Raw genomic sequence first — 56,027 nt, 5'->3', positions numbered from 1 at the left:
CATCTGCAACTACAGCGCACCATGCTTCGCGACAAGGTCTCCGAGGAGCAGGTGCGCTCGATCCTCCAGGCCCAGGCCCGGCGCGACGAGCGCTTGAAGCACGCCGACGACGTGCTGGTCAACGACGGCGACCTGTCCCACCTGCAGCGTGAAGTCGAACGACTGCACGCCTTCTACCTGACCTTGCGAGGAGGCCGAGCATGAGCCAGCCCCTGACCGTGGAGTGCCCGACCTGCGGCGCGCCCGTCGAATGGAAAAGCGACAACAAGTACCGCCCCTTCTGCTCCGACCGCTGCAAGCTGATCGATCTCGGCGCCTGGGCCGCCGAGGAACATGCGATCCCCGGCGACACCCTGGAAGACGATATCTTCTCCGCCGACCTGCCGCCTCGCGAGCATTGAACGCAACGGGCCAGCCAATCCGGCTGGCCCGTTCCTTCAGGGGCGCATGAAAGCGTAGTCGCGCTGGTCGTCGAGATTCTCCGCAAGAAATTGCAGTTCGCTGGCCAGGTCGCCAGCATCGCGCTCCGCCCGGTTCAGTTCGACGATTGCGCTGAGCAACGCGCGCAGGCGCATTGCCCGGTCCGCCTCGTCGCTCTTCGACAGCAACTCTCGCAGGCCCTCTCGGGCCCATTCATGGACACCCATGTTCCGCTCCTCACCTGGGAAAACGGCAGAATCGCGGCCAGCTTCGTCCGAAACACTGACGCAAGTCAGCCGCCGCCCGCCATGAACCTGGCGAATGACTGGTCATCAGGGCTTGCGCTCTTCGTCCTTCCAGGGCGCCTGCAGGTAGCGCGTGCGATTGAAGGTTTCCAGCCACTCCGGGTAGTAGACCACCAGGCCGGTGATCACCGTGCCGTTGATGAAGGCCTCGGGGAACATGATCAGCCACAGGTAACCAGCGAAGTCCTCCAGCCAGGGCGGCATCGGGAAAAGGCCGTCGATCCAGACCACGCCAAGGCCGAGCAGCAGGACCACCACCGCGGTGAGGGCCGCCGGGAAGAAACCGCAGCAGAAGATGTAGACGAACAGGTTGCGCGGCTGGCGCTTTTCCACGAACAACGCCGCCAGCTCCGCGATCAGCGCGGGGATCGCCACCAGCAGCACGCCGTTGACGCCGATCGCCAGCCAATCCTGGCGGCCGAGCAGGCACAAGCCCAGTTGCGCCACCAGCCCCACCACGATCGCCAGCGGCCAGTCGAGCAGCAAGGTGACGGCGGTCATGCCGATGAAATGGAAGGACAGCCCCGATTCGAAGTCCCGGCGCACCAGCCAGAGCAGGAACAGCCCGAGCATGGTACCGAACACCAGGTGCTGGCGGCGGGTATCGCTGACCAGCTCGACCCAGGGCGCGCGCCAGGCGGCGAGCAGCAGCACCGGTGCATAGATGGCCCAGCCCAGTTCCAGGCTTTCCGCCGACAGCAACTCGGCCGCGATCACGGCTGCAGTTGTTCCAGGGCGATGCGCAGGGCCACCGGCGAATCCAACTGGCGGGTTTCCAACACGCGGCGCTGCTCCAGCCTGACCCAGAGCACCTTGCCCTCGTCCGAGGCATAGCGAGAAGCGATGGCCGCGTCGCGATCGAGCAGCACCGGATAACTGTAGTCACGCATGGCCGGCACCGCGAAAAGCCGGGAAATCAGCGCCGGCATGCGGCTGATGTCCGCCAGGAACAGCGCGTGGCGCGCCTCCAGGTAGCCCTTTGGGCGCTCCGCCAGCGCCGCCTTGACCAGCTTCGAGCCGTCCATGTCCCGCGCCACCAGCAGGACCCGGGTGGAGTCGTCCAGCGAGTGCGCCTTTTCGAACTGGTCCTGCAACGTCCAGGGCTCCAGGGTGGAGCCCTTCTCCACGGCCAGCGCCAGGCCGGGCAGCAGCATGCCCAGCAGAACCCAATGCAATCGTTTCACGCGTGTCCCTCCCGAGTGGAAAATACCTGGATGTCCTTGCGCCGCTCCCAGTCCGACTGGGCTCGCCAGAATGCCTGGGCCTCCTCGGCGGCATCCAGGACGAAGACATGGGATTTGCCGATCCCCTCCCTCGCCAGACGCGCCAGCACTTCGTCGAGCATCCGCCGCGCCAGCCCCAGCCCTCGATAACCGGGATCGACCACCAGGTGCTGGAGGTAACCACGGCGACCGTCATGCCCGGCCATCAGGCAGGCGATCACCTCCCCTTCGGTTTCGACCAGCAGGCTCAGCCCGGGGTTGCGTTGAAGGTAGGCGAGGAAGAAGGGATAGGCGTCCTCCGCACGGAGGCGGATACCTGGCGTTCGCGACCACAGCGCGAAGAGTGCCGGGTGATCGGCGGCGATGACGCTGCGAAGTTGCATCGGAACGGCTCCGGCCCAAGGGGAACGGCAGTGTACACCGAGCCTCGCCGCTGGCGCGCTCCGGGACGGATTGTCGCAACCGGAACGCCTGCAGGCTGGAAAGCGGGCCCGCCGGCAGACTAAGCTGAGCCCATGAACGAAGCGGATTATCTGCGCCTGCTCACCCGTCAGGCCGAACAAGCCAACGACTTCCTCTCCAACGCACGTAAATGGGACCGCGAGCGCTGGGTCTGCCAGCGCTTCCTCGAAGCCCTCAACGTGCCCTATCGCCAGGAGGATTTCGCCGCCCCCGGGGAACAGCCGCCGGACGTCCTGTTCAAGGGTGCCGGCTTCGAGGTGTTCTTCGTCCTCGATGAAGGTCGCCGGCTGAACGAGGAGTGGCGCGAGGAACTGACCCGTCGCCGCCAGGCCGTCAGCCTGCGCCAACTGATCCGCCGCGAAGAGCGGCCACAACGGATCGCCGCCGCCGAGCTGCAGGCACGGCTGGCGCCAACCCTGCGCAAGAAGGCGCACAACTATAGCGAGCGCGGCATCGACCACGGCGAACTGGACCTGCTGGCCTTCGTCAACCTGAAGCGCGCGGTGCCCGATTTCAATACGCCCTTCCCGCCGCCCACCGAATACCTGCGCCAAGGCTGGCGCTCGCTGTCGATGGTCGGTCCGACCTTTGCCCGGGTGCTCTTCGCTCACTCCGGCGCCCCCGAGTTCCTGCGCGCCAACCTCGGCCGCAGCATCCTGTTCGACGCCGGGGTAGGCCTGTGAGCGAAGGGCGGGTGAAGTGGATCGGCGTGCGCTCCGGCAGCCGCGCGCCGATCCAGGAACTGGAGGCGGTGGAGGCACGGCGCGGCCTGGGACTGACGGGCGACCACCCGCACCCGCCGCGCCAGGTCACCCTGGTGCAGTGGGAACACATCGAGGCCCTCGGTACCCTGCTGGGCAGGCCGCTGTTGCCCAACGAGATGCGCCGCAACATCGCCGTCGCCGGCATCAACCTGCTCAGCCTGAAGGACCGTCGCTTCCGCCTCGGCGGCGCGCTGCTGGAAACCATTGGCTGGTACCAACCCTGCGGACGCCTGGAAAAGCACATCGACCACCGCACGCTGAAAAGCGTGCGCGAACAGGGCGGCATCACCGCGCGGGTGATCGGCAGCGGAGTGATCCGCCTCGACGATCCGCTGGTGATCGAGCCCCCTGTCTGTCTAGAATGACCGACATCGAAAACGGAGGCCTGCCATGTCCAGCCGACTGAGCCCCGAAGACCAGCAGAAGGTCGAGCAGTACCTCGCCTCGCCGCTGCACCAGGTCGAGCGTGCGCCGTTCCGCCCGTGGTTCCTGATGTTCGTCCTGCTCGCCGTGGTCATCGGCCTGGGCCTGCTCAGCCGCCTCCTCAGCTACCTGGCCTGAGTCGTCCGGTCGAGCCACGCTCCCGACGACCGCCTCACGGAATTCCCACTATGAGATATCCACATGTCCCATCGCATCGTGATCGTCGGCGGCGGCGCCGGCGGGCTGGAGCTCGCCACCCGTCTCGGCCGCACCCTGGGTAAACGCGGCAAGGCCCAGGTCACCCTGGTCGACGCCAACCTCACCCACATCTGGAAACCCCTGCTGCACGAAGTCGCTGCCGGCTCGCTCAACTCCTCCGAGGACGAGCTGAACTACGTCGCCCAGGCGAAATGGAACCACTTCGAATTCCAGCTCGGCCGCATGCAGGGCCTGGATCGCGCCGGCAAGCGGGTCCGCCTGGCCGCACTGGTGGACGAGAATGGCGTTGAGCTGGTTCCCGAGCGCGACATCGCCTACGACACCCTGGTGATCGCCGTCGGCAGCACCACCAACGACTTCGGCACCGAGGGCGCTGCGGAACACTGCATTTTCCTCGATACCCGCGCCCAGGCCGAACGCTTCCACCGCCAGCTGCTCGGCCAGTACCTGCGTGCGCATACCGGGCACGACGCGAACAACAACGCAGTGAGTATCGCCATCATCGGCGCCGGCGCCACCGGCGTCGAACTGGCTGCGGAACTGCACCACGCCGCGCAGATGCTGGCCGCCTACGGGCTCGACCGGATCCGCCCGGAAGACCTGCACATCAGCCTGGTCGAAGCCGGCCCACGGGTGCTGCCGGCGCTGCCCGAACGTATCAGCCAGCCGGTGCACCAGACCCTGAGCAAGCTCGGCGTACGGGTGATGACCGGCTCGGCGGTGAGCAAGGTAGATGCGGACGGCCTCTGGACCGGCGACGGCGAGTTCGTCCCGGCGACGCTCAAGGTCTGGGCGGCGGGCATCCGGGCTCCGGCCTTCCTCAAGGAACTCGACGGCCTGGAAAGCAACCGTATCAACCAACTGGTGGTCCGCCCGACCCTGCAGACCACCCGCGACGATGACATCTTCGCCTTCGGCGACTGCGCCGCCTGTCCCCAGCCGGCGCAACCGGGAGAGCAACCGCGCAACGTGCCGCCACGCGCCCAGGCCGCGCACCAGCAGGCCTCGCTGCTGGTGAAATCGCTGCGTGCCCGTCTCGAAGGCAAGCCGCTGGGCGAATATCACTACCGCGACTACGGTTCGTTGATCTCGCTGTCGCGCTTCAGCGCAGTCGGCAATCTGATGGGCAATCTGATGGGTAGCGTCATGCTCGAAGGCTGGCTAGCGCGGATGTTCTACGTATCGCTATACCGCATGCACCAGATGGCGTTGTACGGTCCGCTGCGCACCGCGATGCTGATGCTCAGCGGCCGCCTGCGCAGCACCGAGCCACGCCTCAAGCTGCACTGAGCCATTGCGCCCCGTTTGCCGTCGGCGCGGGACGTTCCTTCAACAGCGAAGCTGGCGCAACTGCGCCAGCCGACTGGCGGTACGCTGCATGTCCGCAGGCAGGTCGCTGCCCTCGACCAGGTCCGGCAGCGCCTTTTCGGCACTCAGGAAAAAACGCCGGTCATTGTCGTAAAGGACGTCGACGAGATTGATGAAGCGCTGCTGGGCGGCGACCGAACAGCGCGCCATCGGCGGTACGCCGTCCAGCACCCAGGTAGAGAAGCGTTCGCCGAGGGCAAGGTAGTCCATCACCGCGGTTGGCGCCTCGCAAAGGTCGGCGAAGGCGAACCACACCAGGTCGCCGCACACCGCGCGCGCCTGCAACGTCCTCGCGCCGCTTTGCAGGATCACGCGTTGCGAGCGCTCGGGCGCGGACAAGCCCAGCTCGTCCAGGCAAGCGCATGAGGCTGGCCAGCAATACCCGCCGCTGGCATAACCGGAAGCGATCTCCTGCCGCGGCGAAATCGTCCGGTAGTCCCGGGCGCCGGCTACTTCCAGCACTTCCATGCGCGTCTCGATCAACCGGATCGCCGGCAGGAAGCGTTCGTGGTAGAGCGGATTGGGCAGCAGTTGCCGCGGCGCGTAGTTGGAGGTGCAGACCAGGGTGATCTTCCTGCGGAACAGCTCCCTGAACAGGCGTGTTATCAGCATCGCGTCGCCGATGTCGTGGACATGGAATTCGTCGAAGCAAAGCAGCCGGCAATCTCCTAGCAGTTCGTCGAGCGCACCGCCCAGGGCATCGGGCCGCCCCTGGCGGCGGAACATGCCGTCATGAAGCTGGCGAAAGAACGCATGGAAATGCGTCCGGCGCAGGCCCTGCAAATCAGCGCTGCGAAAGAAGCCATCCATCAGCCAGCTCTTGCCGCGCCCGACCGGACCCCACAGGTAGAGGCTGCGCGGCGCTTGCCGGAATAGCGACGGGCCTCGACGCAAGCGCTCCGCCAATCGATCGAGATGAAGAATGGCATTGCCCTGAGCTGCGTCCAGCACATAGCCGCGCCGTTGCGCCTCTTGGTGGAAATAGCGGGCTACGGGCGTTGTGGGCTTGGTGCCGGTCATGGGTGAACGCCGCGAAAAAGAACCGAAAGACACACGCCGTTGATGCTCAGCCTGAGAGGGACCGTAAACCGAGACGGAATTCTAGCGCTGCGTCCTGCCTATGCTCCAGCCGCCAGACCGAACGGCGGGCGATAGTCGGACAGGCCCTTTGATCATGACCGCCACGGTCGCGATACGGAATCGCGCTCAGCCGCTACTTCCGCCCCACTGTTTCCGCCGCTTCCGCAGCCGAGCCCATTATCACCGGAGTTTTTTCCTACAGCAGTCCTCCCAGTCCCCTACGAAAACCAAGAAGTTCTACCGGCCAACGCCAGAAAACTACGATTGTCGCCGTTTCAGCCTCGCCCCAGGCTATCGCCCACTCGATTCTCCGCCTTGAAACCGATCGTTCTGCGACATGCCTGCGGATATCGGTTTCTTTTCCCTGCAAGAACCGCGCTCCGGGCCGATTGACCATGCATCCAGCTTTTCCGCGTAACCAGGCTAGCCTTTCTTTCCCGCCGCCCTCCCCAAAGCCTTCCAGCAGTTCCACTTCGATCGTTCAATCCCTCAGGGCCGGACCGCTGCTCCGTACGGGCCTCATGGGAATGGCCATGCTGTCGTCCTGCCTTGCCAGTGCCGCCCCGGATGCGGGGCAGGCGCTGCGTGACGTGGAAAGCCGACGCCTGAACCTGCCCGCGCCGGTGGAACTGGACGCCGAGCGCCCCAGCCCCGAGGACGGCGTATCACGGGCTGCCGAAGAGGGCGGCCCGACGGTGCTGGTCAAGCGCTTCCAACTCAGCGGCAACAGGCAGCTCGACGATCGACGCCTGCTGGCGCTCCTGCACGACCTGCCGGGCCAGGAACTCAATCTGAGCCAATTGCACGCCGCCGCCGCCCGCATCGGCGATTTCTATCGGGAAAAGGGATATGTGCTGGCGCGCGCCTTCCTCCCGGCACAGGAAATCCAGGATGGAACGGTACGCATCGAAGTGCTCGAGGGACGCTACGGCAGGATCGAACTGCACAACACGTCCCGAACGCTGGACCGCGTTCTACTCCGCCCCTTGAGCGCACTCGAACGAGATACCGCGGTCCAGGGCTCCGAGCTGGAGCGTGCGCTTCTGCTCCTGAGCGACATTCCCGGCCTCCAGGCCAAAGGCACCCTGCTGCCGGGCCAGGCGCAGGGAACCACGGACTTGCGCGTCGAGGCCCGCCCCGGCCCGCTGGTCGGCGGCAGGCTGGAGGCAGACAACTATGGCGGCCGCTACATGGGGGAATATCGCCTGGGAACCACCCTCGACTTCAACAGCCCGCTGCGACTGGGCGACCAGGCGAGACTGAGCCTGCTGGGCAGCGATCGGCACCAACGCTACTACCGTGCAGCCTATCAACTGCCCCTTGGTTCCCGAGGCACGCGCATCGGACTGGCCCACGCCGAGACGACCTATCGACTGGTACGCGATTTCTCGCGCCTGGACGCCCATGGCCGGGCCATTACCGACAGCCTGTTCGTCAGCCAGCCCCTGCTGCGTAGCCGCAGCTTAAGCCTGTCCACCCAGTTGCAATATGAAAACAAGCGACTTCGCGATGACCAGGAGCGTACCGGGAGGCATAGCCGCAAGGAGATCCGCCTGTGGACCGCCAGCATCAGCGGAAACGCCCAGGACCGCTTGTTCGGCGGTGGACAGAGCGGCTTCTCGCTGGCCTATGCCCACGGCCAGCTCGCCATCGACTCCGCCGAAGAGCGGCTGCTGGACCGCTACACCATCGGTACCGCCGGCAGCTTCGACAAGATCATGCTCAACGCCGTACGCCTGCAGCACCTGGGCGACCGCCTGCAGTTGTTCGCCCAACTCAACGCCCAGTGGAGCGGCGGCAACCTCGACAGCGCGGAACAGTTCGACATGGGCGGCCCCTACGGCGTTCGGGCGTTCCCCCTGGGCAGCTACAAGGGCTACGGCGACGAAGGCTGGCAAGCCAGTGCGGAGCTGCGCTACAGCCTGGCTCCGGGCTGGCAGCTGAGTTCGTTCATCGACCAGGGAGCGGTGAAATTCCTCAAGCACCCCAACACCAAGGAAGGCAATCGCAACCGCATGGCCGCCGTCGGCAGCGGCGCAACCTGGTACGGAACGGATCACCAGGTCAGCCTGACCGCCGCCTGGCCCCTGAGCCAGGAAAACAACATCGAGCCCGAGCGCACTCCCCGGCTGTGGCTGCAAGCGACCCGCTACTTCTGAGCAAGCTCCCGCCCGCCATGCCGGCGGGCCCCACTGAAAGGAAAAGCCATGAACAAGAGCTATACGCTGGTCTGGAACCAGGCCACAGGCTGTTGGAACGTCGCAAGCGAAGGTACCCGTCGGCGCAGCAAGAGCGGACGCGGCAAGGCGCTCGTAGTCGCCGGAGCGTCACTGCTCGGCCTGTTCTGCCAGGCCCCCGCCTTCGCCCTGCCCAGCGGCGCCACGGTCGTTTCAGGCGATGCCGGATTCCAGACATCCACCGATGGCCGGCATATGGTCATCGACCAGCAGAGCCACAAGCTGATCACTAATTGGAACGAGTTCAGCGTCCGTGCCGATGAGCGGGTCAGCTTCCACCAGCCGGGCCAGGACGCCGTCGCCCTGAACCGGGTGATCGGCCGCAACGGCAGCGATATCCAGGGGCGGATAGATGCCAACGGCAAGGTCTTCCTGGTCAATCCCAACGGTGTGGTCTTCGGCAAGTCCGCCCAGGTCAACGTAGGCGGCCTGGTGGCTTCCACCCTGGACCTGGCCGACAGGGACTTCCTCGCCGGCAACTACCAGTTCTCCGGCGACTCCGGCGCAACCGTAAGCAATGCCGGCAGCCTGAAAGCCAGCGAAGGCGGCAGCATCGCCCTGCTGGGCGCCCGGGTCAGCAACGACGGCGTGATCCAGGCGCAACTCGGCGCCGTGGCCCTGGGCGCAGGCCAGGGCATCAACCTCAATTTCGACGGCGACGGCCTGCTCAACCTGCAGGTGGACAAGGGCTCGGTCGACGCTCTTGCACACAACGGCGGCCTCATCCGCGCCGATGGCGGCCAGGTGCTGATGAGCGCCCGCAGCGCCGACAGCCTGCTCAAGACCGTCGTCAACAACCAGGGCACTCTCGAGGCCAGGACGCTACGCAGCGCGGAAGGACGCATCGTCCTCGACGGCGGCGAACAGGGTACCGTGCGGGTGGCCGGCAAGCAGGACGCCAGCGCCATCGGCGGAGGCAATGGCGGCCTGGTGCTGAACCAGGGCGCGAACGTCGAGATACAGCGAACCGCGCAGGTGGACACCCATGCCGACCAGGGCGCAACCGGCACCTGGAGGATTCTCTCGCACGAGGTCAGCGTAGCCGCTGTCGGCCAGGCAAACGCTGCCGGTGATGGTTCCGGCCAGGTCCATGTAGCGCAGGGCCCAGCCGGGGCCAATGCGTCCGATAGCAACGGCGTGACCATCGTTCAGCAGCAGCCGGCCGTCGACCTCGCCGCCGGCGCCAACGGTACCTCCGCAGTGCAGAGCCAGAGCGGCGCCAACATCGGCTCGGGCGCAAGTGGCATCAGCGTCGTGCAAAGCCAGAACAGCCCCAATATCGGCTCGGGCGCCAATGGCATCAGCGTCGTGCAAAGCCAGAATGGCGCCAACATCGGCGCCGGCGCGAGTGGCATCAGCGTCGTGCAGAGCCAGAACAGCCCCAATATCGGCTCGGGCGTCAATGGCGTGACTGTCGTGCAGAGCCAGAACGGTGCCAATATCGGTTCGGGCGCAAGTGGCATCACCGTTGTGCAAAGCCAGAATGGCGCAAATATCGGTTCAGGCGCGAGTGGCATCAGCGTCGTGCAGAGCCAGAGCGGCCCCAGCATCGGCTCGGGCGTCAATGGCGTCACAATCGTGCAGAGCCAGAGCGGTGCCAACATCGGCCCCGGCGTCAGCGGAATCGATGTCGTCCAGACCCAGACTCTCCCCAACCTGAGCCCAGGCGCCAATGGCTCCAGCATCGTCCAGGTCCAGACGCTACCCGATATTGCCGCCGACGCCGGCAATGTGCATGTCGTCCAGGTCCAGACCGGCGGTAACAAGGTCTTCGGCAATTCCGCCACCAACGTCAGGTCACGTACCGTTCAGGCCCGGAGCAGCGAGAATGTCGGTTCCGGCCTGGCGAATCCAAGCAGCGCGGGAAAAGGTCCGACGCTGCATGCCGATACCCTGGCCCGCAACCTTTCCACAAGCAACGTCGAAGTGGTCGCCACCCGGGGCAACGCGCATGTCGGCGCGCCGCTGTCCTGGGACAGCGGCAACGGCCTGACGCTAACCGCCGAGCGCGGGGACCTCAGGATCAATGGCGCGCTGACGGCCCAGGGGGAAAACGCCAGCCTTACTCTCAATGCCGGGCAGCGCCCTCTCCGTATCGACGACAGCCTCTCTCTCACTGGCCAGGGAGCCCGGGTCGAATTCAATTCGGACAAGGGTTATGCCCTCGCCGAAGGCGCCCGGATCACCCTGTCCGGCAAGAACGCAGGATTCCGCGCCAATGGGCGGGACTACAGCGTGATCCAGGACCTGCAGCAGTTGCGCGGCATCGATAGGGACCTGGGCGGCAGCTATGTCCTCGGCAATCGAATCGCAGGAGGCAATTCCAGCTTCCTGTCGATAGGCAACGCCAGCGCCTTCGGCGGTACCTTCGACGGCCTGGGCAACACCATCGATAATCTTGCCGTGTACGGCACCGGTGCCTACTCCGGCCTGTTCAGCGTCAACCGGGGCACCCTCCGCAACCTGAACCTGGAACGCATTTCCGCCGATGGAGCACAGGCCACCCACTACAACGTCCAGGTCGGTAGCCTGGCCGCCGTCAACCTCGGTCGCATCGACAATGTGAACGCCAGCGACATCCGTATCGCCGCGGCCTCGAAGCTGAACAGCCTCGGCGGGCTGGTCGCACTGAACCTGGGTAGTATCGACAACGCCAGCGCCAGCGGCACGCTGGTCGGCAACCGCCACACCTATGCTCTGGGCGGACTCGCAGCCGAAAACATCAGCACAGCCAGGGGCGTGGCCAGCATCTCCAACAGCCGGGCCGATTTTGCCATCTCCGGCCAGTTGAAGGACCATGCCAGCCACTACGGCGCGGGGGGCCTGGTAGGCAGGAACCGCGGCGGCCTCATCCGCAGCAGCGGCAGCCAGGGAACGCTGTCGCTGAGCGGTCACGGGATGAACCTGGGAGGACTGGTCGGATACAGCTCCGCCGGCGGACTGGCGGACGTATCCGCCTTCGTCGACGTCTCAGGCAACGGACAGCACGGCCTGTACGGAGGGCTCATCGGCCTCAACGTAAACAGTGGTATCGCCCACGCCACGGCCAGCGGCAAGGTCCGGGGCACAGACGCGGAAGCACTGGGCGGGCTGATCGGCCGGAACCTGAACGCGGCCATCACCAACGCCAGCGCCCATGGCGACGTCGTCCTGCAAGCCGGTCGCTACTTGGGAGGCCTGATCGGCCACAACCAGGCAGGCAACCTGGCCGACGTCAGTGCCAGCGGCAACCTGAGTGGTGGGTCGCTGCTCCAGGCCGGCGGCCTGATCGGTCTCAACGCCAATGCCTCGCTGGTCAATGCCTCCGCCAAGGGCAACGTCGCTACCCGCGGAGCAGAAGCGGTTGGCGGTCTGCTCGGCGAAAACCTGTACGGCTCCATCATCAACGGTTCCGCCAGTGGCGAAGTCACCGACGGCAGCGGCAAAACCCTGGGTGGCCTGATAGGGTCCAACCTCGGCGGCAATCATTCCAACCTGAAGGCCTCCGGGTGGGTAAACGCAGGGGCGAACAGTGACGTGGGAGGGCTGATCGGCCACAACCGGGGCGGCAACCACAGCACCCTGGCCGCATCCGGCAATGTCACCGGGGGCAAGGGCAGTCGCGTCGGCGGACTCGTCGGCTACAACGATGCCGCCTCGCTGACGAACGTCTCGGCTTCGGGCAACGTCAGCGCCAACGGTTCCAGGGCCATCGGCGGGTTGCTCGGCAGCGATCTGCGAGGCTCGCTGATGCTCGCCAGCAGCTATGGGACGGTGATCGACATGACCGGCCACAACCTGGGAGGACTGCTCGGCCGCGGTGAAAATACCTCGATCCGCTCCGCCAACGCCACCGGCGCGGTCACCGGGGGCGGCGGCGCCAGTGTCGGCGGGCTGGTCGGCTCCCTGGAAGGCTGGCGGGCTCTCGTCCTGGGGGCCTCGGCCAGCGGCGATGCGAGGGCGGGATATGACAGCTATATCGGCGGGCTGGCAGGCTTCAGCACCGGCACCATCAGGGGCGCCTCCGCTTCCGGCAAGGTCGGAGGCTCGGGCCTGCTGGGCGGCCTGGTCGCCTGGAACCAGGGGAATGTCATGGGTTCTTCGGCCAGCGGCAGGCTGGAGCCGCAAATCCCCAACCAGATCCATGGCGGACTGATCGGCATCAATTTTGGCTGGCAGTCCTGGAACTCGGTATACGGGGCTGCGGCGACCGTTCCCATGATAGGTCGCCACTACAACCTGTGAATCGATCCTCCCGGTACCCGTACCGGGAGGCTTCCTGTTCGATGGAGCGGCCGGGCCTCAGGGCCCGCCGCCTCCAGACGCTCGATGGAATGCCATGCGGGAAGGCCAGGCGTCGGGAGAAACTGGGCTGGAAGAGCGGACCATCCTCCTTCCCACAGGCCAGCATTCGGAAAGTAATGGCACAGAAACGAAAAAGCCCACCTTTGCAGGTGGGCTTTTTCGTCTTGAATATGGTGGGTCGTGTAGGATTCGAACCTACGACCAATTGGTTAAAAGCCAACTGCTCTACCGACTGAGCTAACGACCCAAGTATGAGGTGGTCGGGGTAGAGAGATTCGAACTCCCGACATCCTGCTCCCAAAGCAGGCGCGCTACCGGACTGCGCTATACCCCGATTGGAATTTGGCTCCGCGACCTGGACTCGAACCAGGGACCCAATGATTAACAGTCATTTGCTCTACCGACTGAGCTATCGCGGAACGTCTTTCTTCCAACCCTGGACGCTTCCGGTGTTGCTGGATTCGCGTCTCAGAGGCGCGCCATTTTACGGATGCGCGCGGGCATGTCAACCCTCTGATCCAAAAAGTTTTTCTTCTTTTTCCACGAGCGACAAAACGGCCCTTCCACTGCATGCGGCAGCGCTCTCGCGCCTACCGGACGCCCATGAAAAAGCCCCGCCGAAGCGGGGCTTTCCCTGTCCGCCCCCGAAGAGGTCAGGCGAAGACGATCTCGTCGCCTTCCACCTTCGCCGAGATACTGGCACCCGGCGCGAATTTGCCGGCCAGGATCAGTTGCGCCAGCGGGTTCTCGATCCAGCGCTGGATGGCCCGCTTCAGCGGGCGTGCGCCATAGACCGGGTCGAAGCCGACGGCAATCAGCTTGTCCAGCGCCTCCTGGCTCAGTTCCAGGCTCAGCTCGCGCTCGGCCAGGCGCTTGCGCAGGCGACCGAGCTGGATCTCGGCGATGCCGGCGATCTGCTCGCGAGCCAGCGGCTCGAACACCACCACTTCGTCGATCCGGTTGATGAATTCCGGACGGAAGTGCGCATTGACCGCGTCCATCACTGCGGCACGTTGCGCCTCGCGGTCGCCGGCCAGCTCCTGGATCTGCGCCGAACCGAGGTTGGAGGTCATCACCACCACGGTGTTGCGGAAGTCCACCGTACGCCCGTGACTGTCGGTCAGGCGTCCGTCCTCGAGCACCTGGAGGAGAATGTTGAATACATCCGGATGGGCCTTCTCCACCTCGTCCAGCAGCACCACCGAGTAGGGCTTGCGGCGGATCGCCTCGGTCAGGTAGCCGCCTTCCTCGAAGCCGACGTAGCCCGGAGGCGCGCCGATCAGGCGGGCCACCGAGTGTTTCTCCATGAACTCGGACATATCTATCCGCACCAGCGCCTCCTCGGTATCGAAGAGGAACTCGGCCAGCGCCTTGCACAACTCGGTCTTGCCCACCCCGGTCGGGCCGAGGAAGAGGAACGAGCCGCTCGGCCGGTTCGGATCGGCGAGGCCGGCGCGCGAACGGCGCACGGCGTTGGACACGGCGACTACCGCCTCGTCCTGGCCGATCACTCGCCGATGCAGCTCCTGCTCCATGCGCAGCAGCTTCTCGCGCTCGCCCTCGAGCATCTTCGACACCGGGATACCGGTCCACTTGGAAACCACTTCGGCGATTTCCTCGTCGGTCACCTTGTTGCGCAGCAACTGGTTCTCGGTCTTGCCGTGCTGGTCGACCATCTGCAGGCTGCGTTCCAGGTCCGGGATGGTCTGGTACTGGATGCGCGCCATGCTCTCGAGGTCGCCCTTGCGCCGCGCCGCCTCCATCTCCTGCTTGGCCTGCTCGATCTTCTGCTGGATCTGCGCCGAGCCCTGCACCTCGGCCTTCTCGGACTTCCAGATCTCCTCGAGGTCGGCGTATTCGCGCTCGAGCTTGACGATATCCTCCTCCAGCTTGGCCAGGCGCTTCCTGGTGGCTTCGTCGTCTTCCTTCTTCAGCGCCTCGCGCTCGATCTTCAGCTGGATCAGGCGACGGTCGAGACGATCCAGTTCCTCCGGCTTGGAGTCGATCTCCATGCGGATGCGGCTGGCGGCCTCGTCGATCAGGTCGATGGCCTTGTCCGGCAGTTGCCGATCGGTGATGTAGCGGTGCGACAGCTTGGCCGCGGCGATGATCGCGCCGTCGGTGATGCTCACCCCGTGGTGCACTTCATAGCGTTCCTTGAGGCCACGGAGGATGGCGATGGTGTCTTCCTCGCTCGGTTCGTCCACCAGCACCTTCTGGAAGCGGCGCTCCAGCGCGGCATCCTTCTCGATGTACTGGCGATACTCGTCGAGGGTAGTAGCACCGACGCAGTGCAGCTCGCCGCGCGCCAGAGCCGGCTTGAGCATGTTGCCGGCGTCCATGGCACCTTCCGCCTTGCCGGCGCCGACCATGGTGTGCAGTTCGTCGATGAACAGGATGACCCGGCCTTCCTGCTTGCCCAGTTCGTTGAGGACCGCCTTCAGGCGTTCCTCGAACTCGCCGCGGAACTTGGCACCGGCGATCAGCGCCCCCATGTCCAGGGCCAGCAGGCGCTTGTCCTTGAGGCCGTCCGGCACTTCGCCGTTGATGATGCGCTGGGCCAGGCCCTCGACGATGGCGGTCTTGCCGACGCCGGGTTCGCCGATCAGCACCGGGTTGTTCTTGGTCCGCCGCTGCAGGACCTGGATGGTCCGGCGGATCTCGTCGTCGCGACCGATCACCGGGTCGAGCTTGCCTTCCTCGGCGCGCTTGGTCATGTCGACGGTGTACTTGTCCAGCGCCTGGCGCGACTCCTCGACGTTCGGGTCGTTCACCGCTTCGCCGCCACGCAGGTTGGCCACGGCATTCTCCAGCGCCTTGCGCGACACGCCCTGGCCGAGCAGCAGCTTGCCGAGCCTGGTGTTCTCGTCCATCGCGGCCAGCAATACCAGCTCGCTGGAGATGAACTGGTCGCCCTTCTGCTGGGCCAGGCGGTCAGCCTGGTTGAGCAGGCGTGCGAGATCCTGGGACAGGTTCACGTCGCCGGTCGGGCTCTGGATCTTCGGCAGCGCGTCGAGTTCTTTGTTGAGGCCGCTGCGCAGGGCGGCGATATCGAAGCCGACCTGCATCAGCAGGGGCTTGATCGAACCGCCTTGCTGCTCGAGCAGGGCGGAAAGCAGGTGCACCGGCTCGATGGCCGGATGGTCATGGCCAACGGCCAGGGACTGGGCGTCGGAGAGCGCCAGTTGCAGCTTGCTGGTCAAACGGTCTATTCGCATGGGTCGTCCTTCCTTCTATAGAGCGGGCCGGAACGATGGGTGTCCCTGATGAAGAAAAGCCCGCCGAGATGACTCAGTAGATAAGGGCGATTTTCCGCGGTTCAAGCGACCGGACCGTGACATCGGTCAGTTGCCGCCGGATAACCTGCGCGGGCCTAGTCCTGGAGCCAGACCAGGCTGGCAAAACGGCCGGTACGCGACGAGCGGCGGTAGGAATAGAAGCGCGCGGTATCGCTGAAGGTGCAGAAGCCGCCGCCATGCACGGCGGTGACGCCATGGGCGCCCAGGCGGATCCGCGCGAGTCGGTAGATGTCGGCCATGAAGCGGCCCGGATTGGCGCTAGGTACGAAAGCCGAGCGCGCCTCGGCGTGCGCAGCGACGAATGCATCGCGGACCTCGCCGCCGACCTCGAAGGCCTGCGGGCCGATCGCCGGCCCCAGCCAGACCAGCAGTTCGTCGCCGGGCACGCCCAGGCTGTCCACCGTCGCCTCCAGCACGCCCGCCGCCAGCCCGCGCCAGCCGGCATGGGCCGCGGCCACGCGGGTGCCCGAGCGGTCGCAGAACAACGCCGGCAGGCAGTCGGCGGTCATGATCGTACAGGCGACGCCCGGCATCGCGCTCCAGCTGGCGTCGGCCCTGAGCACCCGGTTCGGGTCGGCCTCCACCACCGTCACTCCGTGCACCTGTTCCAACCAGCTCGGCCGGCATTCCAGACGCTCGGTCAGGCGTCGGCGGTTTTCTTCCACGGCGCGCGGATCGTCGTCGACGTGGGCGCCAAGGTTCAGACTGTCGAAGGGTGCCTGGCTGACCCCGCCACTGCGCGTGGTCACGCAGGCCCGCACACGGGCCGGCGCCGGCCAGTCGGGGGTCAGCCAGGCGTTCAACCGACGAACGCCTCGCGATCCTGGCGCAACAGGCTGAGCAGCCAGAGGAAGTCTTCCGGCAGCGGCGACTCCCACTTCATGCGCACGCCGGTGGCCGGGTGATCCAGTTCGAGGAAGCGCGCGTGCAGCGCCTGCCGGGGGAATTCGCGAAGAGTCTGGACCAGGGTCTGGCTGGCCACCGGGGGAATCCTGAAGCGCCCACCGTAGACCGGATCGCCGACCAGGGGATAGCCAATATGGCTCATGTGCACGCGGATCTGGTGGGTACGCCCGGTCTCCAGCTTGACCCGGGTATGGGTGTGCGCACGGAAGCGTTCCAGCACGCGGTAATGGCTGACCGCCACCTTGCCGGCGTCGACCACCGCCATCTTCTGCCGCTGCACGCCATGCCGTCCGATCGGCGCATCGATGGTGCCGCCGGAGGTGATCACGCCGATCACGATCGCCTCGTAGATGCGGCTGACCGACCGTGCCTGCAGTTGCGCCACCAGCTTGGTGTGGGCCTCCAGCGTCTTGGCCACTACCATCAGGCCGGTCGTGTCCTTGTCCAGGCGGTGGACGATCCCGGCGCGCGGCACATTGGCGATGTCCGGGACATGGTAGAGCAAGGCATTCAGCAGGGTGCCGTCCTGATGGCCGGCAGCCGGATGGACCACCAGGCCGGCGGGCTTGTCAATCACCAGGATGTGCTCGTCCTCGTAGACGATTTCCAGCTCGATGTCCTGTGCGAGCCACTCGCCCTGGGCTTCCTGCTCGGCCTCCAGGACCAGTTGCGCGCCGCTGTGGACGATGTCGCGCGGGCGCAGCACGGCGCCGTCGACGGTCAGGCGACCGTCCTTGATCCAGCCGGCCAGACGGGAGCGGGAGTGTTCGGGAAAAAGCTGGGCGGCGATCTGGTCGAGACGCTGGCCACCCAGCTCGAACGGCACCTCGGCCGCGCGTTGAATCATATCGGACATGAGTAGGAGACGATGCTCAGCGCGGCTTTTGGAATCGGCTACGCGCTGTGGTTAAATACGGGGTCTTTGTCCCAGGGGGTGCCTGGGGCGCCAATCATAACAGACGGTTGAGGCCAAGCCGACCGTCCCAGGGACGCAAGCCGCCATGCAAGTGAAACACCTGCTGCTGATCGCCATCCTCGCCCTCACCGCAGCCTGCTCCTCGAACAAGGAGACTGTCGACGAGAACCTGAGCGAGAGCCAGCTGTACCAGCAGGCGCAGGACGACCTCAACAACAAGAGCTACAACAGCGCCGTCACCAAGCTGAAAGCCCTCGAATCGCGCTATCCCTTCGGCCGCTACGCCGAGCAGGCCCAGCTCGAGCTGATCTACGCCAACTACAAGAACATGGAGCCCGAAGCCGCCCGCGCCGCCGCCGAACGCTTCATCCGCCTGCATCCGCAGCACCCCAACGTCGACTACGCCTACTACCTCAAAGGCCTGTCCTCCTTCGACCAGGACCGCGGCCTGCTGGCGCGCTTCCTGCCGCTGGACATGACCAAGCGCGACCCGGGCGCCGCCCGCGACTCCTTCAACGAGTTCGCCCAGCTCACCAGCCGCTTCCCCAACAGCCGCTACGCCCCGGACGCCAAGGCGCGCATGGTGTACCTGCGCAACCTGCTGGCGGCCTACGAAGTGCACGTCGGCCACTACTACCTGAAGCGCCAGGCCTATGTCGCCGCCGCCAACCGCGGTCGCTACGTGGTGGAGAACTTCCAGGAAACCCCGGCCGTCGGCGATGGCCTGGCGATCATGGTCGAAGCCTACCGTCGCCTGGGTCTCGACGACCTGGCCAGCACCAGCCTGGAAACCCTCAAGCTGAACTATCCGGATAACGCCAGCCTCAAGGATGGCGAGTTCGTCGCCCGCGAAAGCGAGGCCGACACCCGCTCCTGGCTGGCCAAGGCCACCCTGGGCCTGATCGAAGGCGGCGAGCCGCCGCCGCACATGGAAACCCAGGCCGCCAAGGACGTGATCAAGCAGTACGAGGATGCCGAGCGGGAGATCCCCGCCGAACTGAAGCCGGAAAACCAGGATCACAGCGCCGACGACGAGAAGCCGGAGAGCGATGACGACGAGGACTCCGGTCGCTCCTGGTGGAGCTACATGACCTTCGGTCTCTTCGACTGATCGCACGAAACACCGAAGGGAGGCGCAGGCCTCCCTTCTTTTTGCCCGCCGCCATGCCTCTCCCAGCGCCAAACGCCGCACAGCCTGGACCTTCCCGTCTGGGATCGAGCCGGCGGCTTGGCTAAACTGCAGCTTTCTCCAGCCTCCGAGATCACCATGGGCCTTTTCCGCCTCCTGTTCTGGATCGCCCTGATCGCCATCGCGTTCTGGCTCTGGCGTCGCTTTACCCGTCCCACTCCGCGCCAGCAGCAACGTCCGCAGGACGAGCCGAGCGCATCGCCGATGGTCCGCTGCGCCCATTGCGGCGTCCACGTGCCGCAGGCCAACGCCCTCGCCCACGAACAACGCTGGTATTGCAGCCAGGCGCACCTGCGCCAGGACCAGGGCGACCGTGCGCGCTGAACGGCTACGGCTGAGCGAGGAGCAGGGGCAACGCATCCTCCGTCTGTACCACCTGTACCGCCTGACCATCGGCCTGGTACTGGTCCTGCTGATCTCCAGCGAACTGGAAGATCAGGTCCTCAAGCTCGTCCACCCTGAACTGTTCCATGTCGGCAGTTGGTGCTACCTGGTCTTCAACATCCTGGTCGCGCTGTTCCTGCCGCCGTCGCGGCAATTGCTGCCGATCTTCATCCTCGCGCTCACCGACGTGCTGATGCTTTGCGGCCTGTTCTACGCAGGTGGCGGCGTACCCAGCGGCATCGGCAGCCTGCTGGTGGTGGCGGTGGCCATTGCCAACATCCTGCTGCGCGGGCGCATCGGCCTGGTCATCGCGGCGGCGGCCAGCCTCGGCCTGCTCTACCTGACCTTCTTCCTCAGCCTGAGCAGTCCGGACGCCACCAACCACTACGTCCAGGCCGGCGGCCTCGGCACCCTGTGCTTCGCCGCCGCGCTGGTGATCCAGGCTCTGGTGCGGCGCCAGGAGCAGACCGAAACGCTGGCCGAAGAACGCGCCGAGACGGTCGCCAACCTGGAGGAACTCAACGCATTGATCCTGCAGCGCATGCGCACCGGCATCCTCGTGGTCGATAGCCGTCAGGCCATCCTCCTCGCCAACCAGGCCGCCCTCGGCCTGCTCAGGCAGGACGACGTGCAGGGCGCCAGCCTCGGCCGCCACAGCCCGATGCTGATGCACTGCATGAAGCAATGGCGCCTGAATCCCAGCCTCCGTCCGCCGACGCTCAAGGTGGTGCCGGATGGCCCGACGGTGCAACCCAGCTTTATCAGCCTCAACCGCGAAGACGACCAGCACGTGCTGATCTTCCTCGAAGACATTTCGCAGATCGCCCAGCAGGCGCAGCAGATGAAGCTGGCCGGTCTTGGCCGCCTGACCGCCGGCATCGCCCATGAGATCCGCAACCCGCTGGGCGCGATCAGCCACGCCGCCCAACTGCTGCAGGAGTCAGAGGAACTGGATGCCCCGGACCGACGCCTGACGCAGATCATCCAGGACCAGTCGAAGCGGATGAACCTGGTCATCGAGAACGTCCTGCAGCTCTCCCGTCGCCGCCAGGCCGAACCGCAGCAGCTCGACCTGAAGGAGTGGCTTCAGCGGTTCGTCGACGAATACCCCGGCAGGCTGCGCAACGACAGCCAACTGCACCTGCAGCTCGGTGCCGGCGACATCCAGACCCGCATGGACCCACACCAGTTGAACCAGGTGCTGAGCAACCTGGTGCAGAACGGTCTTCGCTACAGCGCCCAGGCGCACGGGCGCGGCCAGGTCTGGCTGAGCCTCGCGCGCGACCCGGAGAGCGACCTGCCGGTGCTGGAAGTCATCGACGACGGTCCCGGCGTACCGGCGGACAAACTGAACAACCTGTTCGAACCCTTCTTTACTACAGAAAGCAAAGGCACCGGCCTGGGCCTCTATCTCTCCCGCGAACTCTGCGAGAGCAACCAGGCACGGATCGACTACCGCAATCGCGAGGAAGGCGGCGGCTGCTTCCGCATCACCTTCGCCCACCCGCGCAAACTCAGCTGACGGAAGCCGCACGCATGAGCCGACAAAAAGCCCTGATCGTCGACGATGAACCGGATATCCGCGAACTGCTGGAAATCACTCTCGGCCGCATGAAGCTGGACACCCGCAGCGCCCGCAACGTCAAGGAAGCCCGCGAGTTGCTGGCCCGCGAGCCGTTCGACCTGTGCCTCACCGACATGCGCCTGCCGGACGGCAGCGGCCTCGATCTGGTCCAGTACATCCAGCAGCGCCATCCACAGACCCCGGTGGCCATGATCACCGCGTACGGCAGCCTGGACACCGCGATCCAGGCGCTCAAGGCCGGTGCCTTCGACTTCCTCACCAAACCGGTCGACCTCGGTCGCTTGCGGGAGCTGGTGGCAACCGCCCTACGCTTGCGCAACCCGGAAGCCGAGGAAGCGCCGGTGGACAACCGCCTGCTCGGCGAGTCGCCGCCGATGCGCGCCCTGCGCAACCAGATCGGCAAGCTGGCGCGCAGCCAGGCGCCGGTCTACATCAGTGGCGAGTCCGGCAGCGGCAAGGAACTGGTGGCGCGCCTGATCCACGAGCAGGGGCCACGTATCGAGCGGCCGTTCGTGCCGGTGAACTGCGGCGCGATTCCCTCCGAGCTGATGGAAAGCGAGTTCTTCGGCCACAAGAAAGGCAGCTTCACTGGCGCTATCGAAGACAAGCAGGGCCTGTTCCAGGCCGCCAGCGGTGGCACCCTGTTCCTCGACGAAGTCGCCGACCTGCCGATGGCCATGCAGGTCAAACTGCTCCGGGCGATCCAGGAAAAGGCCGTGCGCGCGGTCGGCGGCCAGCAGGAGGTCGCCGTCGACGTGCGCATCCTCTGCGCCACCCACAAGGACCTCGCCGCCGAAGTCGGCGCCGGGCGCTTCCGCCAGGACCTCTACTACCGCCTCAACGTCATCGAGCTGCGCGTACCACCGCTGCGCGAACGCCGCGAGGACATCCCGCTGCTCGCCGAACGCATCCTCAAGCGCCTGGCCGGCGACACCGGCCTGCCGGCCGCCAGGCTGACCGGCGACGCACAGGAGAAGCTGAAGAACTACCGCTTCCCGGGCAACGTCCGCGAGCTGGAAAACATGCTGGAGCGCGCCTATACCCTGTGCGAAGACGACCAGATCCAGCCTCACGACCTGCGCCTGGCCGATGCGCCGGGTGCCAGCCAGGAAGGCGCCGCGAGCCTGAGCGAAATCGACAACCTCGAGGACTACCTGGAAGACATCGAGCGCAAGCTGATCATGCAGGCACTCGAGGAGACCCGCTGGAACCGCACCGCCGCGGCCCAGCGCCTGGGCCTGACGTTCCGCTCGATGCGCTACCGCCTGAAAAAGCTGGGCATCGACTGAAAGTGAAAAGGCCTGTCCGAAGACAGGCCTTTTGGTTTTCGCTCCTCAGAGGCGACCAGCCGGGGCGTAGGGGGCCGGGTCGATGATCGGTTCCCGCCCGCTCATGAGATCCGCCAGCAGACGGCACGACGCCGGTGCCAGGACCAGCCCGTTGCGGTAGTGCCCGGTATTCAGCCAGAGCCCGTCGAAGCCAGGCACCGGACCGATATAGGGGATGCCTTCGGGAGAGCCCGGGCGCAACCCTGCCCAGTGGGCCACCGGCTGCATGTCCGCCAGTTCCGGCAACAGTTCTGCCGCAGACGCCCTGAGGCTTTCCAGCGCCTCGTCGGTCGGCGTCTTGTCGAAGCCCGAATGTTCCAAGGTGCTGCCGATCAGGATGTGGCCGTCGCGCCGCGGAATCGCGTAGCGCCCCTTGGCCAGCACCATGCGCGGCAGGAAATCCGCCGCGCACTTGTAGAGGATCATCTGACCTTTCACCGGTACCACGGGCAGTTCCAGGCCAAGCGGCTTCAACAACTCGCCGCTCCAGGCGCCTGCCGCCAGCAGCACCTTGTCGCCACGGATCTCGCCACGCGAGGTCGCCACGCCGACCACTCGATCGCCGTCGCGCAACCAGCCGCGCACCTCCGTCTGTTCATGCAACTCGAGATTGGCGAATTGTTGCAGGGATGCCCGCAATGAGCGCGCCAGGCGAGGATTGCGCACATTGGCCACGCCCGACATGTAGACCGCCCGCTGGAAGCCTGCGCCCAGCCCGGGCACCGCCGCGTAGGCCTCCTCGATCGGCACTTCCTTCAACGGCCGGGTGTGGTTGCGTGCCCACTGCAGTGCCTCGGTCTGGTCGTCCAGGTCCAGCCAGTACAGGCCAACGGTATGGACCTCGGGATCGAGCCCGGTCTCGTCGAGCAAACGCTGCCCCAGGGCCGGGTAGAAGTCCTGCGACCAGTGCGCCAGGGCGGTCACCGCCGGGCTGTAGCGCCACGGATAGAGCGGCGAGACGATCCCGCCTCCCGCCCAGGATGCCTCACGCCCACTCTCGCCCCGCTCCACCAGGGTCACCCGCAGTCCGGCGAGCGCCAGCTCCCGGGCGGTCAACAGGCCGATGACGCCAGCGCCTACCACTACTACATCTCTACTCACCACAGGGCTCCTACCGATTTGCCAGGAACAGAGAAATATCACTCAAAGGGATCAGATGCTGACGAATTGCCTGCTTCAACGAACTCAGTCGAATCTGTCCCGGTGAAAAGCCCATCATACCCGCAGAGGTATTCATCCCATGAAATCGAGCGGCTTCAACTTGGTCGAACTATCGATAGTCCTATTGATCCTTGCGATAGGCCTGACAATTGCGCTGCCCACCCTCCACGACAGAATGAAGCGGGACATTAGCCGTGCTACTCGTGACAGCCTGACTAGTCATCTGATGGCTGCGCGGGCTAGCAGCATACAGAACGGCGTGATCATCGAGGTCTGCGGTAGCGGTGACGGCAGTACCTGCAGCGAGGAATGGCATCTCGGCTGGTTCAGCCGTAACGACAGGAGCCAACAGATACTGGCCCGGCATGAAAATACGAGTCGCACCGATATTCATTGGCGGGGCTTCGACAAGCGACTGCGCTACCTGCCTAATGGCACCAGCCCTACAGGTAACGGGCGTTTCTTCGAATGTAAGGACGATCGCATCGAGTGGCAATTGGTGCTCAATCGGCAAGGCCGCCTCAGGGTGGCGGGAAAGAGCGAAAATAAAAAGCTCTCTTACCTGTGCTCCAGGCGGTGAGAGAACTGTTTCACATACCGTTTGCCAGTCATCCCACTCTCCGCTCCGGCTGTCTCTGCTACAGGGACAATGCGCTCTCCACTAGGCAAGATTATCTGGCCCTTTTCCTTGTGGAGTACTGCATGCGCTCTATTTGTCGCAGCGCCGGCTTTTCCCTGATCGAGTTGATGATGGTGTTGGTTCTGGTCGCCATATTCGCCAGCATTGCCGTACCCAGTTTCAACGCCTTGATCGAGCGCAACCGAATCCAGACTGCCAGCGAGGAACTCTACAGCCTGCTTCAGTACGCTCGCAGCGAAGCTGTAAACCGTCATGCCAATGTGAGCATCAGGGCGACGCAGAACAATGACTGGGCAAAAGGCCTGGAAATCATCAGCGGCGCGACCACCGTGCAAAAGCACCAAGGTTTCCAGCAGGTCTCGCTATCCGCCAGCAGTGCGACTGCGGAGCTGACCTTCAACGCTACCGGCACACTTAGCAACCAGGCTGCAAACATTGACATAAAGGTCTGCTTCGCCGGTGACAAAAGTACAGGACGTCTGCTTACCGTTCAGCCCAGTGGACGCGTGATCCTGTACCCATCTTCAAAGCAACCGGACAGCTGTAACTGAGGAAAGCCCATGTCTCGAGAAACGGGTTTCAGCATGATCGAAGTACTGGTTGCTCTGGTGCTGATCAGCATTGGCGTACTGGGCATGGTTGCCATGCAAGGGCGCACGATCCAGTACACGCAGGAGTCGGTACAACGCAATGCCGCAGCAATGCTTGCTAGCGACCTGATGGAAATAATGCGTGCGGACCCAGATGCCGTACTCAATCTACGCGCCCAACTACGCGAAGACTCGGTCTACTACAAGGCCAAGGGCAGCGACTTTCCCGCAGCCCCAGCGCGCTGCGCGCCATTGCCAGCAGATGCTAAGGAACGTCTCGGCTGCTGGGCCCAACAGGCCTCGAAAGACTTGCCGGGAGCCTCCGCACTCTTGAATAGCCAATTCTACATTTGTCGCAGCCCAACCCCGGGTACCTGCGACAACACCAAAGGCTCGGCCATCGAAATCCAGGTTGCCTGGCGAGCCATGGATGGAGCGTGTTTCAACGCCTCTGACTCCACCTTGTGCACCTACAGCGTCCGCTCCGAATTGTGAGAACAAGCATGCTCTTCAGCAAAATGCAGAAAGGCCTATCGATGGTAGAACTGCTCGTGGCACTCGCTATAAGCAGCTTCCTGATCCTGGGGATCAGCCAGATCTACATCGACAACAAACGCAACTATCTTTTCCAGCAAGGCCAGGCCGGCAACCAGGAAAATAGCCGCTTCGTTCTTATGCTGCTGCAGCAACAACTGGATAAGACAGCCTATCGTCGCCTTCACGACGACAACATGGAGAATGCTTTCAAATCCGCGACATTCAATGGCTGTCGTGCATTTGTGGCTGGCGAGACTATCGCTGCGGCAACTGCCCTCAAGGCGGGTGAGTACGGTGTCTGCTTGCGCTATCAACCCGCCTACAAAGGGGAGCATGATTGCCTCGGTAATGAAATTACCGGAGTTCCGGAAAAGCCCTTCACAAATACTCCCCCTGTCGTCGTTCGCCTGGTCTACCTACCGAGCGCCGGTACCCTGAGTTGCAGTCGTCCCGATATCGCCCAGTCGAAATCGGGAGAATTGGTCAGTGGTCTCACAGACTTCCGCTTGGAAGCGGGGGTCGGGCCAGCAGATCGTAGCGAACGCAAAGTATCCAGCTTCGTCGCACTACAGGATGTCGCCGGTCGTCCTATCCGAGCATTGCGCTTCTCAATCCTGGCAGGCAGCGACAATACAAGCCTGCGCACAGGAGATGATAGCCAGGCACGCGATCGCTGGATCGTCCTTTATCCCGAGAGCAAAAGCGCCATCGAGGCCGCAGACAAAGGCCAGATTTACCAAATAGCGCGTGGTAACCAAACCATCAGGAATCTCATGCCATGACCCTGCGCCATACCTCTCGACAGCAGGGATCCACGTTGTTGATCTCGCTGGTTATCTTGTTGATGATCACGCTCCTCGCCGTTTCCAACATGCGCGAGGTGTCACTGGAAAGCCGTATCACCGGCAATCTCATCGAACAGAAGCGCCTGCGCAATGCGGGCGAAGCTGGGCTACGCGAAGGTGAACGACGCTTTTTCAATACCATCAAGCCCCCAGAGGTCGGCAGCGGATGCGCCGATAGCAATGTCAAACGGCCTTGCATACTGAACCTGAGTGCCCTCTCCGTACCCCGAGATGACGTGCACAACAATCCGGTGGCAGCCCTGAACGGCAAGACAGATAACGCCAATTCACGTGTCTGGATGCCCTACCGAGGCAGCGATCTGAATAACCCTACGCAGATCGACAAAGACCGCGCAGTCACCTGGCAGACCATCACGGTGCCCGCTGGCGAACAGAACAACGAAGCGGAAAATCCCGAGTACGGCAACATGATGCGCGGGGTCGGCACGTTCTACTACGAAACCAACAGCCGCGCCCTCAACAAGGCGGGCGGAGAGACTGTTCTACAGGCCGTTCATGCACGCCTGTATACCAACTGACTGGAGCCAGCGCATGATCCACCAGATTACCCGCGCAGGAAAAAGCCTGCTGGCTGCAGGTTGCACCCTGAGCATCCTGTTCGCCTCTGACAGTTATGCCGCCACGGCCCTGAATGTCAGCCAGCAACCCCTGTTCCTAACCCAGGGCGTTGCTCCCAACCTGCTGTTCACTCTAGATGACTCAGGCAGTATGGCCTGGGCTTACGTGCCCGACGGTATTAGCGGGAATAGCGGCAGAGCGGGACGTTCCAGCGATTACAACGCACTGTACTACAACCCCGATTATGCTTACCAAGTGCCCAAGAAATTGACACTGTCAGGCGATCAGATCATCGTTTCCGACTATCCAGTGCCACGCTTCACAGCAGCCTGGCAGGATGGCTACGCCCAAGGCTCCACCACCAACCTGAGCAATAACTATCGCCCTCAATGGGGAACCGGCTGGCTTGGTTGCATCGATAGCAGCTGCAATACCGGGAGAGCTTATTACTATACTTATAAGGTAAGCGCTAGCTGCCCTGCACAGCCGGTGAGCAGCTCCAACTCCTGTTATACCTACAATGCTCTTCCTACCAGTCAGGAAAGCAACTTTGCGATATGGTACTCCTACTATCGCAACCGCATCCTGGCCACAAAGACCGCTGCCAACCTGGCCTTTTACAGCCTGCCGGAAAACGTGCGTCTCACTTGGGGGGCCCTGAACACCTGTAGCATCGGCGCCAACAGCAGAAGCTGCCAAAACAATGCCCTGCTCCAATTCAACAAGCAGCACAAAATCAATTTCTTCAATTGGCTGGCGAACAGCCCGGCCAGCGGCGGTACTCCTCTGCATGCGGCTCTTGACCGAGCCGGACGCTTCTTGCAAACCAACGGCACAGCTTATACCACCGAAGACGGAAAGACATATTCCTGCCGGGCCAGCTATCACATCATGATGACCGACGGTATCTGGAACGGTCGGAACGTCACCCCTGGCAATCTCGACAACCAGAACCAGACCTTTCCTGATAGCACCCTCTATAGGCCACAGCCCCCTTATGCCGACAGCAATGCCAGCTCATTGGCTGACCTGGCTTTCAAATACTGGACCACAGACTTACGTCCCAGCATCGACAATGACCTGAAGCCTTTCATGGCCTACAAGAGTGGGGACGATTCCAAGGATTACTGGGACCCTCGCAACAACCCAGCCACTTGGCAACACATGGTCAACTTTACCGTTGGCCTAGGTCTTTCCTATTCGCTCACATTGAACTCTGCACCAACTTGGACAGGCAGCACCTTTGGCAACTACGAGGAGTTGATGGCTGGAAGCAAGGCTTGGCCCAGCGTCGATAACGACGCCGCACCCGGTAACGTCTACGACCTCTGGCATGCAGCTATCAACTCTCGTGGAGACTTCTTTAGCGCGGAATCACCGGACTCTCTGGTTCAGGCTTTCAATAAGATCCTGACACGGATTTCCGAGCGCAACACCTCCTCCTCCAAACCAGCAATGACTTCCGCGCTGCAGGATGACGGAACCGGCGACAAGCTGATCCGCTACAGCTACCAGTCCAGCTTTGCCAGTGACAAGAACTGGGCGGGCGACCTTATACGTTACAAGGTGGAGTCGACTTCCACCGGTTCGACCAAAACCCAGGAATGGAGCGCCGGCGCACTGCTGGACAACCGAGCTCCCGCTACCCGTAATATTTACATCGCCAGCAATAGCGGAACCAACCGCCTTAAGCCTTTCACATGGAGCAATATTGAGGGAAGTCAGTTAGCCACTTGGCTGAACCGCAACCCGGACAAGGACAATCAGGCCGACACCAAAGGAGCACAGCGGGTCGACTTCATCCGTGGCCAGCAGAATATGGATGGATTCCGGCAACGACAGGCGGTGTTAGGGGACATCGTGCACTCGTCTCCAGCCGTGGTCGGACCGGCCCAATACCTCACTTATCTGGCCAACCCCATCGAACCCAGCGGCGACTACGGCACATTCAAGACAGAGGCAGACCAGCGCAGCCCTAGAGTTTATGTTGGATCCAACGATGGCATGTTGCATGGTTTCAACATCAAAACCGGCGTGGAAGAGTTCGCTTTCATCCCTACAGCAGTATTCGAAAAGCTTAACAAGCTTACCGGCATCAGCTACCAGGGCGGTGCCCACCAATATTTCGTCGACGCTACACCGGTCGTCAGCGATGCCTTTTTCGATGGAGCTTGGCACACTGTTCTGATCGGAACGCTTGGTGCTGGAGGTCGCGGCCTGTTCGCACTCGATGTAACCAAGCCGGACGATGTCAAGCTGCTTTGGGAATACGATAGCAGTACCGACTCGGACCTTGGTTACACCTTCTCCAAACCTACCGTAGCCAGACTGCACAGCGGACAATGGGCAGTAGTTACCGGCAACGGCTATGGAAGCGATAATGACAAGGCAGCTTTACTGCTGATTGATTTGAAAAAGGGAACGCTGATCAAGAAGCTGGAAGTCCAAAGCGAGCGCGGAATAGCCAATGGCCTATCGACGCCTCGCCTGGCTGATAACAACAGCGATGGCATTGCTGACTACGCCTATGCTGGCGATCTGCAGGGAAATATCTGGCGCTTCGATTTGATCGGCAATACCCGCAACGACGACCCAGACACAAATACCTCTATCAATCCCTTCAAGCCCGGAGATGTAGATCCTTCTGCTTTCAGAGTATCGTTCAGCGGCGCCCCGCTTTTCCGTGCTCGCGCCGACAACAATACTCGTCAGCCCATCACGGCTCCGCCTACCTTGGTACGCCATCCTAGCCGTAAGGGCTACATCGTCATCGTAGGTACAGGAAAATACTTCGAGGACGATGACGCTCAGGCCGATACCAGCCGAGCCATGACGCTCTATGGTATCTGGGATCGCCAGACCAAGGGCGAAAGCGCAAACAGTACCCCAACCATCGACCGCAACGCCCTCACAGCCCAAACCATGACAACAGAGGCGAACTCCACATTCGGTAGCGTGAACAGGAATATTCGGCTTATTAGCCAAAACCCGGTGAAGTGGTACAAAGACGGAGCAACCGGTACCGCGAACTCGGATGTGGCTAGCTATGGCTGGCGACTGAATCTGGAGGTCAATAGCAGCAAGAAAGGCGAAATGATGATCGAAGATATGTTCGCTGCCGGCCAAGTGCTTCTATTGCAGACCTTGACACCGAACGACGACCCTTGTGACAGCGGCTCTACCAGCTGGACCTACGGCCTCAATCCATATACTGGCGGACGTACCAGTTTCACCGTCTTCGATCTCAAACGTGCGGGTATAGTGGACTCTGGCTCGGATTACAACGGCTCGGTCGTATCCGCCTTCCAACAGGATGGACTAGGTGGCTTGGCCATTACCCAGAACGAACAGCGTCAATCCGAGGCTTGCACTGGTGATGAGTGCATCATCTTCAACCCCAGCGACAAGAGTAACGGACGACAAACCTGGCGGGTCGTCGAGGAGAAATGAACATGAACCCCTTACGTCTTCTCGCCACAGCTCTTGCAGCTCTAGCTCTGGCTTGCCCAACCTTTGCCTTGAGTGCCACGAATACGTTCGAGAATGTGGGCGTGGTCGAGGATGTTCATCCTGCCGCCGGTCTGGTAGTAGTCGATGGGCAGACATATCGCTTGCCCAACCGTGTCCAACAACAGGACTCGCCGGTCATATTCTTGGTACGTCAGGGACAGACAGTGTCTTTCTCCGGCAAACTCACCAGCGACCTGCCAGAAATCGAGTCGTTCTACATTATCAAGCAGGCCCCTCTCGTTCCCTTCGGATCGGAGCAGCAACAATGAAGTCGAACAGAGGCTTCACTCTCATCGAGTTGATGATCGTCGTAGTAATCATCGCTATTCTTGCTGGTATCGCCTACCCCAGCTACGACGAATACGTGAAGCGCGGGAATCGCACCGAAGGACAGGCATTACTCAGCGAAGCAGCCGCTACTCAAGAGCGCTATTTTTCACAGAACAATACTTATATCACTACCCAAGCCGACATCGGCAAGCTGCATATGCGCAACACATCGGGCACCACAGTGAAGTCCTCCACAGGCAAATACAGCCTTACCGTCGATACGGTAGCCAACGACGGAGGTTATCGCCTTATCGCTAACCAGGCATTCAACGATCTTGATTGTGGCAACCTGACCTTGACCGCCAACGGCGAGAAAGGCCGGACTGGAAGCAAGAAGAGCGTTGCAGAATGCTGGCGCTAAAGCGCCGAGACAAGAAAAAGGCAAAGCCCGGCATAAGCCGGGCTTTTTCAGGTGCGCAAAAATTCCGATTACAAAGCCTTGACCCGCAGTTCCTTGGGCATCGAGAAGGTAATGTTCTCCTCCCGTCCCTCCAGTTCCTGCTCTTCCGACGCCCCCCACTCACGTAGCTGGGCGATCACTCCGCGCACCAGCACTTCCGGCGCGGAGGCGCCTGCGGTGATTCCGATGCGACGCACACCGTCGAACCAGCCGCGTTGCATGTCCTCGGCGCCGTCGATCAGGTAGGCCGGCGTGCCCATGCGCTCGGCGAGTTCGCGCAGGCGGTTGGAGTTGGAACTGTTGGGGCTGCCCACCACCAGGACCATGTCGCACTGGTCGGCCAGTTCCTTCACGGCATCCTGGCGGTTCTGGGTGGCATAGCAGATGTCGTTCTTGCGCGGCCCCTGGATCTGCGGGAACTTGGCGCGCAGGGCATCGATGACCTTCGAGGTGTCGTCCATCGACAGGGTGGTCTGGGTCACGTAGTGCAGGGCTTCGGGCTTGCGCACCTCCAGCGCGGCGACGTCGGCCTCGTCCTCCACCAGGTAGATGGCACCGCCGTTGCTGGCATCGTACTGGCCCATGGTGCCTTCCACCTCGGGGTGGCCTTCATGCCCGATCAGCACGCATTCGTGGCCGTCGCGGCTGTAGCGCACCACTTCCATGTGCACCTTGGTCACCAGCGGGCAGGTCGCGTCGAAAACCTTCAGGCCGCGCCCCTCGGCTTCCTTGCGGACCGCCTGGGAAACGCCGTGGGCGCTGAAGATGACGATGACGTTGTCCGGCACCTGATCGAGTTCCTCGACGAAGATGGCGCCGCGCTGGCGCAGGTTGTCCACGACGAACTTGTTGTGCACCACCTCGTGACGCACGTAGATCGGCGGGCCGAAGACATCGAGGGCACGGTTGACGATCTCGATGGCGCGATCCACGCCGGCGCAGAAGCCGCGGGGATTGGCGAGTTTGATTTGCATGGCGGTCTCGTGGGCGACGCGGTGATTGGACGAATGAACCTTGCTACCGCCCTCCCCGCTTGGGAAGGGCGCAGCGACCGACGGTTCAGGCCGGCTGGACGTCGATGATCTCGACTTCGAAGGCCAGGGTCTTGCCGGCCAGCGGATGATTGAAGTCGACGGTCACCTGCTGCTCATCGAACGCCTTGACCACGCCCGGCAGTTCGGTCTTGGCCGCGTCGTTGAAGATCACCAGCAGGCCCTCGGCCAGCTCCATGTCCTGGAACTGGTCGCGCGGCATGATCTGCACGTTCTGCGGATTCGGCTGGCCGAAGCCCTGTTCGGGAAGAATGCTCAGGGTGCGCTTGTCGCCAGCCTTCAAGCCGAACAGCGCCTGTTCGAAGCCCGGCAGCAGGTTGCCGTCGCCGACCTTGAACGAGGCCGGCTGCTTGTCGAAGGTGCTGTCGACGACGTTGCCGTCCTCCAGCTTGAGGGCGAAATGCAGGGTGACGCGGCTCTCCTGGCCAATGCGGGTCGACTCAGCCATGGGCGGCTTCTCCGGATTTCTTCGATCTGAACATGTCGAGCGCCAACATGACGGCGCCGACGGTGATGGCGCTATCGGCCAGGTTGAACGCCGGGAAGTACCAGCGGTTCTGCCAGTGCACCAGGATGAAGTCCACCACGTGGCCAAGAACCATGCGGTCGTAGAGGTTGCCCAGGGCGCCACCGAGCACCAGCGCCAGGGCGATGGCCAACCAGGTCTCGCCTTTCTTCAGGCGTTTCAGCCAGACCACCAGGATCGCGCTGACGACGATGGCGATCAGGGCGAACAGCCAGCGCTGCCAGCCCGAGCTGTCGGCCAGGAAGCTGAAGGCGGCACCGGTGTTGTAGGCCAGGGTCCAACTGAACAGATCGGGGATCACCACGATCTGCTGGTACATGCTCAGTTCGGCCTGGAAGAACGCCTTGCTGAGCTGGTCGAGGACGAACACCAGCACGGTGATCCACAGCCAGGGCAAGCGCCCGAAACGATCGACCTCAGGCATAGTGGCGAACCTCGCCGCTGCCTTCGATGTTCTCGATGCAGCGACCACACAGGTCAGGATGCGCAGCATGCTGACCGACGTCCTCGCGATGGTGCCAGCAACGACCGCACTTGGCGTGGGTCGACTTGACCACTTTCAGCTTGAGGCCGGCGACTTCGCTGTCCACCGCGTCGGCCGGAGCCGCCGACAGCGGCGCCAGGGTCGCGGTCGAGGTGATCAGGACGAAGCGTAGCTCGTTGCCCAGCTTGGCCAATTGGGCCTGCAGCGCGTCTTCCGCATACAGGGTGACTTCGGCCTGCAGGTTGCCGCCCACGGCCTTGGCCGCGCGCTGGTTCTCCAGCTCCTTGTTGACCGCGGCCTTCACCGCCATGACCTGCTCCCAGTACTGGCGATTCAGCGTCACGTCGGCCGGCAGTTCGCTGAGGCCGTCGTACCAGGTGGCGAGCATTACCGACTCGGCGCGCTCGCCGGGCAGGAACTTCCAGACTTCCTCGGCGGTGAACGCCAGGATCGGGGCGATCCAGCGTACGAGGGCCTCGGCGATGTGGAACAGTGCGGTCTGGCAGGAGCGCCGGGCGACGCTGTTGGCGCCGGTGGTGTACTGGCGGTCCTTGATGATGTCCAGGTAGAACCCGCCCAGCTCCTGTACGCAGAAGTTGTGCACCTTGGAATAGACGTTCCAGAAGCGGTACTCGCGGTACGCCTCTTCGATCTCGCGCTGCAAGAGCAGGGCACGATCGACCGCCCAGCGATCCAGGGCCAGCATTTCCTGGGGCGGCAGCAGATCAGTGGCCGCATCGAAACCGTTCAGGTTGGACAGCAGGAAGCGCGTGGTATTGCGGATCCGCCGGTAGGCATCGGCGCTGCGCTGGAGAATCTGCTGGGATACCGCGATCTCGCCCGAGTAATCGGTCGAGGCTACCCACAGGCGCAGGATGTCGGCGCCCAGGGTATCGATGACGGTCTGCGGCACCACGGTATTGCCCAGTGACTTGGACATCTTGCGGCCGGACTCGTCGACGGTGAAACCGTGGGTCAGCAACTGGCGGTACGGCGCATGGTTGTCGATCGCGCAGCCGGTCAGCAGCGAGGAGTGGAACCAGCCGCGGTGCTGGTCGGAACCTTCCAGGTAGAGATCGGCGACCGGGCCGCTGGCATGGCCGATCCGGTGGGAGCCACGCAGCACGTGCCAGTGGGTGGTGCCGGAGTCGAACCAGACGTCCAGGGTGTCGTTGATCTTGTCGTACTGCGCGGCCTCCTCGCCGAGCAACTCGGCGGCGTCGAGCTTGAACCAGGCTTCGATGCCTTCCTTCTCGACTCGCTGCGCGACCTCTTCCATCAGCTCGACGGTGCGTGGATGCAGTTCGCCGCTGGCCTTGTGCAAGAAGAACGGGATCGGTACGCCCCAGTTGCGCTGGCGCGAGATGCACCAGTCGGGACGCCCGGCGATCATTCCGTGCAGGCGCGCCTGGCCCCAGCCCGGGACGAATTCGGTCTGGGTGATGGCTTCCAGCGCTCGCTCGCGCAGGGAAGCACCCTGCCTGGGCTGCTTGTCCATGCCGACGAACCACTGCGCGGTGGCGCGATAGATCAGCGGCGTCTTGTGCCGCCAGCAGTGCATGTAGCTGTGATTGATGGTTTCGTGGGCCAGCAGGCTGCCGACCTCTTCCAGCTTGGCCACCACGTTAGGGTTGGCCTTCCAGATGAACTGGCCGCCGAAGAACGGCAACGAGTCGACGTAGACGCCGTTGCTCTGCACCGGGCTGAGGATGTCGTCGTTGCTCATCCCGTAGCGCTTGCAGGTATAGAAGTCGTCTTCGCCGTAGGCCGGCGACGAGTGGACGATACCGGTGCCGGCATCGAGGGCCACGTAGTCGGCCAGGTAGACCGGCGACAGGCGCTCGTAGAACGGATGGCGGAAGTTGATCAGTTCCAGCGCCTCGCCCTTGGCGGTGGCGACCACCTTGCCCTCGCGCTGGTAGCGCGCCAGGCAGGACTCGACCAGGGCCTCGGCCAGCACCAGGTAGCGATCGCCGGCATCGACCAGCGCGTAGTCGATCTCCGGATGCACGTTCAGCGCCTGGTTGGCCGGGATGGTCCAGGGCGTGGTGGTCCAGATGACGATCTGCGCCGGCTTGTCCAGGGCCGCCAGGCCGAAGGCCGCGGCCAGCTTGTCGGCATCCGCCACCGGGAAGCCGACGTCGATGGTCGGCGACTTCTTGTCGGCGTACTCGACCTCGGCCTCGGCCAGCGCCGAACCACAGTCGAAGCACCAGTTGACCGGCTTCAGGCCCTTGAACACGAAGTCCTGCTTGACCATTTCCGCGAGGGCGCGGATTTCGTTCGCCTCGTTGGCGAAATTCATGGTCTTGTAGGGGTTGTCCCACTCGCCGAGCACGCCCAGGCGGATGAAGTCGGCCTTCTGCCCTTCGATCTGCTCGGCTGCGTATTCGCGGCACAGTTCGCGGGTCTTGTCCGCCGGAAGATTCTTGCCGTGGGTGGTCTCGACCTTGTGCTCGATGGGCAGGCCGTGGCAATCCCAGCCCGGCACATAGGGCGCGTCGTAGCCCGCCAGGGTCTTGGAGCGGACAATGATGTCCTTGAGAATCTTGTTGACCGCGTGACCGATGTGAATGCTGCCGTTGGCGTACGGAGGGCCATCGTGCAGGACGAACTTCGGACGGTCGCCGCCAATGGCCCGCAGCTTCTGGTACAGACCGATGTCGTTCCAGAACTTCAGGGTTTCCGGCTCGCGCTGGGGCAGGCCGGCTTTCATTGGGAAGGCGGTTTCCGGAAGGTTTAGCGTCGCTTTGTAGTCGGTCATCTCAGGGCCTGTTCAGGATCTCTTCAATCAAGCGGTTGGCCCAGCCAGTAGGCCCGGGCGGCGGCGATATCCGCGAGAATCGCCGCCTTGAGTGCCTCCAGGGAGGCAAAACGCTGCTCGTCGCGCAGCTTCTGGTGGAAGGTCACCTGCAGATGCCGGCCGTATAGATCGCCGGCGAAATCGAGCAGGTGCACTTCCAGATGGGGACGGCCGTCGCCGTTCACCGAAGGGCGGGTGCCGATGTTCGCCACCCCCTGGCAACGCTGGCCATCGACCAGCGTACTGACCAGGTAGACCCCGTTCAACGGCGCCTTGCGCCGTTTCAGTTGAATGTTGGCCGTGGGCGAGCCCAGTTGCCGGCCGAGTTTCTGTCCATGCAGGACCCGTCCGCTCAGGCTGAAGGGACGCCCCAGAAGGCGCTCGGCGAGATGCAGGTCGCCCTCGGCCAGGGCCTGGCGGACCCGCGTGCTGCTCACCCGCACGCCGTCCAGTTCGACGGTGGCGGCCGCCTCGACGGTGAACCCCTGCTCGCGACTGGCGTTCACCAGGAAGGCGAAGTCACCGGAGCGGTCGCAGCCGAAACGGAAATCGTCGCCCACTTCAAGGTGCCGCACCGCCAGTCCATCGACCAGGACCTGGCGGACGAACTCGGCTGCCGACAGCTCGCGCAAGCGGCGGTTGAAGGCCAGGCAGAGCACCACGTCGACGCCCTGCCCACGCAGCAACTCGAGTTTCTCGCGCAGGCGGGTCAGACGCACCGGCGCCGAATCGGGGGAGAAGAACTCGCGCGGCTGCGGCTCGAAAATCACCACGCAGCTGGGTACGCCCAGCTCCAGCGAGCGCTCGCGCAGACGCGCCAGGATAGCCTGGTGCCCGAGGTGGACGCCGTCGAAGTTACCGATGGTGGCGACGCAGCCCCCGGCCAGGGGCTGCAGGTTGTGTAGTCCGCGAAGCAGCTGCATAGCACGCTTATTGCTCAGAAAGTGGTCGATTATACGCGTACCGGGCGCCGGACAACAGGCAAAACGGCATGATCCCGCCGCCAGCCCGGACGCGCTTCACAGCACCGCCCGACGGGAAAAGTCGCGCAGGCGGAAACCCAGCAGCGCGAGCATACCGAAATAGGCCAGGAGACCGGCAACCACCAGCAGGCCGAGGCGCAGGAATCGCTCCAGCATGGCGCCCTGCTCCCAGGCCGGCAGCCAGTGCATCGTGGCCAGCAGCACCGCCGACATCGCCAGCACCGCGACCACCAGCTTGACCAGGAACTTCGCCCAGCCCGGTTGCGGCAGGTACAGACGCTGCTTGCGCAGTTGCCAGTAGAGCAGCCCGGCATTCAGGCAGGCCGCCAGGCCGATGGACAGGGCCAGGCCGGCATGCTGAAGCGGGCCGATGAAGGCCAGGTTCATCAGCTGGGTGGAAACCAGGGTGAAGAGCGCGATCTTCACTGGCGTACGGATGTTCTGCTGGGCATAGAAGCCCGGCGCAAGAACCTTGACCAGGATGATGCCGAGCAGGCCGACGGAGTAGGCGACCAGCGCGCGCTGGGTCATCGCCGCGTCCACCGTGGTGAACTTGCCGTACTGGAACAGCGAGACGGTCAGAGGTTCGGCGAGGATCGCCAGGGCCAGCGAACACGGCAGCACCAGCAGGAAGCACAGGCGCAGGCCCCAGTCGAGCAGGCGCGAGTACTCATGGCGATCCTTGTTCGAATAGGTCTTCGCCAGCATCGGCAGGAGGATCGTCCCCAGCGCCACGCCCAATACGCCGGAAGGCAGCTCCATCAGGCGGTCGGCGTAGTACATCCAGGAAACCGAACCGGCTGCCAGGAACGAAGCGAAGATGGTGTTGATGATCAGCGAGATCTGGCTCACCGAGACCCCCAGGATGGCCGGCAGCATCAGCTTCATCACCCGCCAGACGCCGCTGTCCCTGAGGTTCAGGCGCGGCAGCACGAGCATGCCGATCTTCCTCAGGTGCGGCAGCTGATAGAGGAGCTGCAACAGGCCGCCGGCCAGCACCGCCCAGCCCAGCACCATGACCGGCGGATCGAAATAAGGCGTGAGGAACAGCGCGAAGCCGATCATTGCGACGTTCAGCAGGGTCGGCACGAAGGCCGGCACCGAGAAGCGGTTCCAGGTGTTGAGGATCGCGCCGGCCAGGGACGACAGCGAGATCAGCAATATATAAGGAAAGGTCACCCGCAGCAGGTCGGTGGTCAGGGCGAACTTTTCCGGGGTATCGGCGAAGCCCGGCGCGGTGACCCAGATAACCCAGGGCGCGGCGAGGATGCCGAGCGCCGTGACCAGCGCCAGCACCAGCGTGAGCAAGCCGGAAACGTAGGCGATGAAGGTCCGCGTCGCCTCCTCGCCCTGCTGGTTCTTGTACTCTGCCAGGATCGGCACGAAAGCCTGGGAAAACGCCCCCTCGGCGAAGATCCGCCGCAACAGGTTGGGCAGCTTGAAGGCGACGAAAAAGGCGTCGGTGGCGAGGCCGGCACCGAAGATCCGCGCCAGGATGGTATCGCGGACGAAGCCGAGGACCCGCGACAGCATGGTGATGGAACTCACCGCCGCCAATGATTTGAGAAGATTCATGGATGTCGGGCTGCCGGCATGTCGAAATTGATCCTGTCCAAGACCGCGACCGGCCGGGCCGGTTCATCGCGCGAGTGCGCCCTCGCCGCCGAACGGCGGTCCGCAAGGGCGCGCCGAGTGTAGAATGCGCGCCGGAATAAATCACCCGCAAGAAAGCAGGCGACATCCGTCGCCGATCTTTCCGGCCGCATGCGCAGCCCCTTGACAACCCCTGGAGGCGACGGCATTATTCGCGGCCTTAATTTGTTCGCTATTTACCCAGTTTTTTTCGAGGAGCTCGACGGTGGCCAACACACCTTCCGCCAAAAAACGCGCCAAACAGGCTGAGAAGCGTCGCAGCCACAACGCCAGCCTGCGCTCCATGGTGCGCACCTACATCAAGAACGTCGTGAAAGCCATCGACGCCAAGGACCTGGAAAAAGCCCAGGCCGCCTTCACCGCCGCTGTACCGGTGATCGACCGCATGGCTGACAAAGGCATCATCCACAAGAACAAGGCTGCTCGTCACAAGAGCCGTCTGAGCGGCCACATCAAGGCCCTCAGCACCGCTGCCGCCTAAGGCACGCCTTGCTCGAATAAAAAACCGGCCAATGGCCGGTTTTTTATTGCCCACGATTCGCTCGCCTCAGCGAGCGGTCGGCCAGGGCATGAGGGGAATCGCCGTCACCGCGTTCTGCGGACTGCCCTCGATCACCCGGTCGCTGTAGACCAGATAGACCAAGGCATTGCGCTTGCGATCGAAGAAGCGCACCACCTGCATGCTTTTGAACACCAGCGAAGTGCGCTGCTTGAACACCTCTTCGCCATCCTTGAGTTCGCCACTGAACTGGATCGGCCCCACCTGGCGACAGGCGATCGACGCCTCGGCGCGATCCTCCGCCAGCCCCAGACCGCCCTTGACCCCACCGGTCTTGGCGCGCGACAGATAGCAGGTCACGCCTTGCACCTTAGGATCGTCGAAAGCCTCGACGACAATCTTGTCGTTCGGCCCGACCCACTTGAACACCGTGGAAACCTCGCCGATCTCCTCCGCCCCGGCAAGCGCCGGCAACAGCAGCAGACCACCCAGCAACCCCGCGAGCTTGCGCATTCGCCCTCTCCTCAGACCAGAACCAGATTGTCGCGATGCACCAGCTCCGGCCCATCCACGTAACCGAGCAAGGCCTCGATGGCATCCGTCGGCTGACCGAGGATCTTCTGCGCCTCCAGCGCACTGTAGTTGACCAGGCCGCGCGCCACTTCGCGCCCGCCCTGGTCCACACAGACCACCATCTCGCCGCGACGGAAGCTGCCCTGGACCGCCTTGACCCCAACCGGCAACAGGCTCTTGTGATCCTGGCTCACCGCCTTCACCGCCCCATCGTCCAGCACCAGGGTGCCGCGCATCTGCAAGTGGCCGGCCAGCCACTGCTTGCGCGCCGCCTTGCGACTGCGATCAGGGGTCAACAGGGTGCCGAGGCGTTCGCCGGCGCGCAGGCGGTCGAGGACACGCTCGATACGCCCGCCGACGATCACCGTATGCCCGCCGGAACGCGCCGCCAGGCGCGCCGCCCGCAGCTTGGTCTGCATTCCGCCGCGCCCCAGGGCGCCGGCACTGCCGCCGGCCACCGCATCGAGCTGCGGATCATCGGCACGCGCCTCGTAGATCAGTTGGGCATCGGGATTGTTGCGCGGATCGGCGTCGAACATACCGTCGCGATCGGTAAGGATCACCAGCAGGTCGGCCTCGACCAGGTTGGCCACCAGTGCCGCCAGGGTGTCGTTGTCGCCGAAGCGGATCTCGTCGGTGACCACCGTGTCGTTCTCGTTGATCACCGGGACCACGCCCAGCTCGACCAGGGTCCGCAGGGTGCTGCGGGCGTTCAGGTAGCGCTTGCGGTCGGAGAGGTCGTCATGGGTCAGCAACACCTGGGCGGTCTGCAGGCCATGCAGGGCGAAGCTGGACTCCCAGGCCTGCACCAACCCCATCTGTCCCACCGAGGCGGCGGCCTGGAGTTCGTGCATCGCGCTAGGTCGGGACACCCAGCCCAGGCGGCTCATACCGGCGGCGACGGCGCCGGACGACACCAGCACCAGCTCGATGCCGGCGCAATGCAGCGCCACCATCTGCTCGACCCAAACGGCCATGGCATTGCGATCCAGCCCACGGCCATCGGCCGTCAGCAGGGCGCTACCGATCTTCACCACCCAGCGCCGCGCGCCAGTCACCTTGTCCCGCATACCCTCAACCTTAGAAGCCCAGGCTTCGACTCTTCAGCCCCGCCGGCCCGCCCGGCGGGGTATCACGCCATCAGGGAACGTAGAAGATCTCCGGACCGTCGCCGTCGTCTTCCTCATCATCGAAATCATCGTCATCCACCGCACCAGCGTTCTTCAGCCCCGAACGCCGCAGCGCGCGCGCATCGTCCAGGGCCTGCAGACGGGCCCGCGCCTCGTCCTCGATACGCCGGTCGAGTTCGGCCAGCTCCTCGGCATACTGCGGATCTTCTTCCAGGCGCAGGGTACGCTCGTCGAGATAGCGCATGATGTCCTGGCTGAGCGCCTCGGTGCCATCGCGCTCCAGGGCGGAGATCACATAGACCGGGCCTTCCCAGCCCAACCGCTCGATCACCGCCTGCTTGCGCGCCTCGCGCTCGGCCGGATCGAGGATCTGGTCCATCTTGTTCAGCACCAGCCAGCGCTCGCGCTCGGTCAGCGCCGGACTGAAGCGACCCAGCTCGCGAACGATGACCTCGGCGGCATCGGCCGGATCGCTTTCGTCCAGCGGCGCCATGTCCACCAGATGCAGGAGGATACGGGTCCGCGCCAGATGCTTGAGGAAGCGGATGCCCAGCCCGGCGCCTTCGGCGGCACCTTCGATCAGGCCGGGAATGTCGGCGACCACGAAGCTCTTGTAGCGACCGACGCTGACCACGCCGAGGTTCGGCACCAGTGTGGTGAACGGATAGTCGGCCACCTTCGGCTTGGCCGCGGACACTGCGCGGATGAAAGTGCTCTTGCCGGCATTCGGCAGTCCCAGCAGGCCGACGTCGGCCAGCACCTTCAGTTCCAGCTTGAGGTCGCGCGCCTCGCCCGGCTTGCCCGGGGTGGTCTGGCGCGGCGCCCGATTGGTACTGGATTTGAAACGGGTGTTACCGAGGCCATGCCAGCCGCCCTGCGCGACCATCAGCCGCTGACCGGGCTCGGTCAGGTCGCCGATGATCTCCTGGGTATTGGCGTCGATCACGGTAGTACCGACCGGCACCGGCAGGATCAGGTCGTCGCCCTTGGCCCCGGTGCAGTCCTTGCTGCCGCCGTTCTCGCCGCGCTGGGCATCGAAACGGCGGGTGTAGCGATAGTCGACCAGGGTGTTCAGGTTGACGTCGGCTTCCAGGTAGATGGAACCGCCATCGCCACCGTCGCCGCCGTTGGGACCGCCCTTTTCGATGAACTTCTCGCGACGAAAGCTCATGAGGCCATTGCCGCCGTCACCGGCTTTCACGTGGATTGATACTTCATCGACGAATTTCATGGATATGCCTCCCACCACGAGGGCGGGTTAACAGAAAAAAAACATAGGATACAGGATGCCCCGAAAGCAGGGCATGGCCGGAAGCCGGCGCAGAAACAAAAAAGCCCCGTCGCGAGACAGGGCTTTTTCAGCGAGCTATTGCTTAGGCAGCAACGATGCTCACGTATTTGCGACCAAAGGCGCCTTTGGTCTCAAACTTGACCACGCCGTCCACTTTCGCGAACAGGGTGTGGTCCTTGCCCAGGCCAACGCCGTAACCGGCGTGGAATTTGGTGCCGCGCTGACGAACCAGGATGTTGCCAGCCTTTACAGCCTGGCCGCCGAACAGTTTCACGCCAAGGCGTTTACTTTCTGAGTCGCGGCCGTTGCGGGTAGAACCGCCAGCTTTTTTGTGTGCCATGAGTCATATCCTCCAGAAAGGAATTAGGCCTGAATGCCGGTGATCTTGATTTCAGTGAACCACTGGCGGTGGCCCTGACGCTTCATGTGGTGCTTACGACGGCGGAACTTGATGATGCGGACCTTGTCGTGACGGCCGTGGGAAACCACTTCAGCGGTAACCTTCGCACCTTCGACGACCGGCAGGCCGATTTTCACGTCTTCGCCATTGGCAACCAGCAGGACGCGGTCGAAATCGATCGCTTCGCCGGTAGCGACGTCGAGTTTCTCGACCTTGAGGAATTCGCCTTCGGTGACTTTGTGCTGCTTGCCACCGGTAACAATCACTGCGTACATGTGTATCTCCGTTAAACCTGCTCACCCGACGCTTTATAGAAGTAGGAATCGGCCGGCATGGCTGCATGGGGTCGGATCGGACGCCCGTGCAATTGCGTAAGGCAGGGTATGCCAAGGAAGTTCAGGGCCCGCGATTGTACGGAAAGGTCCAGGCCGAGGCAAGTGCCACGGGCCTTTCCTTGACAGTCCCCCCCCTGCCACCTAGCATGCCGCGCAATCTTTGTGGAGCTATTGTCACTGATGCAACCCCAGGCCTTCTACCGCGTGGTGGCGGAAGATTTCACCGCCGTCGACGGGATCATCCGTCGCCAACTCACCTCCCGCGTTCCCCTGGTGGAAAAGATCGGCGACTACATCATCTCCGCCGGCGGCAAGCGCCTGCGTCCGCTGCTGGTCCTGCTCGCCGGCAAGACCCTGGGCTACAAGGGCGACGACCTCTGCCTGCTGGCCGCCACCATCGAATTCCTGCACACCTCCACTCTGCTGCACGACGACGTCGTCGACGCCTCCGGCCTGCGCCGCGGCCGCTCCACCGCCAATGCCCTGTGGGGCAACGCGCCGAGCGTGCTGGTAGGCGACTTCCTTTATGCCCGCTCCTTCGAAATGATGGTCGAGCTGGGTTCCATGCCGGTCATGCGCATCATATCCCAGGCCACCCGGGTGATCGCCGAGGGCGAAGTGCTGCAATTGTCCAAGGTACGCGACGCCAGCACTACCGAAGAGACCTACATGGAAGTGATCCGCGGCAAGACCGCGATGCTTTTCGAGGCCTCGACCCACAGCGCCGCCGCGCTGTGCCAGGCCGGCGAGGAACAGTCCGAGGCACTGCGCCGCTTCGGCGACTACCTGGGAATCGCCTTCCAACTGGTGGACGACCTGCTCGACTACCGCGGCGACGCCGCGACCCTCGGCAAGAACGTCGGCGACGACCTCGCCGAAGGCAAGCCCACCCTGCCGCTGATCGTCACCATGCGCGACGGCACCGAGGAGCAGGCCGCGCTGGTACGCAAGGCCATCCAGCAAGGCGGCAGCCAGGACCTGGAGAGCGTCTGTGCCGCCGTCGAGGCTGCCGGCGCCCTGGACTATACCGCCAACCTCGCCCGCGACTACGCCGCCCGCGCCATCGCCTGCCTGGATACGCTGCCGGACAACGAATACCGCTCCGCCCTGGTCGAACTCAGCGAATTCGCTGTCGCCCGTACCCACTGAATCGGGCTCGACTTGTGACGAACGCCGCCGTTTTCACGGCGGCGTTTTCGTTTTGCGACGAAAGGCACGATCAAGACTTGCTATTACGATAATAAGAATTATTCTCATCTCACAGTCTTGTCACGGAGATGAGCGCCATGACTTATTTGATCGATGCCTGGCTTGATCGGCCACACCCCTACCTGCGGATCCTGCACCGGGAAACCGGGGAAATCTGCGCAGTCCTGGAAGAAGACGCGCTGGACGAACTGCGTGACCAGGGCGGCCTGGACCTGCACGAGTTGAACTCGAGCGAACCGCTGATCCTCAAGGAGCTGGTACGCAACCTGTTCCTCTTCTGCTACGCCCGCGCCCTGCGCTGAGCCTTTGCGATGACGCCAGGACGCGTCATCCGTGCGCCGCTGCCCGGGAGGCGGATCGCACGAACGGAGGCAAAGGCGCCTCCGGCCGGTTCCGGGAAGGTCACGGACGACCTTCCCGGAGTCACTTTCCTCATGTCCCGGTCTTTCCGCTACGCCTCGCCCGAGCACGCCGGCAGCCCCTCGCCGCGATAGGGATTCCTGCCTGATCCACATCAAGCCGACCTCGCCTGAAAGCCGTTACAACAGCGGCGTGACCGTCGTCCTGTCGACGGCCGCATAACGAAAAAAAGAATGGACCGTGGCCGAGGGGACCGCCCCAGGCCTACGCCTAAGGATGAGGAAATGCCTGCTTCTTTCCCGCGCCTCGGCTTGCTCGGCGCGCTGTGCTCCATCGTTCCCCTGCTCCATGCCAGCGAACCGACCACGGACGCTGCGCTCATCGAAAAAGGCCGCTACGTGGCCCAGCTCGGCGACTGCATCGCCTGCCATACCGGCCCGCAGGGCGCGCCGATGGCCGGCGGCCTGGAGCTGAAGACGCCAATGGGTACCATCTACTCGACCAACATCACTCCCGACCGGGAGACCGGCATCGGCCGCTACAGCTTCGAAGAGTTCGACCGCGCCATGCGCAAGGGGGTGACCGCCGAGGGAGTGAATCTCTATCCGGCGATGCCCTACCCGTCCTACGCCAAGATCAGCGAAGAAGACATGCGTGCGCTGTACGCCTACCTGATGCACGGCGTGCAACCCGTCACCCAGGCGAATACGCCGAGCGCGATGAGCTGGCCGTTCAACCAGCGCTGGGGCCTGTCGCTGTGGAACTGGGCGTTCCTCGACGACGCGCCGTTCACCCCCTCCAGCGACGCGGACCCGGTGATCAACCGCGGCGCCTACCTGGTACAGGGGCTCGGCCACTGCGGCGCCTGCCATACTCCGCGCGGCATCGCCTTCCAGGAAAAAGCCATGAGCGAAGCCGGTCGTTCCGGGCAGTTCTACCTCGCCGGAGAAACCGTCGAACAATGGCAAGCCCTGAGCCTGCGCAACCTGTGGACGGTGGAGGACACCGTGCAGTTGCTGAAGACCGGGCAGAACCGCTTCGCCACGGTGTCCGGCAGCATGACCGATGTCATCCACCACAGCACCCAGCACTTCAGCGACGACGATCTGCTGGCCATCGCCAGCTACCTGAAGTCCCTGCCGGCCGGCAAGGACGACCTGCCCATGCCCGACAGCGAACGCCCACTGGCAGCACCGGTCGACCTGTACAGCTCGCGGGGCGGTCTCGGCTACGCGCAGTTCTGCTCCGACTGCCACCGCAAGGACGGCAGCGGCGTCCCGGGCATGTTCCCGCCGCTGGCCGGCAACCCCACGGTCGCTTCGGCCAACCCGAGCACGCTACTGCATATCACCCTTACCGGTTGGAAAACCGCGCAGACCGCAACCCACTCGCGGGTCTACACCATGCCCGGCTTCGCCCAGCTGGAAGACCGCGAAATCGCCGAGATCCTCAGCTTCGTCCGCAGCAGTTGGGGCAACCAGGGTTCGTCGATCGATGCCGGCCAGGTGAAGAAACTGCGCCAGCGGATCGAGGCCGGCAACGGCCCGGCCACGACCTTCGTCTCTCCACGCCTGGCGGACATGCTCGCGGCGCCGAACGCCGAACAGGTGGTACGCGGCATGCGCCTGCACCTGGAGACCCGCGAGCTGCTGCCGGCGAACGTCGGCAACCAGTTGAACTGCACCAGTTGCCACCTGAACGCCGGAACCGTAGCCGACGGCTCGCCCTTCGTCGGCGTCTCGGCGTTCTTCCCCAGCTACGCGCCCCGGGCGGGCAAGGTCATCGGCCTGGAGGAACGCATCAACGGCTGCTTCCGGCGCTCGATGAACGGTAAGCCTCTGCCGCCGGACTCTGCCGACATGCAGGCGATGGTGGCCTACTTCGACTGGATGAAGAACAACACCCGGCCGCAGGACAAGGTCGCCGGCCGCGGCGTCGGCAAGGTCGACCCGGCGCTGAAGCCCGACCCGGAGAACGGCCGCAAGGTCTACGCCCGACAATGCGCGGTGTGTCATGGCGAGAATGGCGAGGGGCTGAGGAACAGTGCCGGCGAGATGCTCTTCCCACCGCTGTGGGGCGACGAGTCGTTCAATATCGGCGCCGGCATGGCGCGGACCTTCACCGCTGCCGCCTTCGTCAAGCACAACATGCCGATCGGCTTCCAGGAACGCTTCCCGCTCGGCCAGGGCGGCCTCAGCGACCAGGACGCAGTGGACGTCGCGGAGTACTTTTCGCACCAGCCGCGCCCGGACTTCCCGGACAAGATCAAGGACTGGCCGAAGGACAAGCGTCCGCTGGATGCCCGCTACTGATGCCGCCATGAAAAACGCCCCGTCGATGCGTCGACGGGGCGTTTCGCTCCTTCCTGGGGCCGATGCGCCTCAGAGGATTTCCAGCAGTTCGACGTCGAACACCAGCACGCTGTGCGGGGGAATGCTGCCGACCGCCTGGCCGCCATAGGCCAGTTCGCTCGGTACGTGCAGGCGCCACTTGGAGCCGGCGTTCATCAGTTGCAGCGCTTCGACCCAGCCGGCGATCACGCCGCCCACCGGGAACTCGGCCGGCTGGCCGCGCTGGTAGGAGCTGTCGAATACGGTGCCGTCGATCAGGGTGCCGTGGTAGTGGGTGCGCACGGTATCCTCGCGGGAAGGCTTGGCGCCCTCGCCAGTACTCAGCACTTCGAATTGCAGGCCCGACGGCAGCACGGTCACGCCTTCGCGCTTGGCGTTCTCGGCCAGGTAGGCGCGGCCTTCGCCAGCGGCGGCTTCGGCCTTGGCCTGGGCTTCGGCCTGCATGCGTTCGCGGATCACCTGGAAGCTGGCCGACAGCGCCTCGCCGGAAACCCGGCTGTCGATACCTGCGAACGCATCGGACAGGCCGGCCAGGACTGCGTCCAGGGTCATGCCTGGAACCGGATTCTCGCGCAGTTGGTCGCCCAGTTGACGGCCGATGCCGTAGCTGACACGGGCTTCGTCAGTGGTCAGGTTGAGTTCGCTCATGGCGGTGCTCCGCTGTGGGGTCGAAAAAGGGCGGCCAGCCTAGCACAGAAGGCCCTTCCCCCCTACCGGCGCAGCCGCTTGTGCTCAACCCTGGCGGATCGACAGCGGCAGCCCGCCGATAAACGAACCCGACTCGGCCAGGAGTCCACACATCTCGTCATCGACATCGGCGCACACCAACTCCACCGGAACCCTGTCCAGCCCGCGCAGTACCTGGCGCGCATGCTCCACGGAGCGCAGGCTGACCGGCTGGCCGAGATCGTCCTCCACCGGATAGGCGCGGTCGCCCATCTGCGCCTCCAGGACATAGATGCCGCCCTCCAGCGACACCAGGTGCAAGGCGTCGATATGTCCAGCCTGGACCCGGCCGGCGAGATCCTGCATGTTCATCGCGAACCTCTCGAGGTTGCGCAGGCAGCGGAAGCCTCCAGGTTTCCGCCAACCGCCTCGGTCCCGACAGCGCCGGCCCGATTCCCGGCATCGTCCGGCCGCCAGGCCCCGACGATGCGAAGGACGCCCGCTCCCGGCGTCCGCCCGATATCACAGGAAAGTCTTGCCCAGGCACCAGGCAACGCAAGCCGGAAACGCCGCCGCCCGTCCGTTTTACAACGGCCGGGCGGCGCGAGCGAAACACTGGAGAGGGTCGTCAGTGACGGGTCTGCTTATCCAGGTAGCCCATGGCGAACGCCGAGAGCACGAAGGTCATGTGGATGATCACGTACCACATCAGCTTGTTGTCCGGCACATTCTTCGCGTCCATGAAGATGCGCAACAAGTGGATCGAAGAGATCGCCACGATGGAGGCGGCCACCTTGTTCTTCAGCGAGCCGGAATCCATCTTGCCCAGCCAGTTGAGCTTTTCCTTGCCTTCGTCGATGTCCAGCTGCGAAACGAAGTTCTCGTAGCCGGAGATCATCACCATGACCAGCAGGCCGCCGACCAGAGCCATGTCGATCAGCGAGAGCAGGACCAGGATCAGGTCGGCCTCGGCCATCGCGAAGATGTTCGGGATGACGTGGAATATTTCCTGGAAGAACTTGATGGTCAACGCCAGCAGCGCCAGCGACAGGCCCATGTAGATGGGAGCCAGCAGCCAACGCGAGGCGTACATGGCGTTTTCGAAAAAGCGTTCCATGGTCTCTTGTGTGTATGTGCAGGGGGAAATGGGGCGGCGAGTATAACGCAGCGGCCGGCGGTTTTTATCCAGAAAATCTGTGGATAAATATGTGCACCGAGCCGGGATGGATCCCGCCAGCGATGATGGCACGGGGCCTTGGCCGGATTGCTCAGGCTTTGCCCAGGCGCCGCTCAGGATTCCGGGCGAAACAGGTAGTCGCCGACATGCGGCCGTCGTTCGCCATTGAGTCGGCGCAGTTCGCCCTGCAGGTGCAGGCGCCAGATCGGCGGGTCGACGGCTTCGATATAGCCTTGCTGGGCCAGGCAGTCTGCAATCGCCTGCAACACCCCTTCGGCCACCAGCGGTCCGTGGAAGGGGCCCTGGGCCTTGATCGCCGAAGGCTGGGAGCCGGACATGCCGGCGGCGCAAAGCAGGGTCCAGAGTCCGTTCTCTCCGGCCAGCGGCCTGACCACGCATTCGATTCGCGTGGTCAGCCCCAGACAAGGGCGGATGAGGCAGAGGTTACGCGGCATGGCGGCATCCTCACGGGGGTTCCCAGTTTTGAGCCTACACCTGCCGCCAGGTTCCGCATAGCGCCGGCGGGAACTTGTCCACAGGGCTGAAACGCACGAGGGCGGGGCTTTCCAGCCCCGCCCTCGGCAGGTTCCGGCAACGCGCCGGACTCAGTCCTTCTTCGCCGCGGCCTTGTCCTTCGCCGCGACGGTCTCTTTCTCCGCCGGCTTGTCCTTTTCCTTGTCGTCCTCTTCCATGCCGAGTTCGGATATCTCCTGCAAGCGCGCCACGACCAGATCGTTCACGCTGCCTTTCGGGAAGCGTCCCCTCTCGTCCTGGGCACCGACCGGCTTGCCCACCAGCAGCGCCAGCGCCTCGTCCACCTCACGCACCGCGTAGACGTGGAACTGCCCGGCGCGCACCGCCTGCAATACGCGCTCGTCCAGCATCAGGGTGGTGACGTTGGCGCGCGGGATGATCACGCCCTGCTCGCCGGTCAGGCCGCGCGCTTCGCAGAGGCGGAAGAAGCCCTCGATCTTCTCGTTGACGCCGCCGACCGCCTGCACCTCGCCGAACTGGTTGATCGAGCCGGTAATGGCGAAGCACTGCTTCAAGGGCGTCCGCGACAGTGCTGAGATCAGCGTGCAGACCTCGCCGAGCGAGGCGCTGTCGCCGTCCACGTAGCCGTAGGATTGTTCCAGGGCGATGCTGGCGGAGATTTCCAGGGGGAACTCCTGGGCGTAGCGGCTACCCAGGTAGCCGGTGAGGATCATCACGCCCTTGGAGTGGATCGGCTGGCCGAGGTTGACCTCGCGCTCGATGTCGACGATGCCGCTGCTGCCCGGATAGACGGTCGCGGAAATCCGCGCCGGCACGCCGAACACCGAGTCGCCCACCTCCAGCACGGTCAGTCCGTTGCACTTGCCGACCGCGGCGCCAGCGGTGTCGATCAGGATGATCCCCGCCAGCATGTCGTCGAGGATCCGCGCCGACACTCGTCCGGTGCGGGTCTGCTTGGCCTTGAGGGCACGCTCGATGTGGCCGAGCTGGATCACCTCCTCGTTCGCCAGCTGACGGATGAAATCGGCTTCGCTGACCAACTGGAACAGGTCGCCGATCCGTGCCGAAAGCCGCCCCTGGTGCTCGGCCAGGCGCGCGCTGTAGGTCGCCAGTCGCGCCACCGCCGCGCCGCTGAGGGGCGCCATGCCCTCTTCCGAGGTGCGCGTCTTGAGCAACTGGGCGAACTGTTCGAGGCTGTCCTCGCCCAGCGGGATGTCCTCGTCGAAGTCCACCAGCACCCGGAACATCTCCTGGAAGTCCGGATCGAGGTCCTGCAGGGTGTAGTAGATCTGCCGCGAGCCGATGATGATCACCTTCAGTTGCAGCGGGATCACCTGGGGGGTCAGGGAAACCGCAGCCAGGCGGCCGAGTTCGGCCAGCGGCGACTCCATCTTCAACTGGCGCGACTGCAGGGCACGCTTGAGCGCGTCCCAGACGAACGGCTCGCCCAGCATCTTTTCCGCTTCCAGGATCAGGAAGCCGCCGTTGGCCCGGTGCAGCGCCCCCGGACGCAACTGCCGGTAGCTGGTGTAGAGCGCCCCCTGGTCCGAGCTGTACTCGATGCGGCCGAACAGGTTGTCGTAGGTCGGGTGCGACTCGAACACCACCGGCGCGCCGCTGGTCGCGTGGTGGACGATGGCCTGGTTCGGCGCGTACTGCTCGATCAGCCCTTGCTTGCGCTGGGCGTCGGTGCGGCTGTCGTCGACCAGTTGGTCGACCACGGTCTTCAGCAGGTTCAGTTGCATCGCCTGCAGGTAGGCGCAGACGCCCGGGTTGTTGTTGTACTTCTCCACCAGAGGCGCCAGCAGGGGCTGCAGGGCCAGGGTGATGGTTTCCTCGTTGAGCTCGCGCAACTGGTTGCTCGACTCGCGCTTCCACTGCGGCAGGCTCGCCAGTTCCTCGTTGAGGTACTCCTCGAGGGCGGCGATATCCTTGTGGAAACGCTCGCGCTCGGCTTCGGGCAACTGGGCGAATTCGGCCTCATCGAGGGCCTTGCCGTCCTTCATCGGGGTGAAGGCGACGTTGGCGCTGTCGCGGTACAGCGCCACGTCCTTCTCCAGGGCGCGCCGCTCCACCGAGTCCAGGGCGCGGTCGTAGCGCTGGTTGAAAGCGCGGTCGACGGCGTTCTTCTTCTGCTGGTAGGCCGGATGCTCGAAGACCGCCGGGAAGGTCGACATCAGGTTGTCGATCAGACGGTCGATGTCGGCGCTGAACTCGGTCGCGCTGCCCGGCGGCAGCTCGATCACCCGAGGTTCGCGCGGCTCGTCGAAATTGTTCAGGTAGACCCAGTCGGAGGGCGTGGCGACGCGCTTGCCCTCGGCTTGCAGATAGCGTTTGACGAAGGAGAAGCGTCCGGTCCCCGGCTCGCCCATGACGAATACGTTGTAACCCGGACGCGGCATCGCCACACCGAACTGCAGCGCCTCGACCGCACGCTCCTGGCCCAGCACGCCGCGGAAGGGCTCCAGGTCATCGGTGGTGTCGAAGGCGAATTGCTCGGGAGCGAACGGGCGGGTCAGTTCTTCTGGCGCCAGGCGCAGGCCGGCAGCGACGGAATCGGGCATCGGGAATCCTTGCATCGGGCGGCAGATCGCCGCGGGGTGTCGTCGCCCGCATTCTCCCCCCAGCCTCGCGCCACTGACAAGGCGCGGATGGCGCTATCTCACCGATGTACCAGGTCGGCGCAGCGCAGGCAGTATTCCGCCGCAGGCAGGGCGGCCAGGCGCGCCGGTTCGATAGCCTCGCCACAGCGCTCGCACTGGCCGTAGCGACCTTCCGCCAGGCGCAGGCGGGCCAGGCCGACCTGGCGCATCCCCGCCTCCGCCTCGGCGAGCAGGCCTTCGAGCACTTCGTCGTTCTGGCGCTGCACCGCCTGCTCGGCAAAGTCCGGCGAATGGCTGCGCGCCAGGTCCCGGCGGATCGCCGCGGCGCGTGCCGCGTACTCGGTCGCCAGGGTTTCCAGGGCGGTAGCGGGGTCGAAAGCGCTCATATCCACCTCCTGCATGAGGAACGGCTGACCAAGGCCGGTTTCGCTCAGACCGACCAGAACTTTCCCAAGTCTGGACGGTTCCAAGCGGATTGCCGCTGACGCCGGTCAATTTTCGCCCGGCATTGCGCGCTGCCACCCATTCGGTGCCTTGACACCCCGGTGGCATTCCGAAAAGCTCACGGCGTCGCTGGCCCGCTCCAGATGGCTCCGATCCACCTCAAGAGAGAACAAACGATGAAACGGATTCTGCTCGGTACCCTGTTCGCCGCCGCCTCCTTCAACGCTTTCGCCGACGCTCCCGGCGGCGCCGGCTGCGGCTGGGGCAACATGCTCTTCAAAGGCCAGCGCGGCGTGGCCACCCACGTGGTCGCGGCGACCACCAACGGCACTTCCGGCAACAACACCTTCGGCATGACCACCGGCACCAACGGCTGCCATACCAACGGCGCGCTGTCCTATGGCGGCAAGCCCCTGCTGGTGCTCGGCAGCATGATGGACGAGCTGTCCGAAGACATGGCCAAGGGCAATGGCGAAGCGCTGACCACCTATGCCGTGGTGCTGGGCGTGCAACCGCAGGACCGCGAGCACTTCGCCGCCGTCACCCACGAGCATTTCTCCGAGATCTTCAACAAGTCCGACGCCACCGCCGCCGACGTCTATGCCAACACCCAGGCGATCCTGAAACAGGACGCCCGCCTGGCCAAGTACGCCGAGCAGGCCTGAGCCTCGCCGCCTGCCCGTTCGCGGGCAGGCCCCTTTCCCCAAGCATTAAGCCTTGCCGATGCCGAAACGCCTGTTGCCCTGGATGGCGCTGTGCGCCTGCTCCCCCCTTCTGGCTGCGCCCACGGTTCCCGAGGCCCGCCTCCAGCAACTGGCCGCCGATCCCTACTGGATCGCCCTCGGCCACTACGAACGCGGCAAGCTCGGCGGTTGGCGCAGCTACGTCGACGACGAGCGGTTCTTCCTCGCCGACAACGGCGAGAGCCACCCGGACGCCGAACTGGCGGCCACGCTAAAGGCGCTCTATGCCTCGCCCAGCCTTGGCGACAAGCATGCCCAGTGCGTCTACCCGGCGCGCACCCGCTGGCTGCGCCAGCAACTGCAACTCGACGACCTCCCGCAGCCGCAGTGCGGCGAATACGACAACTGGTACCGCGACATCAACCCGCACAGCGCGGTGCTGGTGTTCCCCGCGGCCTACCTGAACAGCCCGTCGTCGATGTTCGGCCACACCCTGCTGCGCATCGACCAGGCCGACGTCACCAGCAACAACACTGCCCTGCTCAGCTACGCGCTGAACTTCGGCGCCTACATCGAAGGCATGGACAACAGCATCCTCTATGCCTGGAAAGGCCTGATGGGCGGCTATCCCGGCCTGTTCGCGCTGGTCCCGTACCGGGAGAAGCTGGCCGAATACAGTCGCCTGGAGAACCGCGACCTCTGGGAATACAAGCTGAACCTCACGCCCGAGGAGACCGGGCGAATGGTCGAACACGTCTGGGAACTCAAGCAGGTCCGCTTCGACTACTACTTCTTCGACGAGAACTGTTCGTTCCGCCTGCTCGAACTGATGGAGATCGCCCGCCCGGGCATCGAGCTGACTGAGCAGTTCCCGCTTACCGCGATCCCCACCGACACCGTGCGCGCGGTGAAGAACGCCGGGCTGATCGAGCGCATCGACTACCGGCCGTCGCGCGAGAAGGAACTGCTCGCCCGCGCCGAACCGCTCGACCATGCCGAGCGCGACTGGGCCAAGCGCCTGGCGGACGACGACAGCCTGCTCGACGCTCCCGACTTCAAGGCCCTGCCGATGCCGCGCCAGGCGCTGATCCAGGACGCCGCCTTCCGTCTGGTGCGCTACCGCGCCACCGGTCAGGCGCGTGACAGCGGCATCGCCTCGCGCAGCTACAACCTGTTGCGTGCGATCAACCGCAACCCACCGCCGGACCTCCAGGTCGAGCGCCCCGGCCAGCCGGAAGACGGCCACGAGTCACGGACCTGGCAGTTCGGCGTCGGCAGCCGCGATGACCGCGCCTTCGCCGAGTACGGCCTGCGCATGGCCTACCATGACCTCGCCGATAACGCCTATGGCTTCCCCCTCGGCGCGCAGATCGAGATCGGCCAGCTCAAGCTGCGCCAGTACGAAGGCAACCGCTGGCAGTTGCAGAATCTCGACCTGGTCACCATCCGCTCGCTGACCCCGCGCAACCAGTTGCTCAAGCCGCTGTCCTGGCAGGTCGCCGGCGGCCTGGAGCGGGTGCCGGGCGAGGACGGCGACGAAAATCTGGTCAGCCACCTCAACGGCGGCGCCGGCGGCAGCTGGATGTTCGGCGACGACCTGCTGCTCTACGCCATGGGCACCGCGCGGATCGAGAACAACAGGGACTTCGCCGCCGCCATCGCCCCGGCGGTGGGCTTCGACAGCGGCTTGCTGTGGCGCAACCCGTTGGGCAACCTGACCCTGGAGGCCAAGGGCGACTACTTCCACAACGGCGAAGTGCGCCGCAGCCTGGGCTTCGTCCAGCAGGTGGAGCTGGGCCGCGACCTCGGCCTGCGCCTGAGCGCCGAACGCGAGTTCAGCCATGTCGGCAAGCCGATCAACGAGGTCAAGCTGGAGCTACGCTGGTACTACTACTGAGCCAGCCTCCGGCGCACCTCCATCAGGGCGAAGCCGAGCAGGTTGAGGCCTTGCCAGGTCGCCGGCTCGGCTGCCAGGGGATCGCTCGCGGCCAGGCCGATGCCCCAGATCGCGTCCACCGGGCTGGCCTCGACCAGCACCCGGTCGGCGGTGCCCAGAAGGTATTTCTTCAGCGAAGCGTTCTGGCCGAACTTGCCGAGGTTGCCTTCGATCACGATTCCCACCCGCTCGGCGTTCCAGCGTGCCTCGTCGAAGCCGGCGACTTCGCGGCCGAGGGCCTTCGCCTCGCCTGGGCTGCGCGCCGCCAGGATGCGCTCGAGCAGCCTGGAGTCGTCGAACAAGCGTGCCTTGGCCGCCATCATGTAATGCTCGGCGCTGGCGTAGCGCACCCCGTCGAGCTTGAACGAAGCCTCGTACCACTGGCTGAAACAGCTCTTGCCGACCTTGTCATCCGTCGCCGGACGATGTCCCCAGAAATACAGGTACTTGAAGCTTTCGCCGGCCGCGCAGCGCTGGCGCAGCCGCTCGACGTCCATTATCTCGCTCATCGGCATTCGTCCCTGGAGCCCGTGAAAAGACGCCAAGGATATCCCGAAGTGGTGCTCAGGCGCGTATCTGCGCCCAGTCCAGGCCGAAACGCGCCAGGTACTTGCGCAGCCGGTCGGCGTCGTTGGGGTTGCGCTTGTCCTGGCGCGAAACGGCGAACAGCCGGCGTCCCGCCTCGGAAAGGGTCTTAGCCCCGCGGCACACCTCCAGCACCGACTGCAGTTGCAGGCGGTCGAACAGATCCAGGGCCTCCACCCGCTGCCCCAGCAGATCAGCCAGTGGCTCCCGGCCCGCATCGAGCCCCCAGGCCTGGCGCAGGCGAAGGATCTCCTCCTCGACCAGCGCCTCGTCGATCCGCCCGCTGTCGGCCAGGGTCGCCATCCGTGTGATGGAAGCCGACAGCTCGCGGAAGTTGCCGGCCCAGCGCGCTTCGCTGGAACCGGCGAAGGCCAGGTAGCGACGCTTGGCCTCCAGGTTGAAACGCACCTGCCGCCCTTGCTCGCGGGCGTGCCGCTCCAGTTCGAAGTCGATGTTCGGCTCGATGTCCTCGCGGCGTCCAGCCAGGCCCGGCAGCTCGAAGGTCCACAGGTTGATGCGGGCGAACAGGTCCTCGCGGAACAGGCCTTCGGCCACTCGTCCGCGCAAGTCGCGGTGGGTCCCGGCGATAAGCTGGAAGTCGCTCTCCACCTCACGGTCCGAACCCAGCGGGAAGAAGCGCTTCTCTTCGATCGCCTTGAGCAGCATCGCCTGTTCGTCGGCACCCAGCTCGCCGATCTCGTCGAGGAACAGCATGCCACCGTCGGCTGCGCGCAGCAGGCCTTCGCGCGCATTCTGCGCGCCGGTGAAGGCGCCCTTGACGTGGCCGAACAGTGCCGACATCGCG

54 protein-coding genes and 3 tRNA genes (2 of these 57 only partly in view) are annotated in these 56,027 nt (G+C 64.2%); 26 read left to right on the top strand and 31 right to left on the bottom strand.

Annotated elements, in window-relative coordinates; all coding sequences use genetic code 11:
• Positions 1-204, top strand: partial view of a dephospho-CoA kinase gene (gene coaE, locus HMPREF2581_RS30365; RefSeq protein ID WP_003094654.1) — the final stretch only. It extends 408 nt beyond the left edge of the window; only the last 204 of its 612 coding nucleotides appear in the window; the start codon falls outside the window, past its left edge; it ends in the stop codon at positions 202-204.
• On the top strand, positions 201-401 hold the full coding sequence (gene yacG / locus HMPREF2581_RS30360; RefSeq protein WP_003094656.1) for a DNA gyrase inhibitor YacG: 201 nt from the start codon (positions 201-203) through the stop codon (positions 399-401). Before coaE ends, yacG begins: the two co-directional genes overlap by 4 nt.
• A gap of 36 nt (positions 402-437) precedes the next feature.
• On the opposite strand, the gene HMPREF2581_RS30355 is transcribed toward yacG, so the two are convergent.
• The 4 genes from HMPREF2581_RS30355 to HMPREF2581_RS30340 form a co-directional block, all read right to left on the bottom strand.
• Positions 438-647: a hypothetical protein gene (locus HMPREF2581_RS30355; RefSeq protein WP_003094660.1), complete on the bottom strand. Its 210-nt coding sequence runs from the start codon at positions 645-647 to the stop codon at positions 438-440.
• 105 nt (positions 648-752) lie between these two features.
• A complete protein-coding gene (locus HMPREF2581_RS30350; protein WP_003103868.1) occupies positions 753-1,442 on the bottom strand; it encodes an energy-coupling factor ABC transporter permease in 690 nt (229 codons plus the stop codon).
• Entirely contained in the window at positions 1,439-1,909 is a 471-nt protein-coding gene (locus HMPREF2581_RS30345; RefSeq protein WP_003094664.1) for a hypothetical protein, read from the bottom strand. The genes HMPREF2581_RS30350 and HMPREF2581_RS30345 overlap by 4 nt, the downstream gene beginning before the upstream one ends.
• Positions 1,906-2,331 carry a GNAT family N-acetyltransferase gene (locus HMPREF2581_RS30340; protein WP_003103865.1) on the bottom strand — a complete coding sequence of 142 codons (426 nt, stop codon included), beginning with the start codon at positions 2,329-2,331 and terminating at the stop codon, positions 1,906-1,908. Before HMPREF2581_RS30340 ends, HMPREF2581_RS30345 begins: the two co-directional genes overlap by 4 nt.
• Positions 2,332-2,463: 132 nt before the next feature.
• Here HMPREF2581_RS30340 and HMPREF2581_RS30335 point away from each other — a divergent pair, with 132 nt between their 5' ends.
• The 4 genes from HMPREF2581_RS30335 to HMPREF2581_RS30320 all read left to right on the top strand — a co-directional run bounded on the left by HMPREF2581_RS30335 (position 2,464) and on the right by HMPREF2581_RS30320 (position 5,106).
• Positions 2,464-3,093, top strand: coding sequence for a DUF1780 domain-containing protein (locus tag HMPREF2581_RS30335; protein WP_003094668.1), 630 nt, complete (start codon positions 2,464-2,466; stop codon positions 3,091-3,093).
• Positions 3,090-3,539 (top strand): MOSC domain-containing protein, encoded by a 450-nt coding sequence (locus HMPREF2581_RS30330; protein WP_003141357.1) that lies wholly within the window; start codon positions 3,090-3,092, stop codon positions 3,537-3,539. The genes HMPREF2581_RS30335 and HMPREF2581_RS30330 overlap by 4 nt, the downstream gene beginning before the upstream one ends.
• A gap of 25 nt (positions 3,540-3,564) precedes the next feature.
• Complete coding sequence (locus tag HMPREF2581_RS30325) at positions 3,565-3,735, top strand: DUF3094 family protein (protein ID WP_003094672.1); 171 nt, start codon at positions 3,565-3,567, stop codon at positions 3,733-3,735.
• Between the two features lie 63 nt (positions 3,736-3,798).
• Positions 3,799-5,106: an NAD(P)/FAD-dependent oxidoreductase gene (locus HMPREF2581_RS30320; RefSeq protein ID WP_003112837.1), complete on the top strand. Its 1,308-nt coding sequence runs from the start codon at positions 3,799-3,801 to the stop codon at positions 5,104-5,106.
• 39 nt (positions 5,107-5,145) lie between these two features.
• Here the strand turns inward: HMPREF2581_RS30320 and zapE are convergent, their stop codons facing one another.
• Complete coding sequence (gene zapE, locus HMPREF2581_RS30315; RefSeq protein ID WP_003141360.1) at positions 5,146-6,237, bottom strand: cell division protein ZapE; 1,092 nt, start codon at positions 6,235-6,237, stop codon at positions 5,146-5,148.
• A gap of 548 nt (positions 6,238-6,785) precedes the next feature.
• Here zapE and HMPREF2581_RS30310 point away from each other — a divergent pair.
• Complete coding sequence (locus HMPREF2581_RS30310) at positions 6,786-8,423, top strand: ShlB/FhaC/HecB family hemolysin secretion/activation protein (RefSeq protein WP_003141362.1); 1,638 nt, start codon at positions 6,786-6,788, stop codon at positions 8,421-8,423.
• A gap of 48 nt (positions 8,424-8,471) precedes the next feature.
• Positions 8,472-12,725, top strand: coding sequence for a two-partner secretion system exoprotein TpsA4 (gene tpsA4 / locus HMPREF2581_RS30305; RefSeq protein WP_003141364.1), 4,254 nt, complete (start codon positions 8,472-8,474; stop codon positions 12,723-12,725).
• Positions 12,726-12,956: 231 nt separating this feature from the next.
• Here the strand turns inward: tpsA4 and HMPREF2581_RS30300 are convergent.
• From HMPREF2581_RS30300 to rluD, 6 genes are all read right to left on the bottom strand, one after another.
• Positions 12,957-13,032: transfer RNA gene (locus HMPREF2581_RS30300), tRNA-Lys, on the bottom strand.
• 10 nt (positions 13,033-13,042) lie between these two features.
• Positions 13,043-13,119, bottom strand: a tRNA-Pro gene (locus tag HMPREF2581_RS30295).
• 9 nt (positions 13,120-13,128) lie between these two features.
• Positions 13,129-13,204, bottom strand: a tRNA-Asn gene (locus tag HMPREF2581_RS30290).
• Between the two features lie 234 nt (positions 13,205-13,438).
• Positions 13,439-16,003, bottom strand: a complete 2,565-nt coding sequence (gene clpB / locus HMPREF2581_RS30285) for an ATP-dependent chaperone ClpB (protein ID WP_003094682.1) — start codon at positions 16,001-16,003, stop codon at positions 13,439-13,441.
• 155 nt (positions 16,004-16,158) lie between these two features.
• On the bottom strand, positions 16,159-16,887 hold the full coding sequence (gene pgeF / locus HMPREF2581_RS30280) for a peptidoglycan editing factor PgeF (protein ID WP_003094684.1): 729 nt from the start codon (positions 16,885-16,887) through the stop codon (positions 16,159-16,161).
• Positions 16,884-17,846, bottom strand: coding sequence for a 23S rRNA pseudouridine(1911/1915/1917) synthase RluD (rluD, locus tag HMPREF2581_RS30275; RefSeq protein ID WP_003094686.1), 963 nt, complete (start codon positions 17,844-17,846; stop codon positions 16,884-16,886). The genes pgeF and rluD overlap by 4 nt, the downstream gene beginning before the upstream one ends.
• Before the next feature lie 145 nt (positions 17,847-17,991).
• Between rluD and HMPREF2581_RS30270 the strand changes: the two genes are divergently transcribed.
• The 4 genes from HMPREF2581_RS30270 (at position 17,992) to pilR (ending at position 22,353) form a co-directional block, all read left to right on the top strand.
• A complete protein-coding gene (locus HMPREF2581_RS30270; protein ID WP_003102590.1) occupies positions 17,992-19,017 on the top strand; it encodes an outer membrane protein assembly factor BamD in 1,026 nt (341 codons plus the stop codon).
• Positions 19,018-19,173: 156 nt separating this feature from the next.
• On the top strand, positions 19,174-19,419 hold the full coding sequence (locus HMPREF2581_RS30265; protein WP_003102591.1) for a PP0621 family protein: 246 nt from the start codon (positions 19,174-19,176) through the stop codon (positions 19,417-19,419).
• Positions 19,409-21,001: a two-component system sensor histidine kinase PilS gene (gene pilS, locus HMPREF2581_RS30260; RefSeq protein ID WP_003094692.1), complete on the top strand. Its 1,593-nt coding sequence runs from the start codon at positions 19,409-19,411 to the stop codon at positions 20,999-21,001. The genes HMPREF2581_RS30265 and pilS overlap by 11 nt, the downstream gene beginning before the upstream one ends.
• Before the next feature lie 14 nt (positions 21,002-21,015).
• A complete protein-coding gene (pilR, locus tag HMPREF2581_RS30255) occupies positions 21,016-22,353 on the top strand; it encodes a two-component system response regulator PilR (protein WP_003094694.1) in 1,338 nt (445 codons plus the stop codon).
• 45 nt (positions 22,354-22,398) lie between these two features.
• Here pilR and thiO read toward each other — a convergent pair whose 3' ends face one another.
• Complete coding sequence (gene thiO / locus HMPREF2581_RS30250; protein WP_003141551.1) at positions 22,399-23,493, bottom strand: glycine oxidase ThiO; 1,095 nt, start codon at positions 23,491-23,493, stop codon at positions 22,399-22,401.
• A 139-nt stretch (positions 23,494-23,632) separates the two neighbouring features.
• Between thiO and HMPREF2581_RS30245 the strand changes: the two genes are divergently transcribed.
• The 8 genes from HMPREF2581_RS30245 (at position 23,633) to HMPREF2581_RS30210 (ending at position 30,945) form a co-directional block, all read left to right on the top strand.
• Positions 23,633-24,133 carry a GspH/FimT family pseudopilin gene (locus HMPREF2581_RS30245; RefSeq protein ID WP_016254062.1) on the top strand — a complete coding sequence of 167 codons (501 nt, stop codon included), beginning with the start codon at positions 23,633-23,635 and terminating at the stop codon, positions 24,131-24,133.
• 122 nt (positions 24,134-24,255) lie between these two features.
• A complete protein-coding gene (locus tag HMPREF2581_RS30240; RefSeq protein ID WP_003141552.1) occupies positions 24,256-24,744 on the top strand; it encodes a GspH/FimT family pseudopilin in 489 nt (162 codons plus the stop codon).
• A 9-nt stretch (positions 24,745-24,753) separates the two neighbouring features.
• Positions 24,754-25,278: a type IV pilus modification protein PilV gene (pilV, locus tag HMPREF2581_RS30235; protein ID WP_003116261.1), complete on the top strand. Its 525-nt coding sequence runs from the start codon at positions 24,754-24,756 to the stop codon at positions 25,276-25,278.
• An 8-nt stretch (positions 25,279-25,286) separates the two neighbouring features.
• On the top strand, positions 25,287-26,102 hold the full coding sequence (locus HMPREF2581_RS30230; protein WP_016254061.1) for a PilW family protein: 816 nt from the start codon (positions 25,287-25,289) through the stop codon (positions 26,100-26,102).
• Entirely contained in the window at positions 26,099-26,704 is a 606-nt protein-coding gene (locus tag HMPREF2581_RS30225; protein ID WP_003116263.1) for a pilus assembly PilX family protein, read from the top strand. The genes HMPREF2581_RS30230 and HMPREF2581_RS30225 overlap by 4 nt, the downstream gene beginning before the upstream one ends.
• 13 nt (positions 26,705-26,717) lie before the next feature.
• Complete coding sequence (locus tag HMPREF2581_RS30220) at positions 26,718-30,194, top strand: type IV pilus biogenesis factor PilY1 (protein ID WP_003141555.1); 3,477 nt, start codon at positions 26,718-26,720, stop codon at positions 30,192-30,194.
• 2 nt (positions 30,195-30,196) lie between these two features.
• Complete coding sequence (locus tag HMPREF2581_RS30215; protein WP_016254060.1) at positions 30,197-30,523, top strand: PilY2 family type 4a fimbrial biogenesis protein; 327 nt, start codon at positions 30,197-30,199, stop codon at positions 30,521-30,523.
• A complete protein-coding gene (locus tag HMPREF2581_RS30210) occupies positions 30,520-30,945 on the top strand; it encodes a type IV pilin protein (RefSeq protein WP_003116267.1) in 426 nt (141 codons plus the stop codon). Before HMPREF2581_RS30215 ends, HMPREF2581_RS30210 begins: the two co-directional genes overlap by 4 nt.
• Positions 30,946-31,013: 68 nt before the next feature.
• Here HMPREF2581_RS30210 and ispH read toward each other — a convergent pair whose 3' ends face one another.
• The 6 genes from ispH to murJ all read right to left on the bottom strand — a co-directional run bounded on the left by ispH (position 31,014) and on the right by murJ (position 38,407).
• A complete protein-coding gene (gene ispH, locus HMPREF2581_RS30205) occupies positions 31,014-31,958 on the bottom strand; it encodes a 4-hydroxy-3-methylbut-2-enyl diphosphate reductase (RefSeq protein ID WP_003094724.1) in 945 nt (314 codons plus the stop codon).
• An 85-nt stretch (positions 31,959-32,043) separates the two neighbouring features.
• A complete protein-coding gene (gene fkpB / locus HMPREF2581_RS30200; protein WP_003102613.1) occupies positions 32,044-32,484 on the bottom strand; it encodes an FKBP-type peptidyl-prolyl cis-trans isomerase in 441 nt (146 codons plus the stop codon).
• On the bottom strand, positions 32,477-32,986 hold the full coding sequence (gene lspA / locus HMPREF2581_RS30195; protein WP_003094728.1) for a signal peptidase II: 510 nt from the start codon (positions 32,984-32,986) through the stop codon (positions 32,477-32,479). Before lspA ends, fkpB begins: the two co-directional genes overlap by 8 nt.
• Entirely contained in the window at positions 32,979-35,810 is a 2,832-nt protein-coding gene (gene ileS, locus HMPREF2581_RS30190) for an isoleucine--tRNA ligase (RefSeq protein WP_003141556.1), read from the bottom strand. The genes lspA and ileS overlap by 8 nt, the downstream gene beginning before the upstream one ends.
• Positions 35,811-35,833: 23 nt before the next feature.
• Positions 35,834-36,772 carry a bifunctional riboflavin kinase/FAD synthetase gene (gene ribF, locus HMPREF2581_RS30185; protein ID WP_003110419.1) on the bottom strand — a complete coding sequence of 313 codons (939 nt, stop codon included), beginning with the start codon at positions 36,770-36,772 and terminating at the stop codon, positions 35,834-35,836.
• A 96-nt stretch (positions 36,773-36,868) separates the two neighbouring features.
• The gene (murJ, locus tag HMPREF2581_RS30180) at positions 36,869-38,407 is read right to left on the bottom strand and encodes a murein biosynthesis integral membrane protein MurJ (RefSeq protein WP_003102622.1); all 1,539 of its coding nucleotides are present in this window, start codon (positions 38,405-38,407) and stop codon (positions 36,869-36,871) included.
• 283 nt (positions 38,408-38,690) lie between these two features.
• Here murJ and rpsT point away from each other — a divergent pair, with 283 nt between their 5' ends.
• A complete protein-coding gene (gene rpsT, locus HMPREF2581_RS30175; RefSeq protein WP_003094744.1) occupies positions 38,691-38,966 on the top strand; it encodes a 30S ribosomal protein S20 in 276 nt (91 codons plus the stop codon).
• Between the two features lie 66 nt (positions 38,967-39,032).
• Here the strand turns inward: rpsT and HMPREF2581_RS30170 are convergent, their stop codons facing one another.
• The 5 genes from HMPREF2581_RS30170 to rplU form a co-directional block, all read right to left on the bottom strand.
• The gene (locus tag HMPREF2581_RS30170; protein ID WP_003094746.1) at positions 39,033-39,497 is read right to left on the bottom strand and encodes a CreA family protein; all 465 of its coding nucleotides are present in this window, start codon (positions 39,495-39,497) and stop codon (positions 39,033-39,035) included.
• Positions 39,498-39,508: 11 nt separating this feature from the next.
• On the bottom strand, positions 39,509-40,627 hold the full coding sequence (gene proB, locus HMPREF2581_RS30165; RefSeq protein ID WP_003094756.1) for a glutamate 5-kinase: 1,119 nt from the start codon (positions 40,625-40,627) through the stop codon (positions 39,509-39,511).
• A 70-nt stretch (positions 40,628-40,697) separates the two neighbouring features.
• Complete coding sequence (gene cgtA, locus HMPREF2581_RS30160; RefSeq protein WP_003094758.1) at positions 40,698-41,918, bottom strand: Obg family GTPase CgtA; 1,221 nt, start codon at positions 41,916-41,918, stop codon at positions 40,698-40,700.
• Between the two features lie 142 nt (positions 41,919-42,060).
• Complete coding sequence (rpmA, locus tag HMPREF2581_RS30155) at positions 42,061-42,318, bottom strand: 50S ribosomal protein L27 (RefSeq protein WP_003094760.1); 258 nt, start codon at positions 42,316-42,318, stop codon at positions 42,061-42,063.
• A 23-nt stretch (positions 42,319-42,341) separates the two neighbouring features.
• Entirely contained in the window at positions 42,342-42,653 is a 312-nt protein-coding gene (gene rplU / locus HMPREF2581_RS30150; protein WP_003094761.1) for a 50S ribosomal protein L21, read from the bottom strand.
• Positions 42,654-42,893: 240 nt separating this feature from the next.
• On the opposite strand from rplU, the gene HMPREF2581_RS30145 reads away from it, so the two are divergent.
• From HMPREF2581_RS30145 to HMPREF2581_RS30135, 3 genes are all read left to right on the top strand, one after another.
• Positions 42,894-43,862, top strand: coding sequence for a polyprenyl synthetase family protein (locus HMPREF2581_RS30145; protein ID WP_003094763.1), 969 nt, complete (start codon positions 42,894-42,896; stop codon positions 43,860-43,862).
• A gap of 137 nt (positions 43,863-43,999) precedes the next feature.
• On the top strand, positions 44,000-44,224 hold the full coding sequence (locus HMPREF2581_RS30140) for a PA4570 family protein (RefSeq protein WP_003094765.1): 225 nt from the start codon (positions 44,000-44,002) through the stop codon (positions 44,222-44,224).
• 342 nt (positions 44,225-44,566) lie between these two features.
• Positions 44,567-46,594: a c-type cytochrome gene (locus HMPREF2581_RS30135; protein WP_003141558.1), complete on the top strand. Its 2,028-nt coding sequence runs from the start codon at positions 44,567-44,569 to the stop codon at positions 46,592-46,594.
• A 69-nt stretch (positions 46,595-46,663) separates the two neighbouring features.
• Here the strand turns inward: HMPREF2581_RS30135 and HMPREF2581_RS30130 are convergent, their stop codons facing one another.
• The 6 genes from HMPREF2581_RS30130 to HMPREF2581_RS30105 all read right to left on the bottom strand — a co-directional run bounded on the left by HMPREF2581_RS30130 (position 46,664) and on the right by HMPREF2581_RS30105 (position 51,960).
• Positions 46,664-47,281 (bottom strand): BamJ family beta-barrel-assembly machinery protein, encoded by a 618-nt coding sequence (locus HMPREF2581_RS30130; protein WP_003094769.1) that lies wholly within the window; start codon positions 47,279-47,281, stop codon positions 46,664-46,666.
• Positions 47,282-47,365: 84 nt separating this feature from the next.
• The gene (locus HMPREF2581_RS30125; RefSeq protein ID WP_003105116.1) at positions 47,366-47,671 is read right to left on the bottom strand and encodes a DUF6482 family protein; all 306 of its coding nucleotides are present in this window, start codon (positions 47,669-47,671) and stop codon (positions 47,366-47,368) included.
• A gap of 256 nt (positions 47,672-47,927) precedes the next feature.
• Complete coding sequence (locus HMPREF2581_RS30120; RefSeq protein ID WP_003111135.1) at positions 47,928-48,416, bottom strand: TIGR00645 family protein; 489 nt, start codon at positions 48,414-48,416, stop codon at positions 47,928-47,930.
• 173 nt (positions 48,417-48,589) lie between these two features.
• Entirely contained in the window at positions 48,590-48,931 is a 342-nt protein-coding gene (locus tag HMPREF2581_RS30115; RefSeq protein ID WP_003094775.1) for a PA4575 family protein, read from the bottom strand.
• 150 nt (positions 48,932-49,081) lie between these two features.
• Complete coding sequence (locus tag HMPREF2581_RS30110; RefSeq protein ID WP_003141561.1) at positions 49,082-51,535, bottom strand: Lon protease family protein; 2,454 nt, start codon at positions 51,533-51,535, stop codon at positions 49,082-49,084.
• A 98-nt stretch (positions 51,536-51,633) separates the two neighbouring features.
• Positions 51,634-51,960, bottom strand: a complete 327-nt coding sequence (locus tag HMPREF2581_RS30105) for a TraR/DksA family transcriptional regulator (protein WP_003112819.1) — start codon at positions 51,958-51,960, stop codon at positions 51,634-51,636.
• A gap of 234 nt (positions 51,961-52,194) precedes the next feature.
• Between HMPREF2581_RS30105 and HMPREF2581_RS30100 the strand changes: the two genes are divergently transcribed.
• Positions 52,195-52,683 carry a DUF3015 domain-containing protein gene (locus tag HMPREF2581_RS30100; RefSeq protein WP_003094783.1) on the top strand — a complete coding sequence of 163 codons (489 nt, stop codon included), beginning with the start codon at positions 52,195-52,197 and terminating at the stop codon, positions 52,681-52,683.
• Between the two features lie 58 nt (positions 52,684-52,741).
• Positions 52,742-54,598, top strand: coding sequence for an Lnb N-terminal periplasmic domain-containing protein (locus HMPREF2581_RS30095; RefSeq protein WP_003094784.1), 1,857 nt, complete (start codon positions 52,742-52,744; stop codon positions 54,596-54,598).
• Here the strand turns inward: HMPREF2581_RS30095 and HMPREF2581_RS30090 are convergent.
• Together HMPREF2581_RS30090 and rtcR are read right to left on the bottom strand one after the other, a co-directional pair.
• Complete coding sequence (locus tag HMPREF2581_RS30090) at positions 54,592-55,146, bottom strand: NADAR family protein (protein ID WP_003134970.1); 555 nt, start codon at positions 55,144-55,146, stop codon at positions 54,592-54,594. The genes HMPREF2581_RS30095 and HMPREF2581_RS30090 overlap by 7 nt on opposite strands.
• A gap of 55 nt (positions 55,147-55,201) precedes the next feature.
• Positions 55,202-56,027, bottom strand: the 3' portion of a protein-coding gene (gene rtcR, locus HMPREF2581_RS30085) for an RNA repair transcriptional activator RtcR (protein ID WP_003094789.1). It continues 770 nt past the right edge of the window; only the last 826 of its 1,596 coding nucleotides appear in the window; the start codon falls outside the window, past its right edge; its stop codon occupies positions 55,202-55,204.

It is taken from the genome of Pseudomonas sp. HMSC057H01 (assembly GCF_001836405.1).
Lineage (GTDB): Bacteria > Pseudomonadota > Gammaproteobacteria > Pseudomonadales > Pseudomonadaceae > Pseudomonas > Pseudomonas aeruginosa.
This window is presented reverse-complemented; position numbering and strand designations above follow the sequence as displayed.

What these genes read in the sequence shown, in the direction of transcription:
- HMPREF2581_RS30170 (WP_003094746.1), bottom strand. Translation starts at nt 39,497, where the DNA reads ATGCGCAAGCTCGCGGGGTTGCTGGGTGGTCTGCTGCTGTTGCCGGCG.
- HMPREF2581_RS30230 (WP_016254061.1), top strand. Translation starts at nt 25,287, where the DNA reads ATGCTCTTCAGCAAAATGCAGAAAGGCCTATCGATGGTAGAACTGCTC.
- HMPREF2581_RS30125 (WP_003105116.1), bottom strand. Translation starts at nt 47,671, where the DNA reads ATGAACATGCAGGATCTCGCCGGCCGGGTCCAGGCTGGACATATCGAC.
- HMPREF2581_RS30320 (WP_003112837.1), top strand. Translation starts at nt 3,799, where the DNA reads ATGTCCCATCGCATCGTGATCGTCGGCGGCGGCGCCGGCGGGCTGGAG.
- HMPREF2581_RS30220 (WP_003141555.1), top strand. Translation starts at nt 26,718, where the DNA reads ATGATCCACCAGATTACCCGCGCAGGAAAAAGCCTGCTGGCTGCAGGT.
- rluD (WP_003094686.1), bottom strand. Translation starts at nt 17,846, where the DNA reads ATGTCCGATATGATTCAACGCGCGGCCGAGGTGCCGTTCGAGCTGGGT.
- yacG (WP_003094656.1), top strand. Translation starts at nt 201, where the DNA reads ATGAGCCAGCCCCTGACCGTGGAGTGCCCGACCTGCGGCGCGCCCGTC.
- HMPREF2581_RS30270 (WP_003102590.1), top strand. Translation starts at nt 17,992, where the DNA reads ATGCAAGTGAAACACCTGCTGCTGATCGCCATCCTCGCCCTCACCGCA.
- HMPREF2581_RS30225 (WP_003116263.1), top strand. Translation starts at nt 26,099, where the DNA reads ATGACCCTGCGCCATACCTCTCGACAGCAGGGATCCACGTTGTTGATC.
- proB (WP_003094756.1), bottom strand. Translation starts at nt 40,627, where the DNA reads ATGCGGGACAAGGTGACTGGCGCGCGGCGCTGGGTGGTGAAGATCGGT.
- HMPREF2581_RS30325 (WP_003094672.1), top strand. Translation starts at nt 3,565, where the DNA reads ATGTCCAGCCGACTGAGCCCCGAAGACCAGCAGAAGGTCGAGCAGTAC.
- HMPREF2581_RS30115 (WP_003094775.1), bottom strand. Translation starts at nt 48,931, where the DNA reads ATGCCGCGTAACCTCTGCCTCATCCGCCCTTGTCTGGGGCTGACCACG.
- pilV (WP_003116261.1), top strand. Translation starts at nt 24,754, where the DNA reads ATGTCTCGAGAAACGGGTTTCAGCATGATCGAAGTACTGGTTGCTCTG.
- HMPREF2581_RS30340 (WP_003103865.1), bottom strand. Translation starts at nt 2,331, where the DNA reads ATGCAACTTCGCAGCGTCATCGCCGCCGATCACCCGGCACTCTTCGCG.
- HMPREF2581_RS30135 (WP_003141558.1), top strand. Translation starts at nt 44,567, where the DNA reads ATGCCTGCTTCTTTCCCGCGCCTCGGCTTGCTCGGCGCGCTGTGCTCC.
- HMPREF2581_RS30335 (WP_003094668.1), top strand. Translation starts at nt 2,464, where the DNA reads ATGAACGAAGCGGATTATCTGCGCCTGCTCACCCGTCAGGCCGAACAA.
- pilR (WP_003094694.1), top strand. Translation starts at nt 21,016, where the DNA reads ATGAGCCGACAAAAAGCCCTGATCGTCGACGATGAACCGGATATCCGC.
- HMPREF2581_RS30140 (WP_003094765.1), top strand. Translation starts at nt 44,000, where the DNA reads ATGACTTATTTGATCGATGCCTGGCTTGATCGGCCACACCCCTACCTG.
- HMPREF2581_RS30240 (WP_003141552.1), top strand. Translation starts at nt 24,256, where the DNA reads ATGCGCTCTATTTGTCGCAGCGCCGGCTTTTCCCTGATCGAGTTGATG.
- clpB (WP_003094682.1), bottom strand. Translation starts at nt 16,003, where the DNA reads ATGCGAATAGACCGTTTGACCAGCAAGCTGCAACTGGCGCTCTCCGAC.
- HMPREF2581_RS30100 (WP_003094783.1), top strand. Translation starts at nt 52,195, where the DNA reads ATGAAACGGATTCTGCTCGGTACCCTGTTCGCCGCCGCCTCCTTCAAC.
- lspA (WP_003094728.1), bottom strand. Translation starts at nt 32,986, where the DNA reads ATGCCTGAGGTCGATCGTTTCGGGCGCTTGCCCTGGCTGTGGATCACC.
- HMPREF2581_RS30095 (WP_003094784.1), top strand. Translation starts at nt 52,742, where the DNA reads ATGCCGAAACGCCTGTTGCCCTGGATGGCGCTGTGCGCCTGCTCCCCC.
- ileS (WP_003141556.1), bottom strand. Translation starts at nt 35,810, where the DNA reads ATGACCGACTACAAAGCGACGCTAAACCTTCCGGAAACCGCCTTCCCA.
- HMPREF2581_RS30130 (WP_003094769.1), bottom strand. Translation starts at nt 47,281, where the DNA reads ATGAGCGAACTCAACCTGACCACTGACGAAGCCCGTGTCAGCTACGGC.
- HMPREF2581_RS30120 (WP_003111135.1), bottom strand. Translation starts at nt 48,416, where the DNA reads ATGGAACGCTTTTTCGAAAACGCCATGTACGCCTCGCGTTGGCTGCTG.
- murJ (WP_003102622.1), bottom strand. Translation starts at nt 38,407, where the DNA reads ATGAATCTTCTCAAATCATTGGCGGCGGTGAGTTCCATCACCATGCTG.
- fkpB (WP_003102613.1), bottom strand. Translation starts at nt 32,484, where the DNA reads ATGGCTGAGTCGACCCGCATTGGCCAGGAGAGCCGCGTCACCCTGCAT.
- HMPREF2581_RS30210 (WP_003116267.1), top strand. Translation starts at nt 30,520, where the DNA reads ATGAAGTCGAACAGAGGCTTCACTCTCATCGAGTTGATGATCGTCGTA.
- ispH (WP_003094724.1), bottom strand. Translation starts at nt 31,958, where the DNA reads ATGCAAATCAAACTCGCCAATCCCCGCGGCTTCTGCGCCGGCGTGGAT.
- cgtA (WP_003094758.1), bottom strand. Translation starts at nt 41,918, where the DNA reads ATGAAATTCGTCGATGAAGTATCAATCCACGTGAAAGCCGGTGACGGC.
- HMPREF2581_RS30110 (WP_003141561.1), bottom strand. Translation starts at nt 51,535, where the DNA reads ATGCCCGATTCCGTCGCTGCCGGCCTGCGCCTGGCGCCAGAAGAACTG.
- ribF (WP_003110419.1), bottom strand. Translation starts at nt 36,772, where the DNA reads ATGCAGCTGCTTCGCGGACTACACAACCTGCAGCCCCTGGCCGGGGGC.
- rpmA (WP_003094760.1), bottom strand. Translation starts at nt 42,318, where the DNA reads ATGGCACACAAAAAAGCTGGCGGTTCTACCCGCAACGGCCGCGACTCA.
- HMPREF2581_RS30145 (WP_003094763.1), top strand. Translation starts at nt 42,894, where the DNA reads ATGCAACCCCAGGCCTTCTACCGCGTGGTGGCGGAAGATTTCACCGCC.
- rplU (WP_003094761.1), bottom strand. Translation starts at nt 42,653, where the DNA reads ATGTACGCAGTGATTGTTACCGGTGGCAAGCAGCACAAAGTCACCGAA.
- HMPREF2581_RS30310 (WP_003141362.1), top strand. Translation starts at nt 6,786, where the DNA reads ATGGGAATGGCCATGCTGTCGTCCTGCCTTGCCAGTGCCGCCCCGGAT.
- HMPREF2581_RS30090 (WP_003134970.1), bottom strand. Translation starts at nt 55,146, where the DNA reads ATGAGCGAGATAATGGACGTCGAGCGGCTGCGCCAGCGCTGCGCGGCC.
- HMPREF2581_RS30215 (WP_016254060.1), top strand. Translation starts at nt 30,197, where the DNA reads ATGAACCCCTTACGTCTTCTCGCCACAGCTCTTGCAGCTCTAGCTCTG.
- HMPREF2581_RS30245 (WP_016254062.1), top strand. Translation starts at nt 23,633, where the DNA reads ATGAAATCGAGCGGCTTCAACTTGGTCGAACTATCGATAGTCCTATTG.
- HMPREF2581_RS30355 (WP_003094660.1), bottom strand. Translation starts at nt 647, where the DNA reads ATGGGTGTCCATGAATGGGCCCGAGAGGGCCTGCGAGAGTTGCTGTCG.
- tpsA4 (WP_003141364.1), top strand. Translation starts at nt 8,472, where the DNA reads ATGAACAAGAGCTATACGCTGGTCTGGAACCAGGCCACAGGCTGTTGG.
- HMPREF2581_RS30105 (WP_003112819.1), bottom strand. Translation starts at nt 51,960, where the DNA reads ATGAGCGCTTTCGACCCCGCTACCGCCCTGGAAACCCTGGCGACCGAG.
- HMPREF2581_RS30265 (WP_003102591.1), top strand. Translation starts at nt 19,174, where the DNA reads ATGGGCCTTTTCCGCCTCCTGTTCTGGATCGCCCTGATCGCCATCGCG.